Consider the following 57,671-nt stretch of genomic DNA (forward strand, 5'->3'; position numbering starts at 1 on the left):
GCGCTCCGGAAAGGTACGTAGTTGCGCTTCAGCGCTCCGGAAAGGTACGTAGTTGCGCTTCAGCGCTCCGGAAAGGTACGTAGTTGCGCTTCAGCGCTCTGGGAGCATCACATTTTTGCAAAAACCATCTTGCTTGCAGTGCTGTCCACCAAGAACGAGCTGTATAATACTCGCTCGGAGTGGACAGCACTATAACAACAAAACTGAGATGCTCCCGAAGTAATTGCGCCGCGAATTTCTGTGGCTTCATCCAGATTTTGTCGATGAGTATTAATTGGGGAATCGGCGACGGAAATCGCTAGTATACTGTATGAAATGGTGTTAGCAATCCAATGCTAGAAAAGGTAAAACTTCATAACTTCAAAAGTCATCAAGATACAGAAATTAATTTTGACAATTCAGGCTTACACGCCCTCGTAGGACAAAACAGTTCTGGTAAAACATCCGTTTTGCAAGCATTGCATTATCTCAGTCAGCTTACTAATTCATCATTTGCAAATATTTTTCAGAATGAAAGAGCGCCTCAATTTCTTACAACAATTGGGCAAAATAATATGTCTGTTACTGCAAGTGGTTGTTGGAAAAACCCAGATCGAAATGATTGGGAAGCTTCTTATGAATGGAGACAAAGAGTTAATCATTCTTGGTTTCCGACAGCATCATGGAAGGCCGATAAAAACCAGGAATATAGGAAAGTAATGTCTAAAACTTCCTTAATCACTACGAAAGAGCCAATTCCTGAATCTTTGAGATACTCAGTTCATCTTAAGCTAGTAGCTACTAATCTTGCTAAAGCAGCTTACAGCGATGCAATCATTCCGCGAGTTGAGTTCGATGGTTCAGGCTTAGCACCTACCTTAGACTATCTTCGTGACGAAGCTCCAGATAAGTTTCAATCTTTACAAGAAATGTTGAAACGGATTGTACCAGGTGTACGCGAAGTAGGCGTAAAACGAGCCAAGGTTATGGTAAATCGCCAACGCTTAATCGAAGTCGATGGCAAATCTATCTCCTACGAAGAAAGTCAGGAAATGACAGGGCAAGAAGTTGTCCTAGACATGAATACTGGTAAACGCATTCCAGCCCATGCGATTAGCGAAGGAACAATGCTCGCCCTCGGATTACTGACTGTTTTGATAAATCCAACTCAACCTAATTTAGTGTTACTAGATGATGTCGAACAGGGACTCCACCCAAAAGCACAACGAGAATTAATCGCTGTTTTTAAAGAAATTATTCAACAAAACAACAACCTGCAAATTATTTTTTCCACCCATTCTCCCTACATTGTGGATGAACTTACTCCGTCTCAAGTTCATGTATTAAGTAACAATAACTCCGGTGTGACTCGTTGCAAAAGATTAGATGAACATCCTGATGTAGAATGGGCAAAACAAACTTTAACCACCGGAGAATTCTGGGATGCGGAGGGAGAAGATTGGGTGGTTGCAGGAGAAATTAATGATTGAGTTTGTAGTGATTGTCGAAAGTAGTGCAGACGCACGAACCGCTACTAAATTAGCCGATCGCACTTTAGTGCAAAAAATTGACTGGTTAGACCCTGAGATGCTGCAACATCTATATCAATGGAGTGGTTTAGAAGCTGGCACAGAGAATTCTTGCTGGAAAAATATTAATCAAATTATAGATAATTTCCAACAAAGCTTAGGATTCCGTCCTCCCAGATATTTAGGTCATCGTAAAGATGGAGCATTAAAAGCTGATGGTGCAGCAGTGTCCGAGTTGTGGGACGAAAATCTAAAATCTTAAATGTATTGACGGCGGCCCCAGAAGCCGCTACGCTGTGAAATTAAGGTTGCTTTGCTCGAAGATGAAGCAGCCACGATCGCCCGAAAATCTAGTTGCACTGTCCGAAGCTGTAACCAGCAGCAACGGACAGCTAACCGCCAAACTGAGATGAGCAGTCTGGAGGCTGATCGAGAATCTTAGCATTCTCTGTCGCCGCCCTGCCTTTTGTTAGTATGCGGGGCGGCTGGGTTTTTGGGTTTTCCTCCCAGAAAACAACCAAAAACCAGGAGACCATAATTATGTCACAGGAATTCGTGCCTGACGATAACTCTTCCGTGCAGCCAAATGACGGCTGTGCAGTATCCGAACAGGAAATCGTGCAGATAACGGTTGTCGGTTCCCAGAAAACCGTATTAGAAACCATCCACACCTTGTACAGGCTGGGATTCGCCACCGTCGGCGATTGGAGTAAGTTGCAGCGAGGCCCAAAGCCGGGACAATTTATTAGCGTTTTAATCAAGCGCAAAGCCTAGAAATTGGTCTAGCCTCATCGGTTATATCAGCGGGCGGTTGAAATAGACAACACGGCGATGAAATAGAGGACACGGCATTGCCGTGTCCCTACCCGATATCGTTATTTCCAGCAATTTTATCCTTCACTCAATCCCGCTTGAAAAATCTGTTGTGCCGTCAACTTCAACTCTGGAAAAGTTGGCGACTCAATCCTATCATCTCCCCGAAATTGACTAACTTCATACTCGCCATCAATCAACCGATAAATCGAAATAGTCGGTTGCTTGGGATTCCCAATAAATCGACGGCCGCCCAAACCGAGATAATCCACAATCCAATATTCGGGAATGCCGATTAGTTCGTATTCACCTACCTTTTTTATGTAGTCATCTTGCCAATTCGTGCTAACGACTTCAACAACCAGCGGAATTGATGCTCCTTGAGTTACGGTTGAAAAATTTTTCCACAAAGGTTCTGATGTTAAGTTGGGGCGATTTAATATCAGAATATCCGGCGAATAAGCTGATTCGTTTTCTGGTGGCTTAATTAATGCTTTTCCGGGGATGAAGTATGGACGTTTTTCTTTTCTAAACTCAGCAGTTAATTCGGAGGCTAAAAAACCGATAACTTCTTCATGGTCTCCTAATGGCTGTGACATTTCAACAATCTCTCCATTGTGCAGTTCGTAACGTCCGTTTTCAGGTTTCCAGTCCAGAAATTCTTCAAAGGTTACTGGTTTAGTTGCAGTTTGAATCATGACGAAGTCTCCAATCAAATTTGTTCGTAGTGAGGATTTTAGTCCGCATCAAATTCAGAGGACTGAAGTCCTCACTACAAACCTTATTACCATTATATCGAAAATGAGTTATTTTGTGGCGCACGCAATAAAATTGGTTCATAGTGAGGACTTTAGTCCTTCATGAATGCGGACTGAAGTCCTCACTACGAACCTTACCATTTGATTAATTGTGCATCTTGATTAAAAAAACTCCGGCACAATCCCTCAGTCAACAACAGAGTTGCTATTAAAGTTGCTAGCGCCAACACAAACATAATCAAAATTTGGTAAGATGCTGCATCCAAAGGACTGACACCGCTCAACATTTGACCCGTCATCATTCCCGGTAATGTTACGATACCTACGACTGTCATTGTGTTTAATGTGGGGATTAATCCAGCTTTGATCGCATCTTTGCGGTACTGTTTTACTGCTTGCTGCGGAGTCGATCCTAAACTTAAATGGGTTTCTATTTCTAATTGGCTGCTGTTAACTGTACTCACAAGTCTTTCACCAGCGATCGCCCCTGAGTTCATCGCATTGCCCAAAATCATCCCCGCTAGGGGAATCAAATACTGCGGTTCGTACCAGGGATCAGGTTGCAAAATTAGCAAGTGTGTATAGGCGAGAGTAAACGCCGTACCGATCGATATCGAACCCACAACTAACGGCAGCAAGTGCTTGATTTTTTTGCTAATCCGGTTGCTGGCCACCACGCTAGCCGTTGTCAGCATGATTCCTAACACTACTAACACCAGCCACGGATTTTTCCCCTCCGGCGCAAACACCACGGCGAGCACGTAGCCGACTCCGATTAGCTGGATCAAGGTGCGCCCTGCCGCGATCGCCAGAGCCCCTTCCAACCCCAATCCCTGCCACGCCGAAAGCCCGATCGCGATCGCCACCATCCCCAAAGCCCAACCCAAATCAGTAAAATCTAGCAGAATTAACATCCGCGCTCCCTTTCGATAAAGTGATTGTTTGCCCGTCCAACTATAAGATATTTGAATAAAGGTTTCTGAGAAACAGTTTTGCTGTAAGAATTTGCTTTGATAATGGTTGCAATTTGTGGTGTCAAGAGTGAATAACGTTCCCCCCCTCGATTTAACCCAGCAGTACGCCCAGATTGGCGACGAAATCGGCGCTGCGGTACAAAAAGTGCTCGCCTCTGGCGGCTACATCGGCGGCCCCGCCGTCAAGAGTTTTGAGCAAGAGTTTGCCAACTACACAGGCGTTTCCGACTGCGTTGGCTGCAACTCGGGCACGGATGCCCTGATTTTGGCCCTGCGAGCTCTCAAAATCGGCCCCGGCGACGAAGTAATTACCACTCCTTTTACCTTCTTCGCTTCCGCTGAAACAATTAGCGCTGTGGGTGCAACTCCCGTATTTGTCGATATTGACAGCGGGACTTTTAATCTGGATGTCGAACTTTTGGAAGCGGCAATTACCGACAAAACCAAGGCAATTATGCCGGTTCACATTTTCGGACAACCCACAGACATGACTCGGTTGATGGAAATTGCCACCAAGCATAACTTAGCCGTCATCGAAGATTGCGCCCAGTCTGTCGGGGCCGAGTGGGAGTCTAGAAAAGTCGGCAGCATCGGCCATGTGGGCTGCTTCAGCTTTTATCCGACCAAAAATTTAGGCGCTTGCGGTGACGGCGGCGCGGTGACAACAAACGATCGCGCCCTGGCAGCTTCCATGCGTATGCTTAAGGAGCACGGACAGTCTTCTAGGTATTTTTACGAGGAAATAGGCTACAACAGCCGTCTGGATGCCCTGCAAGCGGTGATTCTCAGCATTAAGTTGCGGTATCTCGACAGTTGGAACTCCCAACGGCGCGAGAAAGCAGCCGTTTATAGCGAATTTCTTTCCCGCGTGCCCGGAGTTGCTGTCCCCAAGGAATTGCCAGCAGCCAAGCCTGTTTGGAATCAATATACAATTCGCTTGACAAGTCAAGACACAATCCGGCTGACAAGTCCAGAAGGCGCGCCAAATCCTTCTGGTAATTTCCGCGACTCGATGCGGACTAAGTTGCAGGAATCCGGCATCGGTTCGATGGTTTACTATCCGTTACCTTTGCACCTGCAACCTGTTTACAAATCTTTGGGCTATCAAGCCGGTCAGTTGCCTGTAGCTGAGCAAGTTTGTCGCGAAGTCTTGTCTTTGCCGATGTTCCCGGAACTTTCGAGGGATCAACAGGAGAGGGCAATTTACGGGCTGAAAGATTGTTTGACCAAGGGCGGATAGGATTTACTGGCTTTTGTGCGATCGCCCGATCGAAAGAAATAGCTGAGAATAGAGGAATTGTAGGGTTGCAGTGTCGTACTGGTGCAGCGGTCAGGAAAATATATTAAGTGTTTTGACTGATCACTTGTACTTTTATCAGAAATTTGGGTTTAAAACCCCGTCCTTCGCTTGACGGCTTTCTGCTATAGTATTCGTAGGTTGCTGACCGTGAGAACGTGAGGAAACAGGTTGAACGTCCTACTCCGGGATCTCAAAATCTTTAACCGTCAAGGGTAAAAACCAAATCCACACGGTAAGAGCAAATAAAAATCAAATAGCGTGGGACACACGCGAATTTACGCTTGGGGAGTAGTCCGTAAGAGTGCTTGCTGTGTCAAGTACTATATTTAATGAAAAGAAACAAATTTAGGCTGGCAATCCGCCTTCAACGGGTGCATTTTCCGCTCGCCTAAAATTTGCGATCGGTCAATGATGAAGAAGGAAGAAGGAAGAAGGAAGAAGGAAGAAGGAAGAAGGAAGAAGGTTTTAACTTTCGACTTCCGATGCCCGATGCCCGATGCCCGATGCCCGATGCCCGATGCTTTTATGCCCGATGCCCGATGCCCAATCTCAATTTAAGCTGCAATTTTCATAAAACAAGAGGAAAATAAACGAGTGCCTCAGTATCAATTCACTCAGGCTAGACGCTACGATCCACAGGCGATCGCCCAATATTACCGCAACCGTCCTTGGAAAGCAATTTGGCGAGCAATAACCGTTATTTGGTCATTTGCAGGCTTCGTACTCGGGATGTTGTGGGACAGTTGGCAGCACGAAGTTGCCGCCCACCAGCCGGAACGCGCCGCCCATCTGCGACTAATACTCACTCGCTTAGGCCCCACTTTCATTAAAGTCGGTCAAGCCCTGTCTACTAGACCAGACTTAATCCGCAAAGACTTTCTCATAGAATTAATCAAACTTCAGGATCAATTGCCGCCCTTTGATTCGGTGCGGGCTTTCCAGATTATTGAAGCAGAACTCGATCGCAAAATCAGCGAAACTTACAGCGAAATCTCCCCCGAACCAGTCGCCGCCGCCAGTCTCGGTCAAGTTTATAAAGCCCGTTTAATCACCGGAGAAGAAGTAGCAGTCAAAGTTCAGCGACCGAATTTGCTACCAATCTTGAGCCTTGACCTTTACTTAATGCGCTGGGCTGCTGGATGGTTGGGCCCGTTGTTGCCACTAAATCTCGGTCACGACCTCTGTTTAATAGTCGATGAATTCGGTATTAAATTATTCGAGGAAATTGACTATATCAACGAAGGCCGCAACGCCGAAAAATTTGCGACCAATTTTGCCGACGACCCGACCGTAAAAGTTCCGAGCATTTACTGGCGCTATACTGCAAAATGCGTTCTCACTCTCGAATGGATTGACGGTATCAAACTGACAGATATGGCAAGTGTCAAAGCCGCCGGTTTAGACACTAATAGCTTAATTGAAATCGGAGTTCGCAGCGGTTTGCGGCAGTTACTGGAACACGGTTTTTTTCACGCAGACCCCCATCCAGGAAATCTGTTTGCCTTAGCGGACGGCCGCATGGCTTACATCGATTTTGGGATGATGGATCAGATGGAAGAAACAACTAAAGAAACTTTGGTTGATTCTGTCGTTCACTTGATCAACAAAGATTATTTAGAGTTAGCCCAGGATTTTGTAAAACTTGGGTTTTTGACACCAGATACAGATATTATGCCGATCGTCCCGGCGCTGGAATCTGTCCTCGGCGATATCGTCGGCGAAAAGGTAGGAGACTTTAACTTCAAGACGATTACAGACGAGTTTTCGGAGTTGATGTACGACTATCCTTTCCGAGTCCCCGCCAAATTTGCCTTAATTATTCGGTCTCTCGTCACAGAAGAAGGTTTAGCCCTTAGCCTCAATCCAGATTTCAAGATAGTTGAGGTAGCCTATCCCTATGTAGCCCGACGTTTGTTAAACGGAGAATCTCCGGCATTGCGCCGTCGCCTGATTGAGGTATTATTCAAAGATGGCAAATTCCAGTGGAATAGATTAGAGGAGATGATTGCGATCGCCAGATCCGATCGCAGTTTCGACCTGCTACCCACAGCCCAACTCGGCTTGCAATTTTTGCTGTCAGAGGAAGGGTCGTTTTTGAGACGCCAGGTAATGTTAGCCTTGATTGAGGACGATCGAATTCACACCGAAGAAGTTGGCAGCCTCTGGAACTTAGTCAAAGAAGACCTGCAACCAAGTCGCTTGTTCAACGTTGCTTTAGGCGCTTTGACAGAGTTCTCCACAGCAGGAACAGCCGCGCTGAATCGATTTTAATTAGAAGGAAGAAGCAAGAGGGAAGAAGGAAGAAGGAAGAAGGAAGAAGGAAGAAGGAAGAAAAATAATTCTACTTTTGCCAATTCCCAATTCCCAATTCCCAATTCCCAATTCCCAATTCCCAATTCCCCATCCCCAATTCCCAATTTTCCCATTACCCCAAAAGAATTATTCGTGTATTACTTTCCAGAACCTCCCTATTTTTTAATGACTGCTGGATTAATAGCAGGTATGGCATCAGGCTTAGCCTTTGAAGCAACTCTCAAACAAGCCGTACAACTCTGGTCTAAAAATCGTTCTAGCCGTACTTTGTCCAACCTAAAAGGTCTACAATTGCAGTTGCCTTTTTTGGGAATGGCCGGCGGAATTTGCGTATTTTTAGCTTCAGGAATGGAGATATTCGGCTTCCCCAAATTACTGTCCTACGTTCTAGCCCTGCCCCTGACACTACTAACAGCATGGCTAGTTTGGACTCAACTAGCCAAAGTTTTAATTGAACTACAACGCGGAGGTTCCCAAGCCTTAGACTTGGATTCTTTTTTTGAAGAACCATAGTTAAACATCAACCCTCTTTTACAACGAAGAGGGTTGGTTCGTAGTAAGGACTTTAGTCCTTCTTTATTAAAATCCGCAACTTAAATAGAACATTATTAACCCTTTGAATACCCCAACTTTTGAAATTCCTCTGCAAGCGCAGTAACAAATTGGGAGGCGCGAGTTTTGGTCGTGTTTCCGGCGAATTCAAATAGCGGTAGTGCAGAAATACATCGCGGTAAGGAATCTCAACATCTTCGCCCGCACACAATCGAGTAAATTTTGCAGCCGAAATACTCATGTAATGCAAATAAGTCAGCCGCCGTCCTTTGTCGTATAAAACATAATCTATCACATCAAATTGAGAAGACCAATGATTTCCCGTTATCAGTGCAGGTTGATGATAAGCAAAATTATAAAAAGAGATAGCGCTGCGGGCGACTAAATAGTTAAATAAAGGTTGGTCAGTTCCCCGCAAAGACAAAATTTCTGCTTCTCCTGAAGTCAATTTATCTAAAAGTTCGGCTAAGTTATTGCGATTTAAAATACCTTTTTTTGCAGCAAACCAACCAGCACAAAAAATCTGAGATTCCAGTTTTTCAATCTCAAAAAATGCTGCGAGTTTTTCTGATGATAAATCAAAGACATAATTGAGGTCAGATTTGTATTGAAAATCGTTAGCTACCCAATCAAATTCATCAAGTTTTTGATAAATATAATCCAGAGAACCCATTAACAGAGTGTCGGCATCAAAATAGACAAACTTGTCAAAAGGGCCATCAAAACAGCAAAATTTTCGGTGCATTCCCAAACAGTGAACTGGCGCCCAACCTTTAGCTTGCCAAACTTTTTGAGCTTTTTGGTGAGATGTCCAAACTACAGTCGCGAAGTCTTCCCAAAATTGGATGGAATCGGCATTGTCAAATAGAGTAACATTGCTTCGCGAGGCAATTTCTACTCGAACTTTTTGCAAGTTATCATCGTAGGGAATGATGCAAACAGGAATAGTTTTCGCCCCATTAACTTCGAGACTATTCAATAAAGCGACTAAGTGATCAAAAACCACATCATTGCCTAGAATATAAATACCATCAGTCATAGTTGTTAATAAGTAACTGTTTAGGTGCGGGCAAGATGCCCACACCACAATAAAAATGATTGACTGTGGAACAGGCATCTTGCCTGTTCCTCAAAGCTTGTTTAAAGTTAAAAGCACAATAAAATTTATGAATTGTGGAACAGGCATCTTGCCTGTTCCTCAAAGCTTGTTTAAAGTCAAAACCACAATAAAATTTATGAATTGTGGAACAGGTTATGAATTGTGGAACAGGCATCTTGCCTGTTCCTCAAAGCTTGTTGATAATAATATAACATATCAGTTTATCCTCATCTACTGAAAGGCTGAAGGATTTTTTGCATTAAATTTGGTTTTCTTTCATCCAAATAACGATAATATCGCCAAAGTTTCCAATAAGGAGTACCGGATTTAATTGGTATTCCAGCCCAGTGAATATATTTTAATCTTTTGCCTTTGTCATAAAGCACATAATCTATTTCCTGAAAATGTGTAGAACCAGCCCAGCTTCCAGGTTCTGCTGCTGAATCTTTAACAAGATTCCAGCGTTTGAAAATTAACTTGAGAATCATATAATTTAGTATAGGCTGGTCTGTGACATTTTGAGTAAAGTCAAAATATTCTCGATGTTGCGAACATTCCCGCAAAATTTCATACATTTGCGATTCTGCAATCGTGCCTTTTCGGGAAGCCCAAAAACCGCTGTTGAATACATCTTGAAGCTGTGAGTCGGTAAAGATATTTTGTTCTTTGACAATGGGTGAAAATATATTTCGCAGTTTTTCGTTGAGGTGGTGATAGTCGCAGCAAAAAAAGTCTACTTCTGAGAGTTTGTTGAGGTTGGCTGCGATGTCTTCAAAGACGATGATGTCGGTATCGATGTACAGAAATTCGTCGAGGGGGCCAAACCAGGCGCAGAGTTTCCGCATTTTGTTGGGAAGGGCTAGAAAGTTGCGATCGAATATTTGGCCAATTTCCCTGGTAAACTGTTCCACAAACCCCAGATTTGGGTACAATTGCACACCATAGAGGCTGCTGAGGGCGGCAGCGACTTGCAGATAATTGTCGTCAAACGGGATTAAAAAAACTGGTACTTGACAATTGTACAGGCGTATGCTGGCTAAAAGGGCGATCGCACTTTCCATCACCTTATCATTAGCAACAATATAAATACCGCGACTCATAAATTTATCCTCAACCTTCTCAAGACTCTTTCTAGCAAACTCGGCGCAGAAATATCAGCATAAGACTTTAGCGGTTCCCTAAAAACCGGCCGCTTCGAGGGTTCGCGGAGATAGCGGTAATGTAGAAACAAATCGCGGTAGGGAAACTCAATATTTTCGCCAGCACAAACTCTCCGAATTAAATCCGGCTGCACCCCAATATAATGAAGGTAAGTCAGGCGATTTCCCTTGTCGTACAAAATGTTATCTCGGGTTTGAAAATGTGGGGAAGTGACACTGCAACCAGTTTTTTCATCATCCGGGAGACTGCAACCAAAATTATAGCTGTTCATCCCCGTTTTCATCACCATATAATTGAGCAACGGCTGTTCTCCCGCACCTGCATAGAGAATTTCCGCCTCCCCAGATAGCAGTTTACCTAACAGCCATTCTCTAGTATCACGGTCAAAAACTCCTTGCTTGCTGGCGTAAAATCCAGAACAAAATATTTCCGAGTCGAGCCGATTTTGCTCAAAAACTTCCAGCAGTTTTGGCGACTGAATGTTATATACTTTAGTTGGGTCGCGAAATTGAAAATCATAAACCACAAAATCATATTTATCTAATTTATCAAAAACCGCATCAAGAGAATTCATCACCAAAGTATCCGCATCCAGATAGATAAACTTGGCAAACGGGCCGTCGAAAGCACAAAAGCGGCGGTGCGCGCCGTAAAGCCGGAATTTTTTGCGGTTCAAACGCTCTGGTGCGGCTGCTTCCATGAATTCATCCCACCGCTGAATTGAGGCGCTATCTTCATATATAAACACGTTGGGACGGTTAATAATTTCTGCTTTGATTTGTTCTATCTGCTCGTCGAAAGGATAAATGCAGACAGGAATATTTGAGCCTAAGATAACTTCAATACTGTTGAGTAAGGCAATTAGTTGATCGTAAACTGTATCGTTGGCTAGGGTGCAAATTCCATTCATATCTTGTTGAGAAATTAGCGAGGCAGAGCATCTAAATATCAGTTCCCAGGCAGAGCCGGGGAACCAATTAATATGATGTCAGGTCGATTGTCCTTAAAAAAGTTGTTTGTAGTAAGGACTTCAGTCCTCGCGGGAAGGCTAGAAAATAGGAAGATCCAAAGAACAGGCTACGCGAAAACCCCAGTATTTGCTCCCAAGACCTCCTAAAAACCCATAACGATTGCTGCTACGACCATAGCCCGCAGAATAGCCCCAAGAACCGCCACGCAGAACTCGGTAATCATCTGTACCGGTTTCCCAGGAACTCCCGTCAGAGGGCGCGTCGCTGTAGTTATTGTGTCGCCTATCGCTGCACCATTCGCAGACATTTCCGTGCATATCGTAGAGTCCAAAGGCATTCGGATGAAAACTTCCGACATTAGTTGTTCGGTCGCGGTTAACTCGCGATTGTGCAGAATGGAATGGTTCGTTTCCGTTGTAATTACCTAAATTGAATGTAATGGTTTCGCCAAGATAGAAAGGTGTAGTTGTTCCGGCACGACAGGCATATTCCCATTCTGCTTCACTCAAGAGGCGATATTTTTTCCCGGTTGTTTGCGATAATTTAGCACAGAATTCGACGGCATCTTGCCACGATACAGTTTCTACAGGAAGTTTGGCACCTTTAAACCACGATGGTTTATTTCCCATCACTGTTTGCCACTGTGCTTGAGTGATGGGGTATTTTCCTGCACAAAAAGTGGATACTGTTACTTGATGCTGCGGACTTTCATTGTCATTTCTACCTTTTTCTGTTGCTGGCGAACCCATCATAAAAGTGCCTCCGGGAATCGATACCATTTCCAGCACAACTCCATTCCCTAAGTCTTCGTGGAAGAAGCGAGCATAATGACGGCGACGACTGTTTTCTCTTCCTTCAACATCAACTGTTATCACACCAAACTCAAAGGTAAGCAAATATTTTTGTAACTCCTCTTTTAGATTTGGTTCATCTCTATCCTTCAGTAGCGAAGAGGCTGCCAACTTCACCGCCATTGATTCATCTTGCAGTGCCCCAATGATTAAATCTAAACCTGCGTCTCCATATTTGATTGCTTCAGACAGTGCAACAATTTTTACCTCGACAATCGGTGAAGCCAAACGACTCTTAACGCCGGAAATCCCACCTAAAACAGCCGCACTTAATGGCACTTGAGATTCACCGCCCTTGACGGCATCGTATTCTCTGGGTTGATTTTGATTTTCTGTCATTGCGCTATTTCCTAAGATGCAAAATTAGACAGCCAATTGAGCAAGTTCAATTCGTGGAGAATGATTTGCCTAGCTTCAGCAATTTTATCCCTCGCTTCATGCCAACAATCCGGCGTAGCAATCACCTCTTTAATAAATTCTACTCCCTTCTCATCCAAACTGGGAAGCCGCAAAAAACTTCCCGCCGGCAACAACTTATCCGCCGCCGAACCGCCGTAATAAATCGGCAAATTCCAAGCTAACAAAGCATCCCAAAGTTTTTCGCTGACATACCAATCATTTTCGGCATAATTCTCCACAGCCAAATTGTAATAATAAGGTGCGACAGCGTGCCATTTATTATTAACCGTGCCGTTTCCCTGCGCCCAACTTGGCAAGTTTCGCCCGTAAAGGTCAAAATCTAATTCTGCTTCTTGCAGCAAATTGATAAAATCTAATCTGCGTCGGTGGTTGGCTGTGCGACTAACGCCCGAAGTTATCCAAGAACAGGATTTAGTTTTAGTTGGTGGTGGCATTTCATTCAATTCTCGAAACGAGTTTGAGTGATACCAAATCGCGGGCATATAATTGGGATTGGGCGCAAAATCATCCGGCCCGGAAACGTAACCGCAATAAAGTTTTGCTTGTTCGTAGTTGGCTTTGGTAATCTCAATTACTTCTGCTAAAGGCGGTTCTCGGATTAAATAAATAATCCGTTCTTTGGGGACATTTCGGAATTTTTCTCGAATGTCATTTTCTGGTGTTGGATGCTTGTAATGGCGTATTTTGTCGAGCCATAACTGCTGTTTCGGCTGCCGGGGAAAGTCAAATTGATACATGAGCAAAAAATCTGGTTCCGGGTGGTTGGCGAGCATTTGAATGTTGCCCCATTTGCCGAAGTTGTGGGGGGTTTGTTGCCACAGCCAGTCGCTTTGATTCATGCCTGGATAGGTGGTGATTGCACTGATAATTATTGGGTTCATTTCTCTCTTAGTCCGCGGAGGCGGACTTTGTTTATGTAGCCGCGGTTTCAACCGCCGGGGCTAGGAATAGGTAATTCAAAATTATACAAAACTAATGAATAATTTACGATCGCACTTCTTCATCCACATAACTCAAAATCCTCTCGATCCTATTTTCCCACGAAAACTGCTTGACAAAACTCAATGTTTGTGAATAACCTTCGCTTCTCCTCGGATATTTTGCTAAACTATCTCGAATGCTTTGCGCGAACTTGTGCGGGTTATCAGGTTCGCACCAAATGGCAGCTATATTTCCAGATTTGAATTCCATTAAAGATGTAATCTCTGTGGCAACAATAGGAGTTCCCGATGCCATATAATCAAAGAACTTCAAAGGAGATGTGAATGTCGCGGCCTCTGTCTGACAGTGAGGGTGAGTCAAAACATCGGCGGCTTGCAGCAAGCTGGCTAGTTGATTTTGAGGCAGGTAGCCGAGAAAATTGATGTTGTTAACTTGCTTGTCTTTGGCTAACTGCTGGTAAGCTGTTACTTGGGATGAATCCCCACCGGCGATCGCAAATTGAACTTCCGGCAACACCCGCGCCACATCCACCAGCATATCCACACCCTTAAACGGGTACAGCCCACCCGCATACACCGCTAAATATTGCCTTCCACCTGCTAATAATCGCTGCCGCCAATTCTCCGCTGCGTCTGTTTGTCTCGCCAGAAACAACTGGTTAAAACCATTGTGCAGCATAATGACTTTTTCCGCTGGCATCCCATTTTGAATCATGCTGTATCGCACAGTATCTGCAACAGTTACAGCAATTTGAAAGAGAGGATTATTAACAACCTCCGGCTCAAATTTCTTATCTTCGTGGTGGTGTTGTTCGTAGATAGCAGGAATCCCGTGTTTAATGGCAGCTTTAACAAAGTTCCAGTCGCGAGTATGAACAATTTTAGTCGATTTCAGCAGGTGAATTGGCAAGTAGTATTTTGAGACTATTGTACTGGAACTTGTCCACTTGCTGTTCAAAAGGTCGATCGGCCACGGCATCGGTAAGTATGCTATTTTTAATTGCTCTTGAATATTGTATATTTGAGCAAGTTTTGCATCGGGTTTTCTCGGTTGAAAAGGATGAAACCAATCAACTGGATTAAAAGCCTTCCATCCTTTACGGATATATACCAAAACTGCTGGATAACCGAGATTTGCTGCGGCATTTGCTGAGTGTGCAACTTGAACTAAGCTGGCTACATTCGGTTGTGGCAAGATATTTCTGGTGAAAAATACATAGTATTTCGACATTGGAATTGGTAATGGTAATTGGTAATTGGTAATTGGTATATTGGTAAACTGGATTCAGTGCGAGCGTCTCCCTCGCGGCTGGATCGCGAGCGAGACGCTCGCACTACTATTCTAATAACAAATAACTAATAACCAATAACTATTTTGTTGCTTGACGTTTAATAGTATTTTCTATAAATTCCAAAGTTTTGAAAATATTAGCAGCCGAGTGATATGATTCTCTGATTAACTCATCTCTTTCTTCGGGAGAATCAACCATTTCATCTACTAGCAACTTCAGGTAAGCTATCATCGGAGTCAGGCGAGTGCGAATTTCGTAAGAACCTCTAATCAAAGCTTCATCGCGGGCGGTTTCTTCCGCAAATTGCATTGAATACAAGCGAGTGTAGTAACCTCCTTTGGCTAGCAATTCTTCGTGAGAACCGATTTCTACGACTTGTCCGCGATCGATCACGGCGATTTTGTCGGCTTTTTGGACTGTGGAGAGGCGGTGGGCGATGACTAAGGTTGTGCGATCGCAACTCAGTTTCTCGATCGCCGATTGCACGTATCTTTCCGAAACCGTATCCAGCGAACTCGTTGCCTCATCTAAAATCAAGATTTCCGGGTTTTGCAGCAAAGCCCTAGCAATCGAAATCCTCTGACGCTGCCCTCCCGATAATATCACACCGCGATCGCCAATTTGAGTATCCAACCCCTCCGACAACCGTTCAATAAACTCATAAGCATTCGCCCCCTGCGCCGCTTCCACAATTTCAGCCTCCGTCGCATCGGGCCTAGCGTAAGCAATATTTTCGCGCACCGAAGCATTAAACAAAAACGTATCTTGGCTAACAATACCCATCGCCTTTCTGAGACTTTTTAGCTCAAATTCGCGCAAATCTCTACCATCTATCGAGATACTACCTTCAGTAGGATCGTAAAATCTCGGCAGTAAATCTGCCAAAGTTGACTTCCCAGAACCCGAAGTTCCTACCAAAGCCAAAGTAGTGCCGTAAGGTAGAAATAAATCAATTCCTTGAAGAACTAAATTTTTGTGATTCGGATAACTAAAAGATATTTTATTAAAACTAATTCCCGATCGCAAATGAGTGTATGGCACAGAACCGTTCAGCATAAAAGGCTTCTCATCGCAGCTCAAAAAATCATCAACTACTTCTACGCTAGCTGACGTATTAGCAAATTGACTCCGCCCGCTATTCAACTGAGAAATCAAAGGAATTAACCTAAAAAGTACCAATAAATAGGTCAGCAGAACAGTTGAAATAGACTCAATTTCATTAGCAAATATTGTACGACCGATAAATACAATCAAAATTATCACGATCAAATTAACAACTTCGTTAATTGGGGCAATCGCCGCATAATTTACCTGAGCCTGAAAATCCGCGTGTTCTCGCCTTTGAATTAAATGCTTAATCCGCTGATACTCCCTTTCTTCGTTACCCGTTGACTTAACTAGCCGAATCCCAGTCATGGTTTCCAGCACCCTCACCGAATAATCTTTCGACATTTCAGAAAGCACGAGACCAAAATGCTTAGAACGGTTAATAATATATTGATTTGTGCAAGCAACCAATCCCAACAAAAGCGTAGATGTCAACGTCAACTTCCACGATATAGAAAGCAGCAAACCCAGAAACACCAAAACAGTGACTGAGGTAGTAAACATTCCAATTGCCGTACCAACTGCACTCGCAGTCCGGCCAATCTCTCCGCCCAATCTATTAATCAAATCCCCGACTTTAGTTTTAGAATAAAAATCTAAATCTACTTCTAACAACAACCGCAAACCTGCTTCTCGCAAATCAAAAGTCAGAGAGCGCGTCAGAGAAGTGGCGACTAAAGTATTAATATAGCTAGCAAGATTTTTTAATATAATTGCCAGAACAATCGCCCCGGTCATCAACATTAAACGCTGATTTTCCGGCATTCCCTCAAAGGGATACATCAAACTTTTAATGAGAGGTGGAGCGCCGCGCAGCTCGATAGCTTCCCCCAAAAAAATTAAAAGCACTGGTACAATCAGAGTAGTGCTGATACCGCTGAATAAAGCCCCAGCAAAGCCCAGCATCACAGTTAACACAATCCTGCCCGGATATCGTCTCGCAAATTTTAGGAGTAGCTTATTGGCAGACATGAAGCATTCCCAGCTAAACAGTACGGCATCTCAAAATATTCTTTAATTACAGCCAGTTTTTCTTCCTCCATTCAGTCGCTTCAATTTCACCTATAGCTACCTGCAATTATATCTGAAAGTATCGGTGCCATTGCTTGAATACTATATTTTTTCACGCATCTTTCCCGAGCTTTCATTCCTTGGAAATTGGCGGCTGTAAAATTTTGAAATATCCATTTAATTTTTTGGGAAATTTGATCGGGAGAACTAGGTTCGACTAAATAACCAGTTCCGCCTAAAATTGTAGGAATATCTCCCACGCGCGTAGACAAAACAGGCTTAGCCATTGCCATGCCATCTGTCAGCTTGAGCGGAAACTGAGCCACCGCTGTCAGAGTGTCTCGCTGAGGAACAACGACAACGTGAGCAGCCGCTACAACTTCCGGCATCGTTTCCACAGGAAATTTTGGCAGTTTAACAACCCAACGACCCCATTGTTGCATAAGTCTATCATCATAATCATCATAAGGACTTCCGCCGACGATCGCTAATTTTAAATCGGGCTCATTTAACTGTTCGAGGGCCATCAAAACATCCTCAACACCTTTGTGAGCACGCGGCGCCCCGGGAAACATCAGAACTCTATAGCCCGACAAGCCGTAACGCTCTCTGCTCAATTCAGGATTGTATTTAACAGGGTCAAACATTTCAGTATCCTTACCATTAGGCAAATATACACCACCAAAACGCTGTTTTAAAAACTCTGTATCAACGGTGACAGCATCAGCACGGGAAACTAAACCTTCCATCCACTTGACATATAGCGGATGATCCGGTTCTCGCAATTGACCATTGTGTTTAAAAATATCTCGATAAAGTTGCTTAAAAGAAGGGCGATATTTCCATTCGTCACCGCCGAACCAGCTAAGTTCCCAGTCATCAATGTCTAAAATGAGAGGGCGGCGAGTATCGAGTTTTTTGAGCAGCGATAAACCAAAACTTGTAGGCTTAGGTTTCACTGCATAAATAATATCCCCATCGATTTTTTTCAATAATTTTTGAACATCCATCAAAAACCCTGGATAGTTTTTCCCCGGTATCGCACATACGGGGATGCCTGTCGGAGGAATAGCATACAATTCCTTACCAAACTGAAATCCCACAACTTCTACATCACATTTAAGCTCGATTAGGACTTGAGCTAGTAGAAAAGCACGAATTGCACCTCCTCCAGACAAATCGCTCACCACTAATGAAACTTTCACTTGGTAATTTTTTATTAAAAAAGTTGCTTTATTTTCCTGCTTAAACGATCTTTTGTCAAGGGTAGCAAAGCAAAAAATATTTTTTTCAGTGAAATCCTTGGATCTTTTAAGGCTAAAATATCTTTGATTTCTTGTCTTAATTTGGTAGCTGCTGATGCCGTTCGCAAGTAAAGCTGCGGATGAATTAAGGAAAGCTGAAAAATGTTAGTTCTCGCTGCCTCTTTTTGCAAGACTGGATTTGTTGTTAAATATTCCCGATTCGCAAATATAAGTATATTCTGGGCGTAGTACCATTTAACTCGCTCATTTTGCCATATTTTATGTCTCATGCAGTCAATCGCCACATATCCTTGCTCTTGAAAGAGTTTCGCCCAATAGTCTGGCCACTGTTCGTTAACGTGATTTGTTCCCCCTTGAAATGGTACTGCGGCAGAGAATAAAATCACTGGGCCAAGCTTCACTAAAGACTCTATAAATACTCGGGCACACTCTGGGGGCAAGTGTTCTGCTACTTCTAGAGAAACAACTAAATCAAATTGTTGTTGGACGCGCAAAGGTTGGGTTAAATCTAATGCTAAAAACTTGTTTTCAGGGATTTCTAGCATTTTGATATCTACCCAATCACCGTCTATTCCTAAAAAATCTTCAACGCCGAATTCTTGGAATGCGGACAGCCAAGTCCCCGTACCGCAACCGACATCAATTACTCGTTTGGGCTGCACGAATTCCCAAAGGATAGGGATAATTTCTATGGCTGATTCGTAGGAGGTTGTTTGTAAGTATTGATATAATTCTTTGGTATAATGTTGCACGGCCTAGAGTAGTAAGTTGGTCAAGTTTATTTTAAGCGCCAGGGATTGTTAATTTGATTTGGTAAAAATATTTTAGCGGTGCGATCGACTATTCGAGTAAAAAGCGATCGCGTGACGTTCTTTGCGTACTGCGGGCGGTAGGGGTAGGTGCAGTGCATGACTTTTATCGGTTTGTCGATCGCATAAGCATCTTTCCACTTATCCAAATAGTTGTACACAGGGGACAATGTTCTCATTTGCGGTTTCACAGATTCAATAGCAGCAGCAAAAGCACCCTGGTCTTTCAAAAGTAGCACATTTTGATGCGCCACTACTATCTCGAAATATTTCTTAAATTCCGCGAACAATTCCTGATTTGTACTGCTTTTCGTAAAAGCAATAAATCCGCCATTGTATTGAATGGTATTTTTGTTTAGTGGCAATCCCACAGACTGCAAAGTTGACAGAATATCTTGCTTGACTCTTAATAAATTGCTCGCTTTCGCAATCGCAGGCTGCACATCTTCTGTCACCAACAAATCTACCTCATCAAGATAGCCGAAAACCTCATCTATTGGCGACAGCAAACAAATATCGCAATCCATATAAATAGTTTTCTCAAACAGAGATTCCCCGTACAAAGACAGCTTGGCTTGGCGCGACGCTAAAACAGGATTTTCGTGAGAGGGTGCTCTTTGCAATATGACATTTCCAAACACCTGAAGTAAAGGATATAAAATTCGAGGTACTCTATCTATTAAAATAATAATTGGTTCCTGGTGAAATTTCCTGACGGACGCCAGAAAATGAACGCAATCTTGGAAAGAGTAAAGACCTGTTAAAATAGTGATAAATCCCTTAGTTGCTAGTTTCATTAGTGCGTCCACTCCCAAAAACTCTCGTTCCAGTTATCTCGATAATTAAAAATTCCTTCCCATTCATAAAAATGCACAAAATCTTTCAAGTTAATTACTTTATTGATATTTTTGAGCATATAAAGAGGTTTTTCGCCATAAAAAGAAGCCCACATAGTATAACTACTAGGCGGCCCGACAATATAGTCGCACTCAGCCAAAGCATAGATATCTTCGATTAAATGACCGTTAGCAAAAACGCAGTTAAAATCATCAAATAACTTAGGATTTTGCTGAATATTAGAGCAAATCAAAAACTTGATTTTGTTACTTTCAAATAGTTTGACTATTGAATTCATCACTTCTAAGTATTGCTCAGTTGTGTAAAAGTATCTCCCCTTTTGGTGCTGAGCATAATCCCCTTGACGGATGTGAACTCCAACGATCGTATCTGCGTTATTTTTTACATTCAATATCAAACTATCTACATTGATTTTATATTGTTGTAATGGTGTAAAGTAGGATCTAATCTCATCGGCGTACTTATACAACTTTGGCAAATCTTCTACAAACCAGCCATCTCGAAATAACCAGCCTTTAAAACAAACAATTGAACTATTTTTTATTGCTTGAATATCCCGATAATTTATCCAATTAAACGGCTTTTCTCTGGTAATTTCTTGCGTTTTAAAGATATTTTTATTGCTTAAATTATTGATGAGTTTAAAATATTGATTTCTGATAAATCTGTTACCTGATACGGTAAAATATGGAGGAGGATAACAGCACAATAAATCTTTGTTCGTGTCTACAAAGAATTCTGCATATTCTTCAAAAGCTGGATTGAGGACAGTGCAATTATGCTCGATCGCCCAAGCTATGAAATTGGCAAAAAGCAGCAGTCTGTTGCCTAGTTGTCCCGATTTAGCAGATATTATCAACATAGTCGCTATTTTGGTTAAGGTAAGGTGCGCGGCGCGCACCCTACAGACTAAGGGTGATGACGTTTTTGGTGCCACTGCCAAGCGTGAGTTACAATATCCTTAATGTCGGGATATTCTGGAGACCAACCTAAGGTTTCGATCGCCTTTTTGCTGCTGCCAACCAAACTAGGCGGGTCTCCCGGACGCCGATCGCACTCGACAGCCTTAATCTCTTTTCCCGTCACTTGGCGGGCTGTTTCAATCACCTCTTTTACGGAAAACCCGCCGCCGTTCCCCAAATTAAAGAAATCTGATTTGCCGTCATTTAGCAAATATTCTAGTCCTAAAATGTGAGCCGAGGCTAAATCGTTAACGTGAATGTAATCGCGAATGCAAGTACCGTCAGGAGTATCGTAATCGGTGCCGAAAATTGCGATCGAATCTCGTTTTCCCAAAGCAGCGAACAACACCAACGGGATCAGGTGAGTTTCGGGCTTGTGATCTTCTCCTAACAACCCGTTCGGATCGGCTCCAGCGGCGTTAAAATAGCGAAAACAAACAGACTTAAAATTGTACGCCGCGTCAAAGTCTGACAAGATCCTTTCTACCATTAACTTAGTAGCACCGTAGGGATTGATCGGATTTTGCGGGTGGTCTTCGGTGAGGGGGATTTTCTGCGGTACGCCGTAAGTCGCGCAAGTAGAAGAAAACACCAATTTCTTAATCCCAGCAGCAATCATCGCTTCCAAAAGTGTAATCGTGCCGATGACGTTGTTCCGGTAATATTTAGCTGGATCGGTAACAGATTCGCCGACGTAAGCGTAAGCAGAAAAGTGCATTACCCCTGCAATGTTGTGGGTGGCGAACAAGTTGTCGAGAAGTGCGCGATCGTTTGTATCACCAACTACTAACCCTACTTGCAAAACCTGCTCTACTATATCTCGGTGGCCGTAAACTAAATTATCTAAAATCACTACACCGTAACCGGCATTTTTCAGCGCTAATACTGCGTGAGAGCCAATATATCCAGCTCCGCCTGTTACCAAAATTGTTGGTTTTTCTGTACTCATATTATTCTGGGTTGTTTTGTAGCTGTAACTGTCGATGAGATTGCAATACGGTTGGGTTAAGCCTGTTTATGCCCCGGAGATCCCCCTCGCATCCCCCTTAAGAAGGGGGACGAAAGAGAATTCTCTTGTCCCCCCCTTTTTTAAGGAGGCTGTGAGAATTCTCTTGTCCCCCGATTTTTAAGAGGGCTTTGAGAATTCTCTTGTCCCCTCATTTTTAAGGTTTGTGAGAATTCTCTTGTCCCCCCCATTTTTAAGGAGGCTGTGAGAATTCTCTTGTCCCCCCCTTTTTTAAGGGGGGTTAGGGGGGATCGGCGTTAACTGCAACTGTGGATTATCTTGTGAATTTACCAGCTCAATCGATGAACTTGAGGCGACCAATTTGGATGTAATCAAATATCCGATTGATTTGATATCGATCCTCCTCTGAAATTTTATCATCAGATAGGATCGTAGAAGTCAAAACTAAATGTTCCCGGCGAGAGATTTTGCCAGACGTGACAATCCGATCGACCATTTGAGAAATTGTTAAGTTGGATTTGTTTTGAGATGTTCGCATTTATTCGATCGCATTTATGTCAGAATATTTAAAGCTGCTGGGAGTTCTCGACCTAAAAATCGTCTGTACCAGACTGCAAAGCAATTTGTGGAACAGCAGAAACAATGTATCAGAGTTTTACTTCCAAAGATAGATGCGCTGATTATAGAATTCTGCATTATGCCTTCGGAACACGCTCACAATATTTTAATTGTATAATATTTTTTCTAGAGAGGCTGTTTTCTATGCAGGTCTATCGGATTCCGGTACTGTCGGACAATTACATTTTCTTGCTGTACGACCCCGATCGCCATACAGTAGCAGTGGTCGATCCAGCGCAAGCAGAACCGGTCTTGCAGCAAGTGCGATCGCTCAAAGCCGAATTAATCGCAATTTTCAACACGCACCACGATCGCGATCACGTAGGCGGCAACCAGCAACTGATCGATCGCTTTCCCCAAATTACAGTTTACGGCGGCGCCGAAGACCGAGGCAGAATTCCCGGACAGCAAGTATTTTTACATCAGGGCGATCGCGTTGAATTTGGCGATCGAACCGCCGAAATTTTCTTCGTGCCCGGCCACACAAAAGCCCACATAGCCTACTATTTCCCGCCCAGCAACCCAGGGGAAACGGGCGAATTGTTCTGTGGAGACACTTTGTTTGCTGGAGGCTGTGGCAGACTCAAAGAAGGCACTCCCGCCCAAATGCTAGCTTCCCTCGAACAATTGCGAAACTTGCCCGACAATACCAGAGTTTGGTGCGCCCACGAATACACGCTGACAAACTTGCAATTTGCCATTAGTGTAGATCCCGACAATCCTGAGTTACAGCAGCGCTTGGCAGCAGTTAAAGAAGCTCGCAGCCGATCGCAACCTACAATACCATCATCGATCGGCATCGAGAAAAGCACAAACCCCTTTTTGCGCTGGGATTTTCCTAGTCTTCAGTCAGTCGCCAACAGTCAAGATTCAGTGCAAACCTTCGCTCGATTGCGCGGGATGAAAGACCGATTTTGACAGTTGACAGTTGACAGTTGACAGTTGACAATTGACAGTTGACAAAAGAAGGAAGGGTCTTGGAGTAATGAATCGTCTGATTTTAATTTTTCTTTAAAAAGGAGAGGCTTTCAACCAATTCTTTCTGGTATAGCCCTTCTCAAAAAAGTGAGCTATGACATATGCCCTATGCCCATGCGTACCTCATCTTTTTGAGAAGGGCTATAAATGTCTGTATTGGGTTAAGTTGGGGGCACGAACCAAAGTAAAAGGCGATCGGTCTAAACATCAGAAGAGCCGTGGCACTGGAGGAAAAATAGACCGCTATATTGGGTAAATGCGATCGCCATTTACCGTTAACACCAAGATAGCCTTGCCAAAATTTGCGATCGGGTTTAGTTAAAGCAATTGGGTTTTTCGTTACCTGCGCGCAAGTGCGATCGGATCGCCCTCGAAAACAAGCAACAGCAGGCGATCGCAATCTACAGAAACGTTGAATAATGATGAGACCGATCGCTCATTTGCCACAGCCAGAAAATTGCCTCTCGCCTTTGCTTACACAACTGGTCAAGGCGTGGAGCTCTGGTATAAAATAAATTGTCGAGATATTGAAATTCCAGCAGAACGATCGACATCTCTCTGAGGTTTGAATTGTCAGCCTGTTTGCATCAAAAGTTTTTGTGATTATTTCCTTATATATAATTGATGAGTACGATTAGCTTTGCCACAAGTAAAACGATCTTTGTTAAAAGATGAAAAATCTAGGCAATACTGAACCCCAAGCGAAAATAGACTCCTCTGTTTCAGAGGATTCTAACAAAGCACTCAACCCGAGTGCAGCTTTGCAAACAGATGTAGGGATGGTTCTGCAATTGGCAGACGGCAGCATTCAGGCGTGCAATTCTCGCGCCGAGAAACTGTTGGGGATGACAGCAGAACAAATGCAGGGAAACACTTCCATCAACTGTCCGTGGCAGACTCTGCGTGAAGATGGCTCGGATTTTCCTGGGGAGATGCACCCGTCTATGGTGGCGCTGCAAACCGGGAAACCCTGCTCAAATGTCATCATGGGCTTCTATCAACCACAGGGAGAATTGATTTGGTTGAAGATCAATTCTCAACCTTTATTTCAGGGAGATCGATCGACTCCCTACGCCGTAGTTACCACCTTTATAGAAATCGGTCAACCTGGGCCAAGATTCGTCGGTGACGCGCCCGCCCAACAACAGTCAGACACCCTCGAAAGTATTTCCGACGGGTTCTTTGCTTTGGATCGAAACTGGCGGTTTACCTACGTTAATTCTCAAGCGGCGCGGTGGATAAATCGACTCTCGAAAGATTTGATCGGCAACACCGTTTGGGAAGAGTTTCCCGAGTCTGCGGGCAGTTTGTTCGATCAGGAATTTCGCCGCTGCGCCACAGAGCAAGTTACAGTTAGTTTTGAATCTTTTTATGGGCCGCTCAATGCTTGGTATGCGGTACGAGCTTATCCGATCGCATCGGGAATTGCCGTTTATTTTCAAGATGTTACCGAGCAGAAAGCCGATCGGGCTGCTTTTATTAAACAAGGGCAAACGGCGCACCAACAACTAGCAGAAATCGAGGCAATTTATGCTAGCGCGCCGATCGGACTTTGCTTTATCGATACCGACTTGCGATTTGTCCGCATCAACTCGCGCCTCGCAGAAATTAACGGAGTTCCCGCCGCCGCCCACATCGGTAAAACATTGCGCGAAATCTTGCCGCAACAAGCTGATGATTTAGAGCCGCTTTACCGAGAAGTTATAGCCACTAAAGTTCCCGTCGAACAGCTCGAAATTCACGGGGAAAACTCAGCGCAGCCGGGAGTAGAACGTAGTTGGCTGTTGAGTCTCTATCCGCTGAAAGCCCAGGACGATCGCGTGCTGGGCGTGAATGTGATGGTGCACGAAATTACCGATCGCAAAGCTCGCAAAAAAGAAATTCAACGGCTCAACCAGGAACTACAGCGCAGAGTTAACGAACTGCAATCAATATTTGATGCTGTACCCGTCGGGATCGCGATCGCCCACGATCCAGAGTGTAATGTAATTCGCACTAACAGGTTTGCTCAGTCGATGCTAACAGTGCGGCCGGATGCCAATGTTTCTGCAAGCGGAGACGAAGCCGCACTCCTTCCCTTCAGACTGCTTAGCAACGGCCAGGAAATCCCGCCAGAAGAGCACCCAATGCAGCGGGCGGCGGCTTCGGGTGCCGAATTGCGAGATGCGGAATTTCAAATGGTGCGATCGGATGGGGCGACGTTTGATTGGTTGATGAATGCGGTGCCGTTATTTGACGCACAGGGCGCAGTCTGCGGCTGTGTCTCGGCGTTTGTGGATATTAGCGATCGCAAACGAGCGGAGGCAGCTTTGCGCGACTCTGAGGAACGCTACCGCACTTTGTTTGAGTCCCTAGACGAAGGCTTTTGCGTCATCCAAATACTGTTTGACGACAACCAAAAGCCGATCGATTACCGCTTTTTGGAAATCAATCCGGCCTTTGAGAAACAAACCGGACTCGTACAAGCTGCGGGCAAAACTGCGCGGCAGCTCGTTCCAGAACTCGAAAATTATTGGTTCGAGATCTACGGCAAAGTTGCGCTGACAGGCGAACCAGCGAGCTTTGAACACGGCTCCGAAGCCATGAACCGCTGGTTTGAGGTTTCAGCGTTCCGCACGAGCGAGCCCCAGAGCCGCAAAGTCGCCATACTTTTCAAAGACATCAGCGATCGCAAACAGGCGGAAAATCGCCTGCGGGAACAGTCAGAGCAACTGCGGCTGTTCGTCAAACATTCGCCTGCGGGGGTGGCGATGTTTGACCGCCAGATGCGGTATATGCTGGTGAGCGATCGCTGGCTGGAAAGTTACGGGCTGGGCGCTCAAAACATTGTAGGTCGATCGCACTACGAGATATTTCCAGAATTGTCCGATCGTTGGAGACAAATCCACCAGCGCTGTCTGGCGGGAGCAGTCGAAATGTGTCCAGAAGATCCGTTTCCCCGCGCTGATGGTTCGATAGACTGGGTGCGCTGGGAAATTCACCCTTGGCGAACCAACAGCGGTGAGATTGGCGGGATCATGATTTTTTCCGAAGTAATCACCGATCGCAAAAACGCTGAACTCGCGCTGCAATTGGCAAACCAGCAAGTCAGCAATATTATCGAAAGTATTACCGATGCCTTTATCGCGATCGATGCACAATGGCGCTATACCTACGTTAATGCCACTGCTGAAAAACTTCTGGTGCGATCGAGAAACGACTTGTTAGGTCGATCGATCTGGGAGATATTCCCCGCCGAAGCAGAATCCAACTCAAGGCTGTATCAAGAATTTCATCGAGTCGTTTCCGAGCAAGTTTCTGTCAAGTTTGAAGAGTTTTCGCCGTCGCTTCAAAGGTATATAGAAGTCAGCGTCTATCCAGCAGCCGATGGACTTACGGCTTATTGGAGCGATATTGGCGATCGCAAACGCACAGAAGAAGAACTGCGGCAAAAAAATGCAATTTTGAACGTAATTAACGAGTCAGCGCCCACGCCAATTTTTGTTAAAGATCGACAAGGATGTATTATTTATGCCAATCCAGCCACCCTGGAGGCGCTGGGAAAACCTGCTGCTGAAGTAATTGGCCGGCGCGATCGCGATTTATACGCAGTAGCAGAACTGGGAGCCACAGTCTCGGAAAACGATCGGCGGATTATGGAATCCGGTCAAACAGAAATCGTCGAAGAATCTCCCGATGGCGTTCGGACTTTTCTGGGAATGAAAGCTCCCTACCGCAACGAAGCCGGAGAAGTAATCGGCTTGATTGGCATCTCCAACGACATCACAAAACGCAAGCGAGCCGAAGTCGCACTGCAAGAAAAAACGAAGTTACTCCAAGTAATTATAGACAGCATTGGTGACGGTTTGATTCTCGCCAACCAACAAGGGGAGTTTGTGCTGTTTAACCGCGCCGCCGTGAGAATATTCGGTCAGCTAACCAATGAAAAATCCTCTCAGGAATGGTCGAGCACCTACGGACTATTTTTGCCAGACCAAAAAACCCTTTTCCCCGAGGAGGAACTACCTCTAACCAGAGCAATCAAAGGTGAATATGTCAATGATGTAGCGATATTTGTCCGCCACCAAGATTGCGAAGATCGCTGGATCAGTATCAGCGGTTATCCGGTAGTTGATACCAGCAGAGAAATCACAGGCGGAGTGATTGTCTGTCGGGATATCACAGAACGCAAACAATCAGAAGCCGCGCTGCAAGAGAGCGAACAGCGATTCCGCTATATGGCTAACAACGCTCCATTTATGGTCTGGGTAACAGACTCTACAGGCTACTGCACTTTCTTGAGCGACAACTGGTATGAATTCACAGGTCAAACTGAGGAAACAGGTTTGGGATTTGGTTGGATAAACGCGGTGCATCCAGAAGACCGAGAATACGCCCTTAACGGATTTTTGAGGGCCAACGAACGCCAGGAACATTACAGCATGGAATTTCGCTTGGGGCGCAAAGATGGCGGATATTCTTGGGCGCTGGATGCGGCGGCTCCCAGATTTACCGACAGCGGACAATTTGAGGGTTATATCGGTTCTGCGATCGACATTACAGAGCGCAAACAAGTGGAAACCGAGCGCGATATGGTTCTGCAATTGGAACAAACGGCGCGCGCGGAAGCCGAACGAGCTAACCGGATTAAAGACGAGTTTTTGGCGGTGCTTTCTCACGAGTTGCGATCGCCCTTAAATCCGATTTTAGGCTGGTCGCAACTGCTGCTCGGCGGCAAACTGAGCGCGGCTAAAACCGCCCAAGCCTTCGAGACGATCGAACGCAACGCCCGACTGCAATCTCAATTAATCGAAGACTTGCTCGACGTGTCTCGGATTCTGCAAGGAAAACTCAGATTGAATGTTGCTCCGGTGAATGTCGGCACCATTATCTTGTCTGCTTTGGAAACCGTGCAACTAGCAGCCGAAGCTAAAAAGATTCAAATTCAAACAATCTTAAATCCAGATATCGGACTCGTTGTCGGCGATACAGGTCGCTTGCAGCAAATTGTGTGGAACTTGTTATCTAACGCGGTGAAATTCACGCCCGAAGGCGGTCGAGTAGAAGTTAAATTAGCGCAAATCGCACACGAAGTTCAAATTCAAGTTTCAGACACGGGTAAAGGGATTATTCCCGATTTCTTGCCCTATGTTTTCGAGCATTTCCGACAAGAAGACGGCGCCACAACTCGCAAATTTGGCGGTTTGGGATTGGGATTGGCGATCGTCCGCCAACTGATTGAACTTCACGGCGGAAGGGTGTTTGCAGAAAGCCCCGGAGAAGGTCAAGGAGCGACGTTTACGGTGAGATTACCGCTATTAAATGATGATTCTAGAACGCAGGATGAGACAGAACGTCATTCATCTGAGAGTGCCAATCTTTCATCTTTGCCGCTCGCTGGATTGAGAATTTTGGTAGTAGATGATGAGCCGGACTCGCGCGATTTTGTCGCCTTCGTGCTAGAGGACGCGGGTGCAGAGGTGATTTCCCTGTCATCTGCTGCTGAGGTGCTGCTGTCGATCGCCCAAACTGCACCGGATCTGATCGTCAGCGACATCGGAATGCCCGAGATGGACGGGTATATGCTGATCCGTCACATCCGCACTCAGCTCGCGCCCGAGTATCGGGGGCTAGTGGCGATCGCCCTAACAGCCTATGCTGGAGAAGCCAACGAGCGTCAAGTTTTGCAAGCCGGATTTCAAAAGCACTTATCTAAGCCGATCGATCCAACCCAGTTAGTTGCTACAGTAGCGCGGGCGATCGGCCCAAAGCTAAAAAACCCATAATAGGTTCGCAGTCAGTTGACAGTTGACAGTTGACAGTTGACAGCTTGTCAGTCAGATCCGTCGAAGGGTTGACGGTTGACAGTTGACAGAAGTCCCACGGAATAAGGATGAGATATCATTTTTGGTGCATTCATCCGTCTACAGCGAAGGTGGTGCAGAAATCGGAGAAGACTCTTCGTCCTTACTACGAACCTGATTAAGAAGGACTCTTAGTCCTGTCAACTGCCAACTGCCAACTGCCAACTGCCAACTGCCAACTGCCAACTGCCAACTCTTCCTTCTCCCTTGCGATCGCCCGTCAAACTTCGCTATTATAGAAAGTTGCAGTTAAAACCCCACAATCAACGATCATGGCCAAGCGCGTCCAATTAGTTTTAAACAAAGATGTCAGCAAACTCGGCAAAGCTGGCGACGTAGTAGAAGTAGCCCCAGGCTACGCCCGCAACTACCTAGTACCCCAAGGAATGGGATTTAAAGCCACTCCCGGCATTCTCAAGCAAGCAGCCCGCCGCAGAGAAGAAGAAAGACTGCGCCAGCTAGAGCTCAAGCAGCAAGCCGAAGTCCGCAAAACCGCCCTGGAAGCAGCCGGGCCTTTCATCATCTCCAAGCAAGTCGGCGAAGGAGACGCGATTTTTGGTACAGTCACCAACCAAGAAGTAGCAGAGCTGATCTTCAACTCTACCAGTCAAGAAGTCGATCGGCGCGGCATCACCCTGCCCGAAATTCGCGGCACTGGTACATACAAAGCTGAAATCAAACTCCACGCAGAAGTTACCGCCGAAGTTGATGTTCAAGTTGTCCCGATGTAATTTGGTATTGGGAATTGGGAATTGGGAATTGGGAATTGGGCATAGGGCATAGGGAATTGGGCATAGGGAATTGGGCATAGGGAATTGGGCATAGGGAATTGGGCATAGGGCATAGGGCATAGGGCATAGGGCATTGTCATTTGTTTTTCCACTAACCACTAACCAATAACCACTAACCACTAACCAATAACCAATAACCACTAACCAATAACCACTAACCAATAACCAATAACCAATAACCAATAACCAATAACCAATAACCAATAACTATTGACTAATGAGCGATTTGATGCCGACAAATATAGAGGCAGAGGAAGCAATTTTGGGCGGGATTTTAATCGACCCCGAAGCTATTTCCCGAATTTCTGAAATCTTGCGACCAGAGTTTTTTGCCATCACCGCTCATCAAGTCATTTATCGATCGGCATTAGGGCTATTTTTGCAAGGTCAACCGACGGATTTAATGACCGTAACGACTTGGCTGACGGATCGCAACCAGTTAGAACAAGTCGGAGGATTAACTAAATTAGCACAATTAGTCGATCGCACAGTTTCAGCAGTCAACATCGACCAATATGCAGCTTTAGTCGAAGACAAATATCAGCGGCGCCGATTGATCGAAGCGGGCAACAACATAGTACAATTAGGTTACGAGACATCAGCGCCACTAGAAACAGTCTTAGACCGTGCCGAACAAGAAGTTTTCGGCATCACTCAAGACCGCCCGCAACAAGATTTAGTATCGATCGGCGAAACCCTAAACCAAACATTTCAAGACTTAGAAAATCGCAATGAAGGCCTCACGCTTCCCGGTATTCCGTGCGGTTTTTATGATTTAGATGCCATGACAGGCGGCTTTCAGCGATCGGATTTAATCATCGTTGCTGCCAGGCCGGCAATGGGCAAATGCCAAGCAAGCTCTACCATAACGCTTCAAAGCGATGGAAGCCTTGCTACCATTGAAGAAATCTATCAAAAACGTCAAGCTGAATTACTAACTTTAGGAAAAGATTGGAAGTTTCATCTAACTAGACCATCTGCTTTTATAGATGATGGAATTAAGCCTGTATTTCGCGTCACAACCAGATTGGGACGCTTTATAGAAACTACAATTACACACCCATTTTTAACAATTAAGGGTTGGCGGCAGTTGGGGGAAATACAAGCAGGCGATAAAATTGCTGTACCCCGCAGGATGGATGTTTTTGGTAAAGAAACCATTCGTGACTGTGAAGTTAAGTTATTGGCTTATCTAATTGGCGATGGGTGTTTGACACGCAGCGCGCCGCACTTCACCAATGGAAATACTGCTATACTAGAAGACTTTGCTAAGGCTGCTACTAGCTTCGGAGGTCTTAGGCTGCGATACAACGATCAAGGGAGACGCGCACCAGAATATTACGTCATGGGCGATCGAGACAGTTACAAAGACAAAATATCTTTCTTTGGTCTGAATTTGCAAAAAGTCCTTAAAGAACAACATTTGTATGTTAAAGAATTTGCTAAAATATTGAAGGTTTCACCCGATTTAGCCTCGGATTGGGTGCTAGGATTGGCATTCCCAAAGCAAAAATTATTTAGTCGCATCTGTGAAACTTTAGATGTCGCTCCCAAAAAACTAGCCGGCCCGGGAATGGAGGCTATTAATACCTTGCATCAAAACCCGCTGAGATACTGGTTAGAAGAATTAGGTCTGATGGGAAAAAATGCTCACCAGAAAACAGTACCAGACATAGTTTTTAGATTGGAGCGATCGCAAATTGCCCTTTTCCTCAACCGCCTCTTTTCCACTGACGGCTGGGCTACCCTACTTACCAGCGGTCAATCTCAACTAGGCTACTGTTCTGTCAGCGAAGGACTAGCTAGACACGTACAGCATCTACTGCTGAGATTTGGCATCATTGCCGCCCTCAAAAAACGTTTAGTTAAATATAAAAATACTCGTAATCCAGCTTGGTTTATAGATATTACTGATGCTATATCTATCAAAATATTTATATCAGAGATTGGCATTTTTGGCAAAGAAGAAGCATTGTTTAAAGTTAAAGAAGCACTAGAAAACAAAAAATCTCACAATAACCGTGATTTAATTCCTGTCGAGGTTTGGGAATACATAGCATTAGCCAAAGGCAACGAATCTTGGGCATCCTTAGCAAAACGCGCAGGCATCAAAGGTTATTCCAATATTCACGTTGGTCAACGTGCGCTGTCCAGGCAAAGACTTTTGGTTTTAGCAACTGCTTTAAATAATTCGTGGCTGAAACAACTGGCAGATAGCGAGGTTTACTGGGATGAAATAGTTTCGATCGAACCGATGGGAAACAAGCAAGTCTATGACTTAACTATCCCGGAGACACACAATTTTGTGGCTAATGATATCTGCGTTCACAATACGGCCTTTTGTACCAACATCGCGCACCACATCGCCGCCGGAGGGCAAAAATTACCGGTTGCCGTTTTTAGCTTGGAAATGTCGAAAGAACAGCTAGTGCAGCGTATTCTGTCCAGTGAAGCCAAAATAGAAAGTAATAGGTTGCGATCGGGCAGAATCAGTCAAAATGAATGGGAACCCATCAGTACAGCCATTGGTAACTTATCAGAACTACCGCTGTTTATTGATGATACTCCTAATATTACCGTGATGGAGATTCGCTCCAAAGTCCGCCGCCTCCAAGCAGAACAAGGCGGATCTCTCGGATTAATCTTGCTAGATTACCTGCAATTAATGGAAGGTAGCAGCGACAACCGCGTGCAAGAATTATCTCGAATTACAAGAAGTCTCAAAGGTTTAGCCCGCGAGATCAACGTGCCGATTATTGCTTTGTCTCAGTTGAGTCGAAGTGTGGAAGCCAGGACAAATAAGCGGCCGATGATGTCGGATTTACGGGAAAGTGGATGTCTGAGTGGTGATAGTTTAGTTACTATGGCTGATAGTGGATTAGAAGTCCCGATTCGCGATTTGGTCGGTAAATCTGGCTTTGCTGTTTGGGGATTAAATTCACATACCCTGAAACAGGAAAAAGCGATAGTGACTAATGCTTTTTGTACAGGGGTAAAGCCAGTCTGGGAGATGACAACTAGCTTGGGAAATTCAATTAAAGCAACAGGCAATCATAAGTTCTTTGCATCAGATGGTTGGAAGCGTTTAGATGAATTAAAAATAGGCGATCGGATTGCTATACCTCGATCTATTCCTTGTACTGAAGTGCAGACGATGGGTAATGCTGAATTAGCTTTACTAGGACATTTAATTGGTGATGGTTGTACTTTACCCCGACATAGTATTCAGTACACGACGCGAGAATTAGATTTAGCTGAATTAGTTGCACATTTGGCTACAGAAGTATTTGGTGATGAAATTAATTCCCGTATCAAACGCGAACGTGATTGGTATCAAGTTTATCTCCCTGCTAGTTATCATCTCGCTCCCAATATTAAAAATCCGATTACTAAATGGCTAGAACAATTAGAAGTCTTTGGTTTACGTTCCCATGAAAAATTTATTCCCAGTTTAGTATTTACCCAACCCCAAGAATCGATCGCTCTTTTCCTTCGACACCTATGGGCAACTGATGGTTGTATCAAACCGGCTAAAGGGAAGAAATGTCTTTATCCAGCTATTTATTATGCCTCTAGTAGCGAGAAGTTAGCCAGAGGAGTCCGTTCTCTGTTGCTTAGACTGAACATCAATGCGGCTGTCAGAGTTGTTTCTCAAGGTGGAAAAGGACGTACACAATATCAAGTTTGGTTGGGAGGAAAGTCAGATATAGAAATATTTGCGAATGTAATCGGTGCAGTTGGTAATTATAAAAAATCCAGTTTAGAAGATGTGAAAGTATATCTCAATAATTCTGAATGTGGGAAGACAAATCGGGATTTAATTCCGAATGAACTTTGGCGAACTCAAGTCAATCTTGCCCAAAAACGCCTTGGTTTAACCATCAAACAGATGCAAGATTGCTTGGGTATGCGTTATTCAGCCACAACGGATTACAAATGTGATATTGGTCGAGAACGCACACATCAGTTAGGGAATATTTTGGATGCCGAAGAGATATGCAAGCTAGCTGTTAGCGATATCTATTGGGATAAGGTGAAGAAAATTGATTTTTGTGGTGAAGAAATGGTTTACGATATAACAGTCGAAAATCTTGAAAGCTTTGCCACACAAGGTTTATATGCCCATAATTCGATCGAGCAAGACGCCGACTTAGTAATTATGCTTTACCGTGATGAATACTATAACCCTGATTCGCCCGATCGCGGAATTGCCGAAGTAATCATCACCAAACACAGAAACGGCCCCACAGGAATCATCAAACTATTATTTGACGCTCAATATACCTCCTTCCGCAATCTCGCATCTCCGAAGCGCTCTTAAGAAGGAAGAAGGAAGAAGGAAGAAGGAAGAAGGAAGAAGGAAGAAGGAACACACAGCAAGCTTGAGCGCGATCGATATTTTACGTTTAATTAGGTCAATTTACTTAAATCAACCAGGATTTACACAGAAACCCGGTTTCTTAAAAAAACCGGGTTTCTCCACACCGTCAAAGTTTTACGCTTAGTTAAGTTAAGCTACCTAGCCAGCGATTTTCAATAATTCCACATCAAAAATCAGCGTAGCATTAGGAGGAATCACCCCGCCCGCACCGCGAGCACCATAACCTAATTCAGGCGGAATAATCAACTTGCGGCGTTCTCCAACTTTCATTGTACCGACACCTTCATCCCAACCCTTAATTACTTGACCGACGCCAATTTTGAACTGAAAAGGAGAATTGCGATCGCGCGAACTATCAAATTTCGTGCCATCCTCCAAAGTGCCAGTGTAGTGCACTACAACCGTCTGACCGATTTTTGGAGTCGCCCCATTACCTTCTTTCAATTCAACATATTTCAGACCTGAACCTGTGGTAACAGTTTTCTCAGTATTTTCAGTTTTCTCTGTATTTCCAGTCATGTTATTGCCAGCAATAGTAGCTGGTTCTTTTGGTAAATTAGCATCAGCTACTAGCAAGCTATCTTCAGTGAAAGACTTCGCTGAGAGTATCTCAAGCGCAGCATCGGTTAAAGGACTATTCACTTCGGAGGCAACTGCTGTAGGTACATAGCCGCTCATTTGAGCGACTATCAAAAACACAAAGCAAACCAGCATTACGCCCAAGCTGACCAGAATTCCTTGCAAAATTAATCCTCCTGACACTTTTAACCGCGATATCTCAGATATCTAAGACATCTAGTACAACAAGAACTACAAAATTTTATCTGAACTTTTCCGCCCAAAAATAGCGGCTGCCAGTTAATTTTAAAGGCAAAAGAAAGTATGAAGTCAGAATCTTTGTAATTCTACCTTCTGCTTTCATTCATAAGTGCCTGATTGAGCCTTCTGCGTTCGGGTGACAATTTTATCACAAGATCGCAGCGAGAGCGCGCGATCGCACTTAGCGCCAGTTACGGTTTTCTAGATCCCGCATCTGACGTTCGAGACGATCGAGCCTGCCGCGCAACTCATCCATTTCCGACTGTCGGGGAACGCCCATATCTTGCAGCATATTCCGGAGTTGGCGCTGCAACTGCGTATCCCAATTGCCCTGCTCGGACTTGAGATGTTCAGTCACGTCATCGACAAAGGTTTTGGCTTGCTCGGGATTGATTTTGCCATCTTTGACCCATTGCTCGCTGGCTTCCTGCAATTTCTCCGCCACCAAGGATGTAGTACCAATGCCCAGCATTACCAGTTGTTTGAGTAAGTTGCTATTGTTATCCATAGATTTTTCCTACTGTTTGCCCCAAAATACCCGATCGGCTCAGGTCGCCTGCGGTCGCTGCGAAACCCTTTGTACAATTTTAGTTACATCAGCACTGACCTACCTTTCTATTTTGGAGCATCCAGCAGCCTGCTGGCGAGTTTAACCCGCCAATCGGCGTTCGGAAAACCCGCTAATAAGCCTCCCGACAAAATTACCCCATCACCCTGCTATCCAATGCCTGAGTGTCCCCGCTGTCACCAACCTGTAGACTCCCGAGCGATCGCCTGCACCCACTGCAAAACCCCTCTCAAAGCTTTCGGTCATCCGGGTATCCCCCTCTATCGATCGGCATCCGCAGAATTTCTGTGCGCTACCTGTACTTACCACGAAGACGACACCTGCAACTACCCGCAGCGTCCCTTCGCCAAAGAATGCACGCTTTATCACGATCGAGCTGAGCCGCTGGTACCACAGACGAGCCGTTATATCAGTGGTGGCTGGCCCCAATCAATCAAAAATTGGTGTCAGCGAAATGTCGTTTGGCTGGCTTTATTTGGTTTAATTATTATTAGCATTGCCCTGTCGATTTAATCTAATTATATCAAGCGTAGAATAGAGATATCTGCGTATGTCGGGCTTGCTATGCGGTTCATTCTCTAAATTATCCATGAGTTACGTATTCGGCATCGACGGCGGCGGAACTAAAACTATCTGCATCTTAATAGACGAAAACAGAGTTGTTTTGGGACGGGGGGAAGCAGGGCCCTCAAATTATCAAACGCAGGGAATCGAGACAGCAAAACAATCAATTGAAGTGGCAATCGAACGAGCAGTTCTGTCCGCTAAAATAGAGCCAAATAGCAATCTCAACATAGAAGCAATTTGTCTGGGACTAGCAGGCGTCGCGCGTCCAAAAGATATTGAAATAGTGCAATTTGTAGTGCAGAACTTGCAGTTGACGAATACTTTACCAGTAACCCGATCGCTCTTGCCCAGAAATATCGTAATTTGCAGCGACTGCGCGATCGCACTTGTGGGCGGTGTCGGCAATCCAGTCGGTATCGCCGTTATTGCTGGAACTGGTTCGATCGTTTTCGGGCAAAACCGTCAAGGGAAAACTAAACGAGTCGGCGGTTGGGGATATATTTTAGGCGATGAAGGTAGCGGATATGACATCGCTGTTGCCGGTTTGCAAGCTGCTTTGAAGTTCTATGACGGACGCTCGGAGTTTACCGTGCTGGCCCAAAAATTTCAACAGCATTTAGGTCTAAATAACCTGGAAGAATTGGTAGAAGTCGTTTACCGGCGCGGTTGGGGAGTGACAGAAATTGCAGCTTTAGCGCCGATTGTCGATCGAGCAGCAGCAGAGGGCGATCGCGTCGCTGACGGCATTATTAGTCGTGCTGTGGCAGAATTAACATTTTCCACCAAAACAGCTATTTCAGCGCTGTTTAGCCCCACAGAAGAATTTGAAATTGTGACGATCGGAGGTGTGTGGGGTTCAGAAGCTAATTTCCGGGGTAGGTTTGAAAGTGCGATAAGCGCGATCGCCCCGAATGCTAAGGTAATTTTGCCCCGATCCGAACCAGCTTTCGGTGCAGCGTTGTTAGCATTAAACGCTCTCAAGAATTAAGCTCGTCCGGCGCTTCCTGCTAGGATTTCAGCTTAACTGCTAAAAGGACGATGAATCCCAATCTCTCCTTTATCTTCCTTATCTTCCCGATCGCCCCAGCCTTGCCAATTTTCGAGATTTTGCCAAAATTAAAAATTCTTGATTATCTACCTTATCTTCCCAACTTGCAGAATCTCTACCTGCCATCATTAAAACATCAAATGAATCCGAAACGCGAAACAGATTTAGCAGTAGTACATTCCTAAGTAAAACAAAACAAAACCAAGGAGACAAATTATATGATTACTTCTCACAAATGGCGCTCAGCAACAGCAGCAATCCTCGCAGTAGGCATTACAGTTGCAACCAGCGCGCCTCTGGTGGTAGCTACTCCCGCAGAAGCTCAACAACGAATTTCACAATATGATAGCATCCGAATTCCGTCTGGCAGTGTAATTCCAGTTAGCTACGAAAAAGAAAAAATTGTTGTTACCCGCGATGAAACTGCACCTTTAACTTTAACCGTATCGCGAGACATCCGCACAGATCAAGGAAGAGTATTAATCCCCGCAGGCAGCCAAATTGTCGGGGAATTGCGACCGGTTAGAAGGGGCAATCAAAGGGGTACTCAATTTGTTGCCAGAGAGTTAATTGTCAGCCGCCGCCAACGCTATCGGATTGATGGCTATTCCGGAGTTATTACCAGAACCGAAAGAGTTCAAAAAGGTGCCGGCACAGGTTCAGTAGCGCAAGGTGCAGCATTAGGCGCAGCAGCAGCAGCAGCCCTAGCAGGCATTACCGGGGACAAGGCAATTGCCACTGAAGAAGTATTGGGAGGCGCTGGCATCGGCGCATTAGCGGGAGTATTGTTGGGGCGGCGCAGTGTTGACGTGATCGTGATTCGCCCGGAAGAAGATTTATCAGTCAGATTGCGATCGGACATCGTGCTGCGGTAATATTAAAATCTTCCGATTAAGTATTTGCAGCAAAACATTGTCGATCGCAAACTTGTGGTCTCCCGATAATTGGCTAGGCATACTATTAAGGTTGTGCTTGGCCATGTTTGTTGGCGGAATTATTGGATGGGAGGTTGACAAAGGCTAGACAAATAAGGTAATAGAAACACTTGACAAACCTAGACGACAAAGCGTACTATTGAGAAAGTTATTTAATTGATGCTTGTGCTGTTATCAATCAAGACAAAGTTAAAATTAACAAGTGCCGAAAAACAATTGATGAGTAAACACGCTGGAATAGCTCGTTTTACTTACAATTGGGGTTTGGCGACTTGGCAAAACTTGTACCAAGATGGATTAAAGCCCAACAAATATATTCTCAAAAAGTTTTTCAATAATTACGTCAAGCCAGAGCTGGAATGGATTAAAGAAAAAGGGATTTGTCAAAAGATCACTCAATATGCTTTCGACCAATTAGGTAATGCGTTCGATCGTTTCTTTAAAGGACTGGGTGCTTATCCCCATTTTAAAAAGAAGTTTCAACACGATGCTTTCACTCTTGATGCTGGTGGCAAGCCGATGAGAGTTGGCGGGGTAAGGATTAAATTGCCTACAATTGGCTGGATTCGGACGTTTGAAGGATTGCCAAATGTTACTACTTCTAAAATAACAATTTCTAGGATTGCTGATGACTGGTATTTATCTTTTGCTTACGAGCAGAGTCAGCAAGTAATAGCCAAACAATATGAAGTTGTTGGTGTAGATTTAGGCGTGAAAACTTTAGCTACACTTTCGACAGGAGTTGTGTTTGAAAATCCCAAGTATTACTACCAAGAGGCTGCGAAACTGAAGCGACTGCAAAAACAACTATCTAGAAAAAAGAAAGGCAGCAATCGCCGATTTAAAGCGAGAATGAAAGTGGCTCGTCAACACAGTCGAATTGCCAATCTCCGCAATAATACTCTTCATCACGTTACTACTTATTTAAGCAAAAACCACGCGAAAGTAGTAATTGAAGACCTAAACATAGCAGGAATGATGGCTAATCATAGGTTGGCTAAAGCAATTGCTGACTGTGGATTTCATGAATTCAGACGACAACTAAAATATAAGTGTCGAAAATTTGGTTCCGAACTAATGATAATTAGTCGGTGGTACCCAAGTTCTAAAACTTGCTCTAGTTGTGGGAATATTCAAGATATGCCGCTTAAAAAACGCACGTATGATTGTTGTTCGTGTGGCATATCTATCGATCGCGATCTGAATGCCAGTCTGAACATATCAAGGTTGGCTTAACCTTGAAAGCTCGTTGAGGGATAGCCGCTCCGATGCCCCCGATGAAACGAGAAGTAATGACTAGACTTGTCTAGGATTTATATAGCAGTAATTAAAGTATTGGAGCGTCGAAGTCGTCCCAAATAGTCGAGGGCCCAACTCGCGTGGCTCTGTACTTTTTTGCAGCCGTTAAAACAGACAGATAGACTCTGGTTTGAGGGGACAAGTCTTATTTGCGATTAGATCATCATCTAGCCATAGATTAGTTAGTTTGGTCAAAGATTTCAGGGGTGTAATGTCTGATATTTTATTGTCATTATAATTAGGTATGTAGTTGGGCTTTAGCCCTCTTTATATATATATAAAGGAGGCTCAAGCCCAACTACGTACCTTTATTTATGAATATGAAAATTGCGTCTAATATGCCACCCGACCTTTGAGCGATGCTTTCGGTAGTTTCAGATTTATTTTTCCTACAATAAAACTGCACTGCTTCGATCGGGGGATTAGGGCGAATCTGCCTTAAGTGAACGGTATTGCGTTATAATAAAAATTAGGGGGAAAATCCACTTATAATATTAGTTAATTTTTAGGCATAATAATCACTGTCTATCCAGCCCAAAGACTGAATAAACAGGATTAATTTTTTCCATAAATATTGGGCAAACTTATCAATTCCAAAGACTCTTGCCGCACGCGACCCGCCATCGCAGCTAACTGCAAGCTCATAAAAGCATTCAAATCTTCCAAATCACACTTTGACGAGGAAAAAATATGCTGCATTTCATTTTCCGCTTCCAAACTCAGATATCCAGCGTCAATAGCTTGTTTTACAACTTCACGAATCAGCACGATCGAAATGTTCCTTACTAAAATTCAAGGTGTCCAAAGCAAAATAATTACCAACAAGCAGTTTCCGAGGCGGTCTCGCCAAATATTTCAAATTGTTTGAGTTCGCGAGACTCTTGTTTTACCAAGCCGGACATGGCTGCTAGTTGCAAATTCATAAAAGCATTTAAGTCTTCCAGGTCATACTTTGTGGTGGTTAACATCCGCCGCAGTTGATTTTCGGCTTCAAGACTTAAATAACCTAGGCTCAGAGCTTGTTGGGCGAGATCGCGAATCAGTACCATAACACTTGGGAGTTTTATTTGTTGAATAGCCTCAGTATCAACGGTTTTCACTGACTCCGCAGTGACGGCTATTGCTCAATTTGTGTGACATTTTTAATGGCCGGCCGTGACAGCCGGACTCGCAAAGTGTGACTAAGTGTTTGCACGGGTGTGACATGGATCACGCGGGGGAGAGGGGAGAGGGGGAGATGGGAGAGGGGGAGAGGGGGAGAGGGGGGAGCATTTTTCTTATTCCCTTTGACTAATGACTGATGACTCATGACTCATGACTCATGACTCATGACTCATGACTCATGACTCATGACTACTACCTTCTACCTTCAGAAGGCTCTCACCGTCTATAATCAGCAAGTTAAATATTTACGGCAAGACTATGGAAGCACCACTTAAAGATTTGTTACAACAAATAGCCAGATTATCGGAAACTTATGCTAATTTAGCCGATCGACTCTCCCAAGCAGCCAAACAACTGCAAGACTCGGGCTTTCCTCCCTCGGACAGCTTACTTCAAGAAATTAGCGCCTACAGCCGAAACTTTGCAGAAGTCCAAAAAAAAGCACTCGAACTCAATAAATCCGCCCTCGCCCCAGGGGAAATTGCTTCCCTCAAAGACATTCAAAACTTAGTCGAGACAGCCACAGCTTCCGCTGGTAAAGCAGGAATTCGCGATGCAGCTTTGAAAGTGCTCGATCGAGTATTGGCGATCGCCCACCGCGAACAAAGCGACTTCGCGCCCTTACAATCAGTTCATGGCAGAGCTCGGGAACTTCACCGCGCCATTTCCGAATCCGCCCCAACTCAACTGCATTCCGACGCAGAATCCTTAGTGGGCGGCAAACACCCAGTTGCAGCAGTGCTCGCCCTGGTGGAGCAGCAAGACAAACTAGATGACGAACAGTGGGTGATCCTCGAAGAAACAGTCAGCGCCGCTTTTGGGAAACAAATAGCCGTCGCCATTTCCAGAGGCAAATTAACCGTTTCGCAGATGGTAAAAGCAGCACCTGCGAAAGTCGAGCCCGTATTTCAAGCAGCAACCGAACCAAAAATCAGCACCGAACCTCTACCGGAAGTTATTATCATCCCCTCGGGAAATGCGGCGCCGAAACAAGTTACAGTTGCACCACAAATCCAAATTTTGGAATCCCCCGCCACGACGGCGCCCATGCACGAGGTGATTATCGTTCCTAGCGTGGAAGTACCTAAATCCCTCCAAGCAACCGGTTTCGGCAACATTGTGTTTGGGGCACCTCGCGAGATTCAACAAGTGCCAGTAGAGGGCGGTTTGGGATTGAAAGTGTTGGCGCACATTCAAGGAATTGGCGATCGCACTTTTAGCGCTCAAGAATACGCCGGCACTAAAGGTAAAGGCCTCCGCGTTGAAGGATTTCAAATTAATATTGAGCCACAAATTCCTGGCTTAACAGTCGAGTATATGGCTCATGTCGAAGGTGTTGGCGATACCCCTTGGATTGGCGAAGGGGAATTAGCCGGTTTTCGCGGTCAAGCGAAACGAATTGAAGGATTTGCCGTGCGGTTGAGCGGGCCGCAAGCTGATAAGTATGACGTATTCTATACTGCTCACATTCAGAATATCGGCGACACCAACGTGTCCTCCAACGGCGAATATTGCGGCACTCGCGGCAAAGGTTTGAGAATAGAAGGGATCAAGGTTTGGATTGCGCCGTCTGCGAGTTCTCAAGTTGCGACGCCTGTGGGTTTGAAAGTGTTGGCGCACATTCAAGGAATTGGCGATCGCACTTTTAGCGATAAAGAATACGCCGGTACTAAAGCTCAAGGCCGCCGAGTCGAAGGTTTTCAAATTAAAATAGAGCCTCCGGTTCCCGGTTTAAATTTGCAGTACATGGCTCATGTTGAAGGAGTTGGGGATACTGCTTGGATTGAGGAAGGGGAATTAGCCGGTTTCCGGGGTAAAGCCAAGCGCATTGAAGGATTTGCAGCACGGCTGACTGGGGTGAAAGCTGATAATTACGATGTATTTTACACCGCTCACATTCAAAATGTGGGTGATACTCCTGTTGGTTCTAACGGTCAATATTGCGGCACTCGCGGCAAAGGTTTGAGGGTTGAGGGGATGACGGTTTGGGTTGAGGCTAAGGGGTAAAAATGATAAATGAATGGAAAATTTAAATTTAAATTTTCCATTCATTAAGTACCCGAATCAGTAGGGTGCGTCAGTTCGCATTATTTTTGCCAAAAACTAACAATTTTGAAGCTGACGCACCAGCCAATAAATGGTATAGCCTTTCTCAAAAAGATGAGGTATAACTGACAGCTTATATAACCGCTTAAACCAAGAGGGCTCTCTTCCCAACAACGTCCGCGAATCTTTGTGAGAACCGCTATACGTCAGAACGATACTTTATACTTTATGTGCTTATTCAGAATCCCAAAATTGACAGCAATATGTCTCTTTGACCATTTCAGCTTGAATTTTTTGGTTGATTTCGGAGCGATTGAGTTCCCAGTTGCGGATGGTATGCACAATATCGATACCGGCCCAAATCAACATTCCGAGGACGATCGCACCAATTAAATATTCCATAGCTTTTTAAAAGGTTGAGGTTTTCTGGATCTGATCTAGCGCGGTAATTAACAGCAAATGGGATGAAAATTGTCGCAGTTGAGTGGGAATTTTCACATTTATTCTTTAGTCAGCTAGGAGTGGACTTCATTTTAACTGTTAATCAACCTTCCAAAGCTGCCAAGAGACTATGATGTTTTTTACCCGATCGCCCTGCTTAATGGTGCAGCAGGTGCGATAAGCTTTCAGCAGCATGGGCGATCGCACTTGGAGCAGTTTCGCAACCCGCGGCTTCGGCGGCACAGTGGCTGGCGTGGAGTGCGTGTCCGACTGTTTTCGCCCCAGAGTCGATCGCGCCGTCAGCTACAAAACCATTAGCTTCGTACTGGCCCATTTCGGCTTGCATCTTCCTGTTAAACTCAGATTGATTCGGTTCCCAGTTGCGGACTGTTTGGACAATCTCGATCCCAGCCCAAATTAGCATTCCGAGGACGATCGCAGCAATCAAGTATTCCATAGCTTTATGAAAAATTGAGGTTAGCTTTATATAATTTAACGCAGCAATTGCCAAGAAACAGGAAGGCAATGACAGCACTTTGCTAGCATAATGATGAATATTCCTTTCGATACTAGAGGCAATATGGCAACAATTACGATTCGCAATGTGCCAGATCAATTGGTCGATCGCATCAAACGGCTTGCGGAACAAAAGGGAGTTTCGATGGAGCAGGAAATTCGCGATCTGCTACAAAGCCGTTATGTGCAGCGGGGCGCGGTGATCGATCGCATCCGTCGGCGTTGGGACATTCTGCCGGTGCAAACGGCTAGCCAACTGCAAGACTGGAAAGAGCAAGGACGACCCTGATGGTAATTGATACAATGGTGTTCGCTTATGCGCTGTTGCGGGTGGAGAATCATCACGAGCAGGCGATCGCAGCCTTAGAGACAGCAGAGCAGATTATTGTGCCCGATTCGCTATTTGCCGAGTTGGGTAATGTGGTATGGCAATGGATTCAGTTTCGGCAGTTGCCAATTGAAACAGGGCTAGAGGTGCTAGACGATGCAGAGGCATTAATCGATAAGATTGTCCCTAGCGCTCAGGTTCGAGAGATTGCTTTGGAGCTAGCAGTCGGGGCCAATCATTCGTTTTATGATGCGTTATTTGTCGCGGTGGCAATTCGGGAGGAAGTTCAAGTGATTACGTTCGATCGCAAACTAGCGGCAAAGTTTCCCGATCGAGTCCAGCTTTTAGAATAACGATGATGCCTGTCAAAAGGTCGGCATACCGTGATTTGTTAAATTGGTTAAAAGTTATCGTTGAAAGAGCGCTAAAAGCTTCAAAAACAGTAGTTAAGTTTAATCAAATTTTGTATAGTCAACTGGTAAAAGTGCTATGACACAAAATCCTAATGAAGCTAGAGAATACGATGCTGTCCTTGGCAGTGAGGCTCCAATGCCAACTAACGCCGCTGTTTTGGGAGGCATCGAAGGTGTAAAGATGCGCTTGGCGAGTGCAGTTGTCGAGCAACGAATTGCTGCCGTTTTAGATGCGCCCAAGTATGGAGAAGCTGGTTTAGATTTGGTGATTCGGGTTTTGCAGGATGAATCAGACCAGGTACAAAGAGCTGCATATCGGCTATTGCGGGAAAGGACAGAGCCGAGAGTTAAACAGATTTTACAAGAGTACAATCCCTGGCGACTTTTTGAGCGCTTGTATAAAAGTAATTTTGATTGGCATTCAAGTTCGGTTAATTCCGTCGCTATCAGCCCTGATGGACGAACGATTGTTAGTGCAAGTGACGACACAACAATTAAAGTCTGGAATCTGGACACAGGGGAATCGATCAGAACTCTTGAAGGACATTCACACGCGGTTTATTCCGTTGCCATCAGCTCGGATGGGCAAACTCTTGTAAGTGGGGGTTGGGACAATATTAAAGTCTGGAACCTGGACACTGGGGAATTAATCAGAACTTTTGCAGGAGATTTAAATTATTCCGTAGCCATCAGCACAGATGGGCAAACTCTTGTGAGTGGGAGTGGGGACAATATTACAGTCTGGAATCTGCACACAGGGGAATCGATCAGAACTCTCGAAGGACATTCAGACGAGGTTACATCCGTCGCCATCAGCCCGAATGGACAAACTTTGGTGAGTGCGAGTAGGGACAAAACAATCAAAGTCTGGAATCTGCACACCGGGAAATTAATCAGAACGTTTGCAGAACCTTCAAACTCAGTTTATTCCGTTGCCATCAGCCCGGATGGGCAAACTCTTGTGAGTGGGAGTGGAGACCGTACTATCAAAGTCTGGAATCTGCATAGGGGAGAATTAACCAGAACCCTTTCAGGACATTCAATGAGCGTTAATTGCGCCGTCATCAGCCCGGACGGGCAAACTCTTGTGAGTGCGAGTTGGGACAAAACTATCAAAATCTGGAAGCTGCACACCGGGGAATTGATCGGAACTCTCGAAGGACATTCAAGCTCAATTTATTCCGTAACGATCGGCACAGATGGGCAAACTCTTGTGAGTGGGGGTTACGACCAAACCATCAAAGTATGGAATCTGCAAGCCAGGGAATTGATCAGAACCTTTGGAGAACATTCAGACGTAGTTAATTCTGTTGCCATCAGCCCAGATGGGGGAACTCTTGTGAGTGCGAGTAGGGACAAAACAATCAAAGTCTGGAATCTGGACACAGGGGAATCGATCAGAACTCTTGAAGGACATTCAGATGCAGTTAATTCCGCAGCCATCAGCCCGGATGGGCTAACTATTGCGAGTGGGAGTTACAAAACCATCAAAATCTGGAATCTGGATACTGGGGAATTGATCAGAACTCTTGAAGGACATTCACACCAGGTTAATTCTATTGCCATCACTCCGAATGGGCTAACTCTGGTGAGTGGCGGTTGGGACACCATCAAAGTATGGAATCTACACACAGGGGAATTGAGCAAAACCCTTGTAGGAAATTCACACGGGGTTAATTGCGTTGCCATCAGCCCGGACGGGCAAACTTTCGTTAGTGGAGATTGCCAGAACACCCTCGAAGTTTGGAATATGGAAACCGGGGAATCGATCGGAACTTTTGCAGGACATTCAGATTTAATTAGTTCCATAGCCATTAGCCCGGATGGGCAAACCCTTGTCAGCGGGGGTGGGGGTTACGACAAAACAATTAAAGTCTGGAATCTGCACACCGGGGTATTGAACAGAACTTTTGCAGGACATTCACGATCAGTTAATTCCGTCGCCATCAGCCCTGATGGGCAAACTATTGTGAGTGGAAGTGATGACAACACTATTAAAGTTTGGAGCCTGCACACCGGGGAATTGATTAGAACTCTCGAAGGACATTCACACGAGGTTAAATCCGTTGCCATCAGCTCGGATGGGCAAACTCTTGTGAGCAGCGCTCGGGAAATTGTAGTGTGGGGTGTGCGGTAAAGTTTTTGTTGGGTAGAGTTTCGATTCGCAATGTACTCGACAAAACTGGACAACCAGACCAATAATCCGTCACTCAACTCGATGACTTATTTCCCTTGCAACACCGTGCCGTTCGAGGAGAATTGTAACCCCCATTAATATCATTTACAGTAATTAATAGCGAAACAAAACCTATAATGGTGAAGTAGAAAAAATCATGCCATACAGTCAATTTACTACGATCGCCAAAGCGAAACAAGCTTTCGGTCTGACAGTCCAAGAAGGAACTCGCTTTATACCTCCGCTAAGCCCGATCGCACCCTCAGACATCCTCAGCGGCACCCTCCAAGATAGCCTCCCCATCGTCGCTACATCGGGAAGTGAAAAAGCGCGATCGGAAGGGATTATCTATCCGGTGCTGCTGGAAGTGAGGCGGATTCTCGATCGCCAAATTAGCCTTTTCTCCGGCGAAGATTTCACGATCGACGAAGCTGTCGGACTGAATGGAGTGTTTGATTTTCTGCTGGCGCGATCGTCCGAAGTGCTAGAAATTGAAGCCCCCGCCGTTGTAATTGTCGAAGCTAAAAAGACCGACCTCAAAAGCGGATTGGGTCAATGTATTGCCGAAATGGTTGCCGCTCAACGCTTTAATCAAGCCAAAGAAAAAAACATCCCCATCATCTATGGGAGCGTGAGTAATGGCATTCAATGGCAATTTATCAAACTCGAAAACCAAATTGTGACGATCGACTTATCCGTCTATCCTCTGCCCCCAGTCGAGCAAATCCTCAGCTTTTTCGTTTGGATGATCCAGAATGGTGCTGTTAACTCAGAAACAATTTAACCTTGCAATGCCGCCAACAGACATAACAACAAAGCCTCAGTCCACTCAACAACAGCACCGTAAGTATCGCCCGTGTGGCCGCCCAAACGGTGGTTAAACCAGGCTCCGGCAAAAATTCCGATCGCACTTCCCCCCAAAGCCATCCCCACCGCCAACAGCCAGCGATCGCCCTCCAAGACAACTTGCAGCACGCTCAAACTCAGCAGCAACAGCACTCCTGGGATAAAATCAAAAGGTGAATAAATCGATTCTTTATGAAAAGCTCCCTTCCCCTCCGGGCGGAGATACGGATAGCGGGCGATCGCCACCAGTTGGGCCCACCTCCCCCAACCCGCCACACCCATCAAAGCCAACCACCGATAGTTACTCAAGTCCGAGAGCGCGGCAGTTTTGAGCAGGACGATCGCGATCGCAGCCATCGCTCCAAAAGCCCCTGTAACGCTGTCCCGCATCACTTCCAGCCTGCGAACCGGGTCGGGGACTGCCAGCCCGTCCGCCGCGTCCATCGCCCCGTCTAGGTGCAGCCCGCCAGTCACCGCGATGCCTAAAACTACCACCAAGGCCGATCGAGTCAGAGCAGGCATACCCAACAACTGCAACCCAAAATCCGCGAGTCCCAGCATCCCACCAATCAAAAGCCCGATCGCCGGTGCCAAGCGAGCAATGCCCCGAAACTCCAAAGTCCAAGACATCGGTACCGGCAAGCAAGTATAAAAAGCGACGGCCGCTGCGATGGCGGCACCTTGATTCCGGAAAAAGTCGATCGTAGAGCGAACCAATTTATCATCCATCTTGACACTCCCCGACTATCAAGGTACGGGGATTCTTAAGACATTTCTGTCAAAATATCCCTATTGCTAGGGTTCCCAGGCTGACTACGTTTGCACGCTTAAGTGCGTAATCATATGTCCTCAAAAATGTTTTAGGCGTAGACTTTCCCACCGGGAGGGGGTAGGTTTTTAAATCTTGTCTGATCTGTTTATTCTACCATCTTCATTTGTGAAGATGGATTTGTTATTTTACTTAACAATGGCAAAAAGCCGTCCTATAAGGACGGGGTTTTTAACCCAATTTTTTGATAAGGTAGAAAATTTTTCATGTTGTATGCGGTTGCTAATCCATTAGCCTGTGCCAGAATTGGAATTGTAACAGCCTAGTCCTTTGGATCGGGCATTCCTCCTGCCCGAGCTCTTTTCCCCGGAAAACCTCTGCCGGCAGCGATCCCGAAGATCCCAATCTAAAATGGCTAAACTTAAGATCCGCGTTTCCCGTATCCAGAATTCTAGCTAACTCCCTGATTTCCAAGTCGGGAACATATTACAACAGAGGCTTTTGCTCCATGAGTGACCAATTAAATAACAGGGTAGTTGCTCCTTGCATCATCGATACAGGCATTGTCGTCAACAAGCGCGATATCAAAAGATTGCTGTTTGATTTAGGACGTGTCCGCTACCTTCACATCCAAGATGGCAAGATTTACAGCGAAGGGGAAGGTTATGTGCTCGAAGTCTTCGCCAACCCCGATCGTTCTACCCTGATTGCCAACCACGCGCTTTATTTGAACGTATATAGTTTTGATTACCTGGAACTGAAACACTCCCCAGAAGAAGGTTCTTATTTTGACCTGATGCAAGATGGACGGCAGTTGCGGTTAATTCCTCTCTCCAATCCCTTGCAAGAACAAGTCGCCCGCAATTTAAATGCTGCGGCGTTGGATGCGGTGGTCGATCAGGTACTCTCAGGAAATTGGGATCTGCAATTGGATGAGGATGATTCTCCGTTTTAATCGTCAGTCAGTCGATTTTAGATTTTAGATTTTAGATTTTAGATTTTAGATTTCCTCGCAGCTTTGAATCTGGGAGGTAGAGTTAAGGTCTAAAATTTTTTGCTCTCCACGACGATTGTCGGAAACTTGTCTCTGTTTTTGGGCGGGGTCATGGTTTTTTTTGTCGCGATGTCAACAACAATAGATTACATAACACGGACTGCCCAGTAGCGGTTAACGATCGACGGTGACTAATGACTGAAGACAAGGCAAAATTTTCTTTTAAATGTCAGGCTAATTGCAGCCATACCCAAGCACGTGCAGGGGTTTTTGCGACTCCCCACGGTATTGTGGAAACGCCTAAATTTATGCCGGTGGGGACGCTGGCTAATGTCAAAACCTTGACACCGGCACATCTTGAGGACGCAGGTTCTCAAATGGTTTTGGCAAATACTTATCATTTGCACTTGCAGCCCGGGGAAGCGATTGTCGCCGGCGCGGGCGGATTGCACAAATTCATGGCTTGGCCTGGCCCGATTCTGACGGATTCGGGTGGCTTTCAGGTGTTTAGCTTGAGCCAAATGCGGACTATTTCTGAGAATGGGGTGACTTTTCGAGCTCCCCGCGACGGCCGCATCATTAATTTAACGCCGGAAAAGTCGATCGAGATTCAGAACGAGTTGGGCGCTGACGTGATTATGGCCTTCGATGAGTGTCCGCCTTACCCCGCTACACGGGACGAGGTGGAGGCGGCCACAGATCGCACTTACCGCTGGCTGCAACGCTGTATGCAAGCTCACTCACGCCCGGAGCAAGCTTTGTTCGGTATCGTCCAGGGGGGCGTTTTCCCAGATTTGCGATCGCGCGCAGCGAACCAGTTGGTAGACTTGGATTTGCCCGGTTATGCGATCGGCGGAGTTAGCGTCGGCGAATCGGGGGATTTGATCGCAGATATTGTGAGAGTTACTGCGCCCCTGTTACCGGCAAATAAACCCCGTTATTTGATGGGGATTGGCACCTATCGCGAAATGGCCTTGGCTGTGGCGAGTGGCGTAGATATGTTTGACTGCGTGATTCCGACTCGGCTGGGCCGTCACGGCACGGCTTTTGTGCGTGGGGAACGCTGGAATTTGAAAAATGCTCGGTTTCGGGAGGATTTTGCTCCGCTGGATGAGTCTTGTCCTTGCTATACCTGCCAAAAATTCAGTCGCGCTTATTTGGCACATTTGGCGCGGGCTAAGGAAGCACTCAGCTATACTTTGCTGGCGCTGCACAACGTGACAGAGTTGATTCGCTTTACTGGGAGGATGCGGGAGGCGATTTTGGCCGATCGATTTACTGAAGAGTTTGCCCACTGGCTGGCACCAACTGTCGATCGATCTTGATTGGCTTTGGTGAAGATATGCGACAATTATTAAAATTGTGTTGGATAGGTAGGTTGATTCATGGAAGCTGCATTACTGTTGGCTAAACTCCCCGAAGCTTATGCGATCTTTGATCCTTTGATTAATGTTTTGCCAGTGATTCCCGTGTTTTTCTTGCTGCTGGCTTTTGTCTGGCAAGCGGCTGTCGGGTTCAGATAAGTTTCATTTCATTAAAAAGCAGGGGCAATTTACCAATTGCCCCTGCTTTTAGCTGTTGAGTTTTTGAGCCGATCTCGTTTACGGTTATTTTGGAATTATTTAACCGCAGAGAACGCAGAGAAAGAGCCCAGAGATCTGAATAATTTTGATATGCTATGTTTAGCCCTGGCCCATCGCAATTTTAAATGCCGGTCTTTCTGAGATGCGCTTCATGTAATCTAAAACAGCCGGGTAAGGACTGAGATCGACTTGTAGCATCATCGGAATGTAAATCAACATCGATCCGACTGCTGCGTCAGCGACACCGAATTCATCGCCCATTAAAAACTGCTGTTTCTCGAAAATGCTATTTAATGGTTGTAACAATTTCGGGGTTTCGCGATCGCGGCTGGCTTCGACAAATATTCCCGGGCCGAGAGTGGCGTTAGCAAAGATGACCCACTGCACGATTTCGGCTTGTTTTTCCACAGTGTCCGGCATCTTACCATATTTTTGAGCTAAATACAGCAAAATTGCCCCGGACTCCCAAAGTTTAAAATCTCCGTCCACAATAGCTGGTACTTTGCCGATCGGGTTAATTTCCAGAAACTCAGGCTGCAAGTGTTCCGCTGCTTGCATATCCAGCAAGACGAATTCGTAAGGAACCGCTATTTCTTCGAGATACCACTTGACAATTGAGGCCCTACTGCGACCTTGGCCGTAAAGTTTTAGCACGGAATTTTTATCCTTGTAATGCAATATTGTTGTTATAGCATTTTTGGTCAGTTGACAGTTGATAGTTGATAGTTGATAGTTGTCAGTTGATAGTTGTTGATTGGGAATTAGCCATTTGAAATTAGAACCTTCTGAGAATGCTGATGTTACGGGATCATCTCAGTTTTGCATTTACAGTGCGAGCTCTTAAGCTCGCACTACCTACCATAAAAAATGCTTCTTGCAAAACTGAGATGCTCCCGATGTTACGGTGGGGAAAACGACTAATGACTAATAACGTTCACTTTTCGGGGACAGCGCTACCGATTACTGACTAATGACTAATAACGTTCGCGAGCCGGGGACAGCGCTACCGATTACTGACTAATGACTAATAACGTTCGCGAGCCGGGGACAGCGCTACCGATTACTGACCCATAACTAATGGCACTTCTGTTAAGTGTAAAAACAAGATTCTGCCATCCATTTTTGTTAACTATGAGATGTTATAATTACAATATTCTAATCGACTGTTTTAGTTTACACTAAACTTTAGTAAAATAGCAATATTTCATAATTCATTCATTTTTACGTCACATTTGTTTCACAATTGACTGTTGAAAAATGCCGGGATTAGCTGTATTATATGGCAGACTATTTATCAAGTCACAAAATTCAGAATGCCACAATCTCGACCTTACCAACCATTGCTGCTGAGATTACTGCACGGGGCTAACGCTGCGATCGCCCTTTTATCAATTTTGAGCGCATTTATAGTGTACAACACCTATGACGGGCGCTTCGGGAAAGTCCCCGTGCCTCGGATTGCAGACATTATCGGGATTCACGGCACTTTTGGCAAGCTGTTAATTTTAGGAGTGATGCCAGCTTTTGCATTGTATAGTTTCCATGCAGGTCAAAGACGGTTGGTGCAGCAAGATTCTTTTGCCAAACTGGCGCAGTTGGGAACACCGATTTGGTGGTACAGTTTGCACCGGATTGTGAATACTTTGATGTTGTTAGCGCTCACTTTTGCGATCGCATCTGGCAGTATGGTTAAGGAAGAATGGCTGCCGGCTGGGGATTTGACACAGGTTTGGTATTATTTGCACCTCTCTGGTTGGGTGGTATTGGTGTTTTGTCTGCTAATACACTTGTTGATGAGTGCGAAGGTGGGAGGTTGGCCCCTAATTTTGTCGATGTTCGATCGCAAATACCGCCCGGAGGATTCACCGGCTGTTTGGTGGCGGAAAATTCGCTCTTTTGTCGATCGCTCTTAATCGAGAACCCATTGATTGTGCATTATTTCTGGTAAAATCACCACAGACCAAACTATTTAACAAGTGATCGTAAAGGTAATGAGGTATGTTGTTGGGCTTAAGCCCTCTTATATTTATTATCTAGTAAGCAATGCCGAATCAAAAACTCCATTTATAGTCAGCTATACTTTATATTTCTGAGAAAGGCTATAGCCTTTCTCAAAAAAATGAGGTATGACTGACAGCTTATAAAACCACTAAACTAAGAAGGGCTGAAGCCCAACAACGTACCTCATCTTTCTGACAAAGGCTATAATAACTCCCAACAACCTCAAAAATCAATTAATTTATGCAAGTTTGTCTCGTTACAGGTGGTAATTCCGGTGTGGGTTTAATGACATCTTTAGGTTTAGCTAAATTAGGACATCATGTCTTTATTGCTTGTCGTTCCCAAGAAAAAGCTAAAAGCGCGATCGCCTACATCCGTGAAACCACTGGAAATCCCAATATAGAATATTTACCCTTAAATCTCGCCTCCTTAGAGTCAGTGCGTCACTGTGTCAAGCTATTTCAAGACCGAAATTTGCCCTTACATATCCTCGTCAATAATGCCGGAATATTCGATGCCAGAGGCATGACTCAAGAAGGATTTGAGTTGATTTGGGGAACAAATTATTTAGGTCATTTTCTTCTGACTTATTTATTATTATCTAAAATACCAGATTTTCCCTCAAGTCGCGTGATTTTCGTCTCCTCAGATTTAGCATTAAAACCAACTCAAATTAACTGGGATTTATTTGTCAAAAAAACACCCTTAAATTTTATCGAATCATATAACCAGTCAAAACTTTGCCTGTTGCTCTTAACCAGACAACTTGCCCAAAAATTAACGAATGTCACAGTTAACGCAGTTCATCCAGGTTTTGTCCAATCTAATATTACCATCGGTCATCGTTTGAGCAAATATCTCGGTTTAGGAATTAGTCCCGAACAGGGAGCTTATAGCAGTCTCTTATGTGCAAATTCTCCAGAATTTGAGTTGATCGCAGGTAAATTTTTAGGTCGAACAGGACAAGAAATAACATTACCTGTATTAGCACAAAATAATGATTTATGCCAACAGTTATGGGAAAAAAGTTTATTATGGACTGGCTGCACTCAATCCGTCCAGAAAGAAAGAAATAATTATGATGCTACTGATGGGATATGGGGGCCTTACGATCTCAAGTTAAATCAGGATGAACTCGCGACTATTTGCGATCGTATCTTTAAGGAAGTTTTACCAAAACCGCCCGTTAAAGTTTTATTGACTCAGGCATTAAAAGCCCTTTTGAGGTGCCAATTTGGTTCAATTATGTTACTGCTGGTTCAATGTTACAAAGGCCAATTCTATATGGAAAGACATTTAGATTCGGCTGCGGTGTTGCACCTGTGTCAAGATGATAATTTATTGAAAATACTGACAGCTTATTTAGGAGACAATTTACAATTATGGCGGTCAGAATTATGGGTCAATTATCCCTCGCGTCAATTAATTCCTTTTTGGCATCGAGATATTTATCCTAATTTACTGACTGGGGAGGGAAAAACAATTAATATTTATATTGGTTTAACAGAAGTAACGGAGACAAACGGGTTTGAATATATCTCGAAAAGTGACCTCAAAAAATGTCAAGTCAAAATTACCGATTTCTTTAGTGGGAATCATTTTTTTCGAGTTCCCAATGAAGTTGAAGAGAAGGCGATTCCGGTAGTTTTAAAACCCGGTGAGTTTATTTTATTTACCGATCAACTTGTACATCGTTCGATTTATAATAGAAGTGGCAAAGTTCGTCTTTCTTTAACATTGCGGGTCGCCCAACCGAGTATAAAAGTTTTACCAGGTTACACTTCTAATTATCAGGAACCTGTCACTCTGAATTCTAGGTAAGTTGGGGATTGGGGATTAAAATTTTATTTATTTCTTATTTCTTTCTTCTTTGTGGTGAAAGTGAAGAATGTCAGCCAATTAGTGCAGAAGCTGAAGCAGAAGTTGCTCTGACTAGAAATGTGAAGAAGACTTTTTTCAATAACCAATCCGTAAAAAATGGTAACAAGAATAATAGTCCGATCGCTCTTAATGAAAAAATGAACAGAAATATCGTATTAATGGTTGTAGAAGTTTTGGTGATGGGAGGTTGGTTGTTTGCTGTGGCTGCTCCTTTATTATTCCCCTAATCCTATCATATCAAGTTTGGTGAAGAATTTAGAATTAGGTTTGTAGTGAGGACTTCAGTCCTTCATGAATGCGGACTAAAGTCCTCACTACTAACCGATATGAAGCTTTTTGTGGTGAGCGACAAGATTTGTGGCGGGTTTCCTAGGCTGCGGAATACCCGCTCAAAATATCGGCAATTCTATTATAAACTCAGCACCGCCTTCAGTTGGAGATTGAATTTGAGATTGAACTGGAGATTGAACTGTCATGCGCCCGCCATGCAACTCTACAATAATTTTATAGCAAACCGACAGCCCCAATCCTGTAAAATTTTTTAATGATTTAGTATGGTAAAATGGGTCAAATACTCTCTGTTGAATTTCCGGGGGAATTCGAGAACCGTTGTGGGCGATCGATACTGCAATAAATCTGCCTGTTGAATGCTCGACAATATCTGTTTTAATTGTAATAGTTTGATCGAATTTGTCAATCCTGTTAACAGCATCAATCGCCTTGCTGAGGATATTAGCGAATACTTGGCTCAGTTGACCGGGATAACACAAAATTGGTGGCAGGTTGCTGTACTCCTTGATTACTAATATTTTTTTCTCCAGTCGGTGAGCGAGCAACAGTAGAATATTGTCGATGCTTTCGTGAAGGTTGGCGCGTTCTTTGTTGGGTTCATCTGGAAGTGAAATGTTCCGCAAAGCCAGGACGCTCTGGCGTATGCGATCGGTTCCTATTTTCAGAGAGTTGAGAATTTGTGGCAAGTCTTCGCTGATAAAATCTAGGTCGAAGCTCTCTATTTCTTGGGCAATTCGCGGCACAGGTGTGGGATATTGTTCGCGGTAGAGGCGAAGTATCTTCAGCAAATTATTGAGATAATCGTTGACGTGAATCAGACGGCCGTAAATAAAGTTAATTGGGTTGTTAATTTCCTGGGCAATTCCGGTGGCGAGTTGACCGACAATTGTCATTTTTTCACTTTGTACTAAATGCTCTTCGGTTCTTCTGAGTTGGGCTAATACTTCTTCTAAAAGTTTGAGTTCTTCTTGAATTTGCCCGTGGAGTTGGGATTGAGAAATTGCGATCGCCAGCGAGTCTGCAATTGCCTCCAAAACTTCCACTTCGTCGGGAGTCGCAAACCGCCGATTCGCACAAGCGAACAGATATCCCAGCCGATTAGTCTGAGTCAGTACGGGTACTGCTGCGTAGTGGCTGTCTGTGAGTTCGAGATGCACTGCTTCCTGAGAGTCTGTGGCATCAGGGGCGGAGGTTTTCTTGAGAAGTATCGTTTCGCACCGATGCAGCCGTGCAGCTAAATCTCCAGAGGGCCCTGTTTGGGCGCCGAAGATTCCCAAGCGCCCCGGTAAACCTTCCCGGCAATATTCCCAGCAAAATTCTACAGTATCTTGTCGCGGGTCGTACCAGCCGAAAATTGCCCGATCGAGCTTTAGCAAGGTACCGAGTTCGTCTACTGTAGTTTGCAGGATGCGATCGAGCTCCAAGGAAGCGCGAATGCGGCCGGTCAATCGGTGGAGAAGGGCTTCTGCGCGAGTGCGGATGCACTTTTGGGAAAACAGTTTCAGTGCCACAATTACCGCGAAAATAGCTGCGGCGAACAGTCCGGTGGCTGCTGCTGCTAATCTATTTAAGGCGAACAGTTCTTTTTCGAGATTGTCGCTGGGAATTACTAGGGCGATCGACCATTCAGCTTGTTCTAAAGGAAGATAGGCAACATAAACTCTGGCGTCGTTGATTTGAGTCAGTACAATGCCCGTTTTTTGATAAACCATCTCCCGGACTACATTCGCCAAATTAGGATCTGCGGACTCTAAAAGACTGGGAGCAGCTTTGTCAATATTTCCCATTAACCGAGTGTCGGGATGGACAATCGGCACTCCTTGAGAATTGAGTACAAAAGCGTAACTTCCTGCCTCATATTCCAGCTTTCCCGCTACTTCGGCAATTCTGTCGATGCTGATGACACCGTTCATTACTCCGATCGCCTTTTTTGGTTGATTCTCCTGAGAATTTGACCACACCGGAGCCGAAATGGGAACAATACTTTGTTTTTTGACCGTGCGAGAAATGGTAGGATCTGAAACATATACTTGCCCAGCCATTGCCTTTTTGAAGTGTTGGCGATCGCTAACGTTAATCAAAGCTCTACCGACTTTTGTGGTATAATAAGAACCATCGGGTTCAATTAATGCGAAATGCTTGAAGTCTTGGAGTCGATTTACTTCGGATTTTAAATAAGGCCCTGCCATAGACCAATTCATCGATCGCACCGGAGGAGTGTTAGCAAGGGTTTCGAGCTCAGTCTTTCTCGTGCCGATCCAGCGATCGATCTTATTACCGCGCTCCTTAACTTCTAACAAAACATTTCGCTCTAAATTGTTGACAATCAAGCGGCGAACCCTTTGATAGCTGATACAACCAGCGATGCTAGCTGCCATAATTGTTACGCCCAAAATTAACAACGCGATTTTGTAGCGCAGATCGTATTCGCCCTTAAATCTCG

Annotated in this window: 52 protein-coding genes (1 of these 52 cut by a window edge); 27 read left to right on the forward strand and 25 right to left on the reverse strand. The window is 44.8% G+C overall.

What is annotated here, in order from left to right:
- Positions 1-332: 332 nt before the first annotated feature.
- The 3 genes from JGK22_RS13625 to JGK22_RS13635 all read left to right on the forward strand — a co-directional run bounded on the left by JGK22_RS13625 (position 333) and on the right by JGK22_RS13635 (position 2,282).
- Positions 333-1,469: an ATP-binding protein gene (locus JGK22_RS13625; protein ID WP_293225423.1), complete on the forward strand. Its 1,137-nt coding sequence runs from the start codon at positions 333-335 to the stop codon at positions 1,467-1,469.
- A complete protein-coding gene (locus tag JGK22_RS13630; RefSeq protein WP_293178350.1) occupies positions 1,462-1,770 on the forward strand; it encodes a hypothetical protein in 309 nt (102 codons plus the stop codon). Before JGK22_RS13625 ends, JGK22_RS13630 begins: the two co-directional genes overlap by 8 nt.
- A gap of 278 nt (positions 1,771-2,048) precedes the next feature.
- Entirely contained in the window at positions 2,049-2,282 is a 234-nt protein-coding gene (locus JGK22_RS13635; protein WP_293178353.1) for a hypothetical protein, read from the forward strand.
- A gap of 116 nt (positions 2,283-2,398) precedes the next feature.
- Here the strand turns inward: JGK22_RS13635 and JGK22_RS13640 are convergent, their stop codons facing one another.
- Together JGK22_RS13640 and fetB are read right to left on the reverse strand one after the other, a co-directional pair.
- Positions 2,399-3,019, reverse strand: coding sequence for a Uma2 family endonuclease (locus JGK22_RS13640; protein WP_293208971.1), 621 nt, complete (start codon positions 3,017-3,019; stop codon positions 2,399-2,401).
- A gap of 194 nt (positions 3,020-3,213) precedes the next feature.
- Positions 3,214-3,993: an iron export ABC transporter permease subunit FetB gene (gene fetB, locus JGK22_RS13645; protein ID WP_293313023.1), complete on the reverse strand. Its 780-nt coding sequence runs from the start codon at positions 3,991-3,993 to the stop codon at positions 3,214-3,216.
- A gap of 127 nt (positions 3,994-4,120) precedes the next feature.
- Between fetB and JGK22_RS13650 the strand changes: the two genes are divergently transcribed.
- The 3 genes from JGK22_RS13650 to JGK22_RS13660 all read left to right on the forward strand — a co-directional run bounded on the left by JGK22_RS13650 (position 4,121) and on the right by JGK22_RS13660 (position 7,624).
- The gene (locus tag JGK22_RS13650; RefSeq protein WP_293208973.1) at positions 4,121-5,293 is read left to right on the forward strand and encodes a DegT/DnrJ/EryC1/StrS family aminotransferase; all 1,173 of its coding nucleotides are present in this window, start codon (positions 4,121-4,123) and stop codon (positions 5,291-5,293) included.
- Between the two features lie 468 nt (positions 5,294-5,761).
- Entirely contained in the window at positions 5,762-5,911 is a 150-nt protein-coding gene (locus tag JGK22_RS13655; RefSeq protein ID WP_293207276.1) for a hypothetical protein, read from the forward strand.
- Between the two features lie 36 nt (positions 5,912-5,947).
- The gene (locus JGK22_RS13660) at positions 5,948-7,624 is read left to right on the forward strand and encodes an AarF/ABC1/UbiB kinase family protein (protein ID WP_293207273.1); all 1,677 of its coding nucleotides are present in this window, start codon (positions 5,948-5,950) and stop codon (positions 7,622-7,624) included.
- Here the strand turns inward: JGK22_RS13660 and JGK22_RS13665 are convergent.
- Positions 7,621-7,779, reverse strand: a complete 159-nt coding sequence (locus JGK22_RS13665) for a hypothetical protein (RefSeq protein WP_293178370.1) — start codon at positions 7,777-7,779, stop codon at positions 7,621-7,623. The two genes, JGK22_RS13660 and JGK22_RS13665, sit on opposite strands and share 4 nt — an antisense overlap.
- Positions 7,780-7,798: 19 nt before the next feature.
- Between JGK22_RS13665 and JGK22_RS13670 the strand changes: the two genes are divergently transcribed.
- The gene (locus tag JGK22_RS13670; RefSeq protein ID WP_293178373.1) at positions 7,799-8,179 is read left to right on the forward strand and encodes a hypothetical protein; all 381 of its coding nucleotides are present in this window, start codon (positions 7,799-7,801) and stop codon (positions 8,177-8,179) included.
- Positions 8,180-8,231: 52 nt separating this feature from the next.
- Here the strand turns inward: JGK22_RS13670 and JGK22_RS13675 are convergent, their stop codons facing one another.
- The 13 genes from JGK22_RS13675 to JGK22_RS13735 all read right to left on the reverse strand — a co-directional run bounded on the left by JGK22_RS13675 (position 8,232) and on the right by JGK22_RS13735 (position 22,470).
- On the reverse strand, positions 8,232-9,257 hold the full coding sequence (locus tag JGK22_RS13675; protein ID WP_293193361.1) for an Npun_R2821/Npun_R2822 family protein: 1,026 nt from the start codon (positions 9,255-9,257) through the stop codon (positions 8,232-8,234).
- Between the two features lie 287 nt (positions 9,258-9,544).
- Positions 9,545-10,417, reverse strand: a complete 873-nt coding sequence (locus JGK22_RS13680) for an Npun_R2821/Npun_R2822 family protein (RefSeq protein WP_293178376.1) — start codon at positions 10,415-10,417, stop codon at positions 9,545-9,547.
- On the reverse strand, positions 10,414-11,388 hold the full coding sequence (locus JGK22_RS13685) for an Npun_R2821/Npun_R2822 family protein (RefSeq protein ID WP_293313025.1): 975 nt from the start codon (positions 11,386-11,388) through the stop codon (positions 10,414-10,416). The genes JGK22_RS13680 and JGK22_RS13685 overlap by 4 nt, the downstream gene beginning before the upstream one ends.
- Before the next feature lie 138 nt (positions 11,389-11,526).
- A complete protein-coding gene (locus JGK22_RS13690) occupies positions 11,527-12,639 on the reverse strand; it encodes a formylglycine-generating enzyme family protein (RefSeq protein WP_293313027.1) in 1,113 nt (370 codons plus the stop codon).
- An 11-nt stretch (positions 12,640-12,650) separates the two neighbouring features.
- Positions 12,651-13,601: a glycosyltransferase family 10 gene (locus JGK22_RS13695; protein WP_293313029.1), complete on the reverse strand. Its 951-nt coding sequence runs from the start codon at positions 13,599-13,601 to the stop codon at positions 12,651-12,653.
- Between the two features lie 103 nt (positions 13,602-13,704).
- Positions 13,705-14,892, reverse strand: a complete 1,188-nt coding sequence (locus JGK22_RS13700; protein WP_293207269.1) for a glycosyltransferase family 4 protein — start codon at positions 14,890-14,892, stop codon at positions 13,705-13,707.
- 139 nt (positions 14,893-15,031) lie between these two features.
- Positions 15,032-17,032: an ATP-binding cassette domain-containing protein gene (locus JGK22_RS13705; RefSeq protein WP_293178388.1), complete on the reverse strand. Its 2,001-nt coding sequence runs from the start codon at positions 17,030-17,032 to the stop codon at positions 15,032-15,034.
- Between the two features lie 86 nt (positions 17,033-17,118).
- Positions 17,119-18,276 carry a glycosyltransferase family 4 protein gene (locus tag JGK22_RS13710; RefSeq protein ID WP_293193356.1) on the reverse strand — a complete coding sequence of 386 codons (1,158 nt, stop codon included), beginning with the start codon at positions 18,274-18,276 and terminating at the stop codon, positions 17,119-17,121.
- 14 nt (positions 18,277-18,290) lie between these two features.
- A complete protein-coding gene (locus tag JGK22_RS13715; protein WP_293203539.1) occupies positions 18,291-19,088 on the reverse strand; it encodes a class I SAM-dependent methyltransferase in 798 nt (265 codons plus the stop codon).
- Positions 19,089-19,114: 26 nt separating this feature from the next.
- The gene (locus tag JGK22_RS13720) at positions 19,115-19,942 is read right to left on the reverse strand and encodes a hypothetical protein (protein WP_293178394.1); all 828 of its coding nucleotides are present in this window, start codon (positions 19,940-19,942) and stop codon (positions 19,115-19,117) included.
- The gene (locus tag JGK22_RS13725; RefSeq protein ID WP_293196478.1) at positions 19,942-20,865 is read right to left on the reverse strand and encodes an alpha-1,2-fucosyltransferase; all 924 of its coding nucleotides are present in this window, start codon (positions 20,863-20,865) and stop codon (positions 19,942-19,944) included. The genes JGK22_RS13720 and JGK22_RS13725 overlap by 1 nt, the downstream gene beginning before the upstream one ends.
- Before the next feature lie 47 nt (positions 20,866-20,912).
- Positions 20,913-21,914: a UDP-glucose 4-epimerase GalE gene (gene galE, locus JGK22_RS13730; RefSeq protein WP_293178400.1), complete on the reverse strand. Its 1,002-nt coding sequence runs from the start codon at positions 21,912-21,914 to the stop codon at positions 20,913-20,915.
- 352 nt (positions 21,915-22,266) lie between these two features.
- A complete protein-coding gene (locus JGK22_RS13735; protein ID WP_293178403.1) occupies positions 22,267-22,470 on the reverse strand; it encodes a hypothetical protein in 204 nt (67 codons plus the stop codon).
- 224 nt (positions 22,471-22,694) lie between these two features.
- Here JGK22_RS13735 and gloB point away from each other — a divergent pair, with 224 nt between their 5' ends.
- The 4 genes from gloB (at position 22,695) to JGK22_RS13755 (ending at position 34,483) form a co-directional block, all read left to right on the forward strand.
- Positions 22,695-23,468, forward strand: coding sequence for a hydroxyacylglutathione hydrolase (gloB, locus tag JGK22_RS13740; protein WP_293178406.1), 774 nt, complete (start codon positions 22,695-22,697; stop codon positions 23,466-23,468).
- Positions 23,469-24,199: 731 nt separating this feature from the next.
- Positions 24,200-29,293, forward strand: a complete 5,094-nt coding sequence (locus tag JGK22_RS13745; protein WP_293313032.1) for a PAS domain-containing protein — start codon at positions 24,200-24,202, stop codon at positions 29,291-29,293.
- 350 nt (positions 29,294-29,643) lie between these two features.
- Entirely contained in the window at positions 29,644-30,102 is a 459-nt protein-coding gene (gene rplI, locus JGK22_RS13750) for a 50S ribosomal protein L9 (RefSeq protein ID WP_293127513.1), read from the forward strand.
- A 277-nt stretch (positions 30,103-30,379) separates the two neighbouring features.
- Positions 30,380-34,483, forward strand: a complete 4,104-nt coding sequence (locus JGK22_RS13755) for a replicative DNA helicase (protein ID WP_293193354.1) — start codon at positions 30,380-30,382, stop codon at positions 34,481-34,483.
- Positions 34,484-34,681: 198 nt separating this feature from the next.
- Here JGK22_RS13755 and JGK22_RS13760 read toward each other — a convergent pair whose 3' ends face one another.
- Both JGK22_RS13760 and JGK22_RS13765 read right to left on the reverse strand, forming a co-directional pair.
- A complete protein-coding gene (locus JGK22_RS13760; RefSeq protein ID WP_293178415.1) occupies positions 34,682-35,287 on the reverse strand; it encodes an FKBP-type peptidyl-prolyl cis-trans isomerase in 606 nt (201 codons plus the stop codon).
- A 256-nt stretch (positions 35,288-35,543) separates the two neighbouring features.
- The gene (locus JGK22_RS13765; protein ID WP_265235356.1) at positions 35,544-35,870 is read right to left on the reverse strand and encodes a phasin family protein; all 327 of its coding nucleotides are present in this window, start codon (positions 35,868-35,870) and stop codon (positions 35,544-35,546) included.
- Positions 35,871-36,086: 216 nt separating this feature from the next.
- Here JGK22_RS13765 and JGK22_RS13770 point away from each other — a divergent pair, with 216 nt between their 5' ends.
- From JGK22_RS13770 to JGK22_RS13790, 5 genes are all read left to right on the forward strand, one after another.
- Positions 36,087-36,443, forward strand: coding sequence for a zinc ribbon domain-containing protein (locus JGK22_RS13770; RefSeq protein WP_293178492.1), 357 nt, complete (start codon positions 36,087-36,089; stop codon positions 36,441-36,443).
- Positions 36,444-36,519: 76 nt separating this feature from the next.
- Positions 36,520-37,485: a BadF/BadG/BcrA/BcrD ATPase family protein gene (locus JGK22_RS13775; protein ID WP_293313034.1), complete on the forward strand. Its 966-nt coding sequence runs from the start codon at positions 36,520-36,522 to the stop codon at positions 37,483-37,485.
- A gap of 50 nt (positions 37,486-37,535) precedes the next feature.
- Positions 37,536-37,730, forward strand: coding sequence for a hypothetical protein (locus JGK22_RS13780; RefSeq protein WP_293178421.1), 195 nt, complete (start codon positions 37,536-37,538; stop codon positions 37,728-37,730).
- A gap of 33 nt (positions 37,731-37,763) precedes the next feature.
- Positions 37,764-38,420, forward strand: coding sequence for a hypothetical protein (locus JGK22_RS13785; RefSeq protein ID WP_293178424.1), 657 nt, complete (start codon positions 37,764-37,766; stop codon positions 38,418-38,420).
- Positions 38,421-38,639: 219 nt separating this feature from the next.
- Positions 38,640-39,716 carry a transposase gene (locus JGK22_RS13790; protein WP_293178428.1) on the forward strand — a complete coding sequence of 359 codons (1,077 nt, stop codon included), beginning with the start codon at positions 38,640-38,642 and terminating at the stop codon, positions 39,714-39,716.
- 618 nt (positions 39,717-40,334) lie between these two features.
- Here JGK22_RS13790 and JGK22_RS13795 read toward each other — a convergent pair.
- Both JGK22_RS13795 and JGK22_RS13800 read right to left on the reverse strand, forming a co-directional pair.
- Positions 40,335-40,550, reverse strand: coding sequence for a hypothetical protein (locus JGK22_RS13795; RefSeq protein ID WP_293189943.1), 216 nt, complete (start codon positions 40,548-40,550; stop codon positions 40,335-40,337).
- 44 nt (positions 40,551-40,594) lie between these two features.
- Entirely contained in the window at positions 40,595-40,828 is a 234-nt protein-coding gene (locus JGK22_RS13800) for a hypothetical protein (RefSeq protein WP_293149962.1), read from the reverse strand.
- A 373-nt stretch (positions 40,829-41,201) separates the two neighbouring features.
- Here JGK22_RS13800 and JGK22_RS13805 point away from each other — a divergent pair, with 373 nt between their 5' ends.
- A complete protein-coding gene (locus JGK22_RS13805) occupies positions 41,202-42,950 on the forward strand; it encodes a hypothetical protein (protein WP_293219737.1) in 1,749 nt (582 codons plus the stop codon).
- A gap of 273 nt (positions 42,951-43,223) precedes the next feature.
- Here JGK22_RS13805 and JGK22_RS13810 read toward each other — a convergent pair whose 3' ends face one another.
- Both JGK22_RS13810 and JGK22_RS13815 read right to left on the reverse strand, forming a co-directional pair.
- Positions 43,224-43,391: a hypothetical protein gene (locus JGK22_RS13810; protein WP_293178434.1), complete on the reverse strand. Its 168-nt coding sequence runs from the start codon at positions 43,389-43,391 to the stop codon at positions 43,224-43,226.
- Positions 43,392-43,587: 196 nt separating this feature from the next.
- Positions 43,588-43,887, reverse strand: a complete 300-nt coding sequence (locus JGK22_RS13815; RefSeq protein ID WP_293189879.1) for a hypothetical protein — start codon at positions 43,885-43,887, stop codon at positions 43,588-43,590.
- 90 nt (positions 43,888-43,977) lie between these two features.
- Between JGK22_RS13815 and JGK22_RS13820 the strand changes: the two genes are divergently transcribed.
- The 4 genes from JGK22_RS13820 to JGK22_RS13835 all read left to right on the forward strand — a co-directional run bounded on the left by JGK22_RS13820 (position 43,978) and on the right by JGK22_RS13835 (position 47,647).
- Positions 43,978-44,235 carry a hypothetical protein gene (locus JGK22_RS13820; protein ID WP_293226491.1) on the forward strand — a complete coding sequence of 86 codons (258 nt, stop codon included), beginning with the start codon at positions 43,978-43,980 and terminating at the stop codon, positions 44,233-44,235.
- Positions 44,235-44,627, forward strand: a complete 393-nt coding sequence (locus JGK22_RS13825; RefSeq protein WP_293226488.1) for a type II toxin-antitoxin system VapC family toxin — start codon at positions 44,235-44,237, stop codon at positions 44,625-44,627. Before JGK22_RS13820 ends, JGK22_RS13825 begins: the two co-directional genes overlap by 1 nt.
- Before the next feature lie 136 nt (positions 44,628-44,763).
- Complete coding sequence (locus JGK22_RS13830; RefSeq protein ID WP_293226486.1) at positions 44,764-46,824, forward strand: hypothetical protein; 2,061 nt, start codon at positions 44,764-44,766, stop codon at positions 46,822-46,824.
- Positions 46,825-47,020: 196 nt separating this feature from the next.
- Entirely contained in the window at positions 47,021-47,647 is a 627-nt protein-coding gene (locus tag JGK22_RS13835) for a hypothetical protein (RefSeq protein ID WP_293178440.1), read from the forward strand.
- Here the strand turns inward: JGK22_RS13835 and cobS are convergent.
- The gene (gene cobS / locus JGK22_RS13840; RefSeq protein ID WP_293178443.1) at positions 47,644-48,438 is read right to left on the reverse strand and encodes an adenosylcobinamide-GDP ribazoletransferase; all 795 of its coding nucleotides are present in this window, start codon (positions 48,436-48,438) and stop codon (positions 47,644-47,646) included. The genes JGK22_RS13835 and cobS overlap by 4 nt on opposite strands.
- Positions 48,439-48,986: 548 nt before the next feature.
- On the opposite strand from cobS, the gene JGK22_RS13845 reads away from it, so the two are divergent.
- From JGK22_RS13845 to JGK22_RS13855, 3 genes are all read left to right on the forward strand, one after another.
- Positions 48,987-49,433, forward strand: a complete 447-nt coding sequence (locus JGK22_RS13845; protein ID WP_293178446.1) for a hypothetical protein — start codon at positions 48,987-48,989, stop codon at positions 49,431-49,433.
- A 233-nt stretch (positions 49,434-49,666) separates the two neighbouring features.
- Positions 49,667-50,797, forward strand: coding sequence for a tRNA guanosine(34) transglycosylase Tgt (gene tgt, locus JGK22_RS13850; protein ID WP_293178449.1), 1,131 nt, complete (start codon positions 49,667-49,669; stop codon positions 50,795-50,797).
- Between the two features lie 60 nt (positions 50,798-50,857).
- Entirely contained in the window at positions 50,858-50,995 is a 138-nt protein-coding gene (locus JGK22_RS13855; protein ID WP_293149949.1) for a photosystem II reaction center protein K, read from the forward strand.
- Between the two features lie 159 nt (positions 50,996-51,154).
- Here JGK22_RS13855 and JGK22_RS13860 read toward each other — a convergent pair whose 3' ends face one another.
- On the reverse strand, positions 51,155-51,709 hold the full coding sequence (locus JGK22_RS13860) for a glutathione S-transferase family protein (RefSeq protein WP_293178452.1): 555 nt from the start codon (positions 51,707-51,709) through the stop codon (positions 51,155-51,157).
- 659 nt (positions 51,710-52,368) lie between these two features.
- Between JGK22_RS13860 and JGK22_RS13865 the strand changes: the two genes are divergently transcribed.
- From JGK22_RS13865 to JGK22_RS13875, 3 genes are all read left to right on the forward strand, one after another.
- On the forward strand, positions 52,369-52,968 hold the full coding sequence (locus tag JGK22_RS13865) for a cytochrome b/b6 domain-containing protein (RefSeq protein WP_293196486.1): 600 nt from the start codon (positions 52,369-52,371) through the stop codon (positions 52,966-52,968).
- A gap of 328 nt (positions 52,969-53,296) precedes the next feature.
- Positions 53,297-54,877: an SDR family NAD(P)-dependent oxidoreductase gene (locus JGK22_RS13870; protein WP_293242690.1), complete on the forward strand. Its 1,581-nt coding sequence runs from the start codon at positions 53,297-53,299 to the stop codon at positions 54,875-54,877.
- Positions 54,878-54,885: 8 nt separating this feature from the next.
- Positions 54,886-55,164: a hypothetical protein gene (locus JGK22_RS13875; RefSeq protein ID WP_293313036.1), complete on the forward strand. Its 279-nt coding sequence runs from the start codon at positions 54,886-54,888 to the stop codon at positions 55,162-55,164.
- Positions 55,165-55,326: 162 nt separating this feature from the next.
- Here JGK22_RS13875 and JGK22_RS13880 read toward each other — a convergent pair whose 3' ends face one another.
- Positions 55,327-57,671, reverse strand: the 3' portion of a protein-coding gene (locus tag JGK22_RS13880; protein WP_293313038.1) for a cache domain-containing protein. The gene runs 52 nt beyond the window's last position; the window shows 2,345 of its 2,397 coding nt (coding positions 53-2,397); its start codon lies off the right edge, out of view; the stop codon is at positions 55,327-55,329.

The sequence above is a fragment of the Microcoleus sp. PH2017_08_TRC_O_A genome, assembly GCF_020738665.1.
GTDB lineage: Bacteria > Cyanobacteriota > Cyanobacteriia > Cyanobacteriales > Microcoleaceae > Microcoleus.

What these genes read in the sequence shown, in the direction of transcription:
- JGK22_RS13665 (WP_293178370.1), bottom strand. Translation starts at nt 7,779, where the DNA reads ATGGGAAAATTGGGAATTGGGGATGGGGAATTGGGAATTGGGAATTGG.
- JGK22_RS13685 (WP_293313025.1), bottom strand. Translation starts at nt 11,388, where the DNA reads ATGAATGGAATTTGCACCCTAGCCAACGATACAGTTTACGATCAACTA.
- JGK22_RS13635 (WP_293178353.1), top strand. Translation starts at nt 2,049, where the DNA reads ATGTCACAGGAATTCGTGCCTGACGATAACTCTTCCGTGCAGCCAAAT.
- JGK22_RS13765 (WP_265235356.1), bottom strand. Translation starts at nt 35,870, where the DNA reads ATGGATAACAATAGCAACTTACTCAAACAACTGGTAATGCTGGGCATT.
- JGK22_RS13725 (WP_293196478.1), bottom strand. Translation starts at nt 20,865, where the DNA reads ATGTTGATAATATCTGCTAAATCGGGACAACTAGGCAACAGACTGCTG.
- JGK22_RS13825 (WP_293226488.1), top strand. Translation starts at nt 44,235, where the DNA reads ATGGTAATTGATACAATGGTGTTCGCTTATGCGCTGTTGCGGGTGGAG.
- JGK22_RS13755 (WP_293193354.1), top strand. Translation starts at nt 30,380, where the DNA reads ATGAGCGATTTGATGCCGACAAATATAGAGGCAGAGGAAGCAATTTTG.
- JGK22_RS13690 (WP_293313027.1), bottom strand. Translation starts at nt 12,639, where the DNA reads ATGACAGAAAATCAAAATCAACCCAGAGAATACGATGCCGTCAAGGGC.
- JGK22_RS13640 (WP_293208971.1), bottom strand. Translation starts at nt 3,019, where the DNA reads ATGATTCAAACTGCAACTAAACCAGTAACCTTTGAAGAATTTCTGGAC.
- JGK22_RS13790 (WP_293178428.1), top strand. Translation starts at nt 38,640, where the DNA reads ATGCTTGTGCTGTTATCAATCAAGACAAAGTTAAAATTAACAAGTGCC.
- JGK22_RS13700 (WP_293207269.1), bottom strand. Translation starts at nt 14,892, where the DNA reads ATGTCGAAATACTATGTATTTTTCACCAGAAATATCTTGCCACAACCG.
- JGK22_RS13770 (WP_293178492.1), top strand. Translation starts at nt 36,087, where the DNA reads ATGCCTGAGTGTCCCCGCTGTCACCAACCTGTAGACTCCCGAGCGATC.
- JGK22_RS13735 (WP_293178403.1), bottom strand. Translation starts at nt 22,470, where the DNA reads ATGCGAACATCTCAAAACAAATCCAACTTAACAATTTCTCAAATGGTC.
- JGK22_RS13655 (WP_293207276.1), top strand. Translation starts at nt 5,762, where the DNA reads ATGATGAAGAAGGAAGAAGGAAGAAGGAAGAAGGAAGAAGGAAGAAGG.
- tgt (WP_293178449.1), top strand. Translation starts at nt 49,667, where the DNA reads ATGACTGAAGACAAGGCAAAATTTTCTTTTAAATGTCAGGCTAATTGC.
- JGK22_RS13830 (WP_293226486.1), top strand. Translation starts at nt 44,764, where the DNA reads ATGACACAAAATCCTAATGAAGCTAGAGAATACGATGCTGTCCTTGGC.
- JGK22_RS13870 (WP_293242690.1), top strand. Translation starts at nt 53,297, where the DNA reads ATGCAAGTTTGTCTCGTTACAGGTGGTAATTCCGGTGTGGGTTTAATG.
- JGK22_RS13785 (WP_293178424.1), top strand. Translation starts at nt 37,764, where the DNA reads ATGATTACTTCTCACAAATGGCGCTCAGCAACAGCAGCAATCCTCGCA.
- JGK22_RS13705 (WP_293178388.1), bottom strand. Translation starts at nt 17,032, where the DNA reads ATGTCTGCCAATAAGCTACTCCTAAAATTTGCGAGACGATATCCGGGC.
- JGK22_RS13695 (WP_293313029.1), bottom strand. Translation starts at nt 13,601, where the DNA reads ATGAACCCAATAATTATCAGTGCAATCACCACCTATCCAGGCATGAAT.
- JGK22_RS13865 (WP_293196486.1), top strand. Translation starts at nt 52,369, where the DNA reads ATGCCACAATCTCGACCTTACCAACCATTGCTGCTGAGATTACTGCAC.
- JGK22_RS13775 (WP_293313034.1), top strand. Translation starts at nt 36,520, where the DNA reads ATGAGTTACGTATTCGGCATCGACGGCGGCGGAACTAAAACTATCTGC.
- JGK22_RS13835 (WP_293178440.1), top strand. Translation starts at nt 47,021, where the DNA reads ATGCCATACAGTCAATTTACTACGATCGCCAAAGCGAAACAAGCTTTC.
- JGK22_RS13675 (WP_293193361.1), bottom strand. Translation starts at nt 9,257, where the DNA reads ATGACTGATGGTATTTATATTCTAGGCAATGATGTGGTTTTTGATCAC.
- JGK22_RS13855 (WP_293149949.1), top strand. Translation starts at nt 50,858, where the DNA reads ATGGAAGCTGCATTACTGTTGGCTAAACTCCCCGAAGCTTATGCGATC.
- galE (WP_293178400.1), bottom strand. Translation starts at nt 21,914, where the DNA reads ATGAGTACAGAAAAACCAACAATTTTGGTAACAGGCGGAGCTGGATAT.
- JGK22_RS13680 (WP_293178376.1), bottom strand. Translation starts at nt 10,417, where the DNA reads ATGAGTCGCGGTATTTATATTGTTGCTAATGATAAGGTGATGGAAAGT.
- rplI (WP_293127513.1), top strand. Translation starts at nt 29,644, where the DNA reads ATGGCCAAGCGCGTCCAATTAGTTTTAAACAAAGATGTCAGCAAACTC.
- fetB (WP_293313023.1), bottom strand. Translation starts at nt 3,993, where the DNA reads ATGTTAATTCTGCTAGATTTTACTGATTTGGGTTGGGCTTTGGGGATG.
- JGK22_RS13845 (WP_293178446.1), top strand. Translation starts at nt 48,987, where the DNA reads ATGAGTGACCAATTAAATAACAGGGTAGTTGCTCCTTGCATCATCGAT.
- cobS (WP_293178443.1), bottom strand. Translation starts at nt 48,438, where the DNA reads ATGGATGATAAATTGGTTCGCTCTACGATCGACTTTTTCCGGAATCAA.
- JGK22_RS13745 (WP_293313032.1), top strand. Translation starts at nt 24,200, where the DNA reads ATGAAAAATCTAGGCAATACTGAACCCCAAGCGAAAATAGACTCCTCT.
- JGK22_RS13625 (WP_293225423.1), top strand. Translation starts at nt 333, where the DNA reads ATGCTAGAAAAGGTAAAACTTCATAACTTCAAAAGTCATCAAGATACA.
- JGK22_RS13810 (WP_293178434.1), bottom strand. Translation starts at nt 43,391, where the DNA reads ATGGAATATTTAATTGGTGCGATCGTCCTCGGAATGTTGATTTGGGCC.
- JGK22_RS13630 (WP_293178350.1), top strand. Translation starts at nt 1,462, where the DNA reads ATGATTGAGTTTGTAGTGATTGTCGAAAGTAGTGCAGACGCACGAACC.
- JGK22_RS13815 (WP_293189879.1), bottom strand. Translation starts at nt 43,887, where the DNA reads ATGGAATACTTGATTGCTGCGATCGTCCTCGGAATGCTAATTTGGGCT.
- JGK22_RS13780 (WP_293178421.1), top strand. Translation starts at nt 37,536, where the DNA reads ATGAATCCCAATCTCTCCTTTATCTTCCTTATCTTCCCGATCGCCCCA.
- JGK22_RS13805 (WP_293219737.1), top strand. Translation starts at nt 41,202, where the DNA reads ATGGAAGCACCACTTAAAGATTTGTTACAACAAATAGCCAGATTATCG.
- JGK22_RS13800 (WP_293149962.1), bottom strand. Translation starts at nt 40,828, where the DNA reads ATGGTACTGATTCGCGATCTCGCCCAACAAGCTCTGAGCCTAGGTTAT.
- JGK22_RS13820 (WP_293226491.1), top strand. Translation starts at nt 43,978, where the DNA reads ATGATGAATATTCCTTTCGATACTAGAGGCAATATGGCAACAATTACG.
- gloB (WP_293178406.1), top strand. Translation starts at nt 22,695, where the DNA reads ATGCAGGTCTATCGGATTCCGGTACTGTCGGACAATTACATTTTCTTG.
- JGK22_RS13720 (WP_293178394.1), bottom strand. Translation starts at nt 19,942, where the DNA reads ATGAAACTAGCAACTAAGGGATTTATCACTATTTTAACAGGTCTTTAC.